General features: G+C 47.9%; 48 protein-coding genes and 1 pseudogene (1 of these 49 running past the window's edge). 24 read left to right on the plus strand and 25 right to left on the minus strand.

The window, feature by feature from the left end; all coding sequences use genetic code 11:
- Positions 1-211 precede the first annotated feature (211 nt).
- The gene (locus ACKFKH_RS22875; RefSeq protein ID WP_446860668.1) at positions 212-514 is read right to left on the minus strand and encodes a hypothetical protein; all 303 of its coding nucleotides are present in this window, start codon (positions 512-514) and stop codon (positions 212-214) included.
- A gap of 359 nt (positions 515-873) precedes the next feature.
- Between ACKFKH_RS22875 and ACKFKH_RS22880 the strand changes: the two genes are divergently transcribed.
- Positions 874-1,431: an IS630 family transposase gene (locus ACKFKH_RS22880; protein WP_446860669.1), complete on the plus strand. Its 558-nt coding sequence runs from the start codon at positions 874-876 to the stop codon at positions 1,429-1,431.
- A gap of 21 nt (positions 1,432-1,452) precedes the next feature.
- On the plus strand, positions 1,453-2,565 hold the full coding sequence (locus tag ACKFKH_RS22885; RefSeq protein WP_446860670.1) for an ABC transporter ATP-binding protein: 1,113 nt from the start codon (positions 1,453-1,455) through the stop codon (positions 2,563-2,565).
- A 200-nt stretch (positions 2,566-2,765) separates the two neighbouring features.
- Here the strand turns inward: ACKFKH_RS22885 and ACKFKH_RS22890 are convergent, their stop codons facing one another.
- The 6 genes from ACKFKH_RS22890 to ACKFKH_RS22915 all read right to left on the minus strand — a co-directional run bounded on the left by ACKFKH_RS22890 (position 2,766) and on the right by ACKFKH_RS22915 (position 12,937).
- Positions 2,766-3,332, minus strand: coding sequence for a DUF2808 domain-containing protein (locus ACKFKH_RS22890; protein ID WP_446860671.1), 567 nt, complete (start codon positions 3,330-3,332; stop codon positions 2,766-2,768).
- A gap of 546 nt (positions 3,333-3,878) precedes the next feature.
- A complete protein-coding gene (locus ACKFKH_RS22895) occupies positions 3,879-5,261 on the minus strand; it encodes a hypothetical protein (RefSeq protein WP_446860672.1) in 1,383 nt (460 codons plus the stop codon).
- Between the two features lie 755 nt (positions 5,262-6,016).
- Positions 6,017-7,486 carry an HlyD family type I secretion periplasmic adaptor subunit gene (locus tag ACKFKH_RS22900; RefSeq protein ID WP_446860673.1) on the minus strand — a complete coding sequence of 490 codons (1,470 nt, stop codon included), beginning with the start codon at positions 7,484-7,486 and terminating at the stop codon, positions 6,017-6,019.
- A 528-nt stretch (positions 7,487-8,014) separates the two neighbouring features.
- Positions 8,015-11,014 (minus strand): peptidase domain-containing ABC transporter, encoded by a 3,000-nt coding sequence (locus ACKFKH_RS22905; protein WP_446860674.1) that lies wholly within the window; start codon positions 11,012-11,014, stop codon positions 8,015-8,017.
- Between the two features lie 147 nt (positions 11,015-11,161).
- Entirely contained in the window at positions 11,162-11,956 is a 795-nt protein-coding gene (locus ACKFKH_RS22910; protein WP_446860675.1) for a peptidylprolyl isomerase, read from the minus strand.
- Positions 11,957-12,742: 786 nt separating this feature from the next.
- The gene (locus ACKFKH_RS22915) at positions 12,743-12,937 is read right to left on the minus strand and encodes a hypothetical protein (RefSeq protein WP_446860676.1); all 195 of its coding nucleotides are present in this window, start codon (positions 12,935-12,937) and stop codon (positions 12,743-12,745) included.
- Positions 12,938-13,028: 91 nt separating this feature from the next.
- On the opposite strand from ACKFKH_RS22915, the gene ACKFKH_RS22920 reads away from it, so the two are divergent.
- Both ACKFKH_RS22920 and ACKFKH_RS22925 read left to right on the plus strand, forming a co-directional pair.
- A complete protein-coding gene (locus ACKFKH_RS22920) occupies positions 13,029-13,847 on the plus strand; it encodes a calcium-binding protein (protein WP_446860677.1) in 819 nt (272 codons plus the stop codon).
- 633 nt (positions 13,848-14,480) lie between these two features.
- Positions 14,481-15,347: a hypothetical protein gene (locus ACKFKH_RS22925; protein ID WP_446860678.1), complete on the plus strand. Its 867-nt coding sequence runs from the start codon at positions 14,481-14,483 to the stop codon at positions 15,345-15,347.
- Between the two features lie 451 nt (positions 15,348-15,798).
- On the opposite strand, the gene ACKFKH_RS22930 is transcribed toward ACKFKH_RS22925, so the two are convergent.
- The 3 genes from ACKFKH_RS22930 to ACKFKH_RS22940 form a co-directional block, all read right to left on the minus strand.
- On the minus strand, positions 15,799-17,139 hold the full coding sequence (locus ACKFKH_RS22930) for a hypothetical protein (protein ID WP_446860679.1): 1,341 nt from the start codon (positions 17,137-17,139) through the stop codon (positions 15,799-15,801).
- A 444-nt stretch (positions 17,140-17,583) separates the two neighbouring features.
- The gene (locus ACKFKH_RS22935) at positions 17,584-19,119 is read right to left on the minus strand and encodes a PAS domain S-box protein (protein ID WP_446860680.1); all 1,536 of its coding nucleotides are present in this window, start codon (positions 19,117-19,119) and stop codon (positions 17,584-17,586) included.
- Positions 19,120-19,269: 150 nt separating this feature from the next.
- A complete protein-coding gene (locus ACKFKH_RS22940) occupies positions 19,270-19,575 on the minus strand; it encodes a hypothetical protein (protein ID WP_446860681.1) in 306 nt (101 codons plus the stop codon).
- A gap of 540 nt (positions 19,576-20,115) precedes the next feature.
- Between ACKFKH_RS22940 and ACKFKH_RS22945 the strand changes: the two genes are divergently transcribed.
- The 4 genes from ACKFKH_RS22945 to ACKFKH_RS22960 all read left to right on the plus strand — a co-directional run bounded on the left by ACKFKH_RS22945 (position 20,116) and on the right by ACKFKH_RS22960 (position 26,527).
- The gene (locus ACKFKH_RS22945) at positions 20,116-22,014 is read left to right on the plus strand and encodes a protein kinase domain-containing protein (RefSeq protein ID WP_446860682.1); all 1,899 of its coding nucleotides are present in this window, start codon (positions 20,116-20,118) and stop codon (positions 22,012-22,014) included.
- Between the two features lie 121 nt (positions 22,015-22,135).
- Positions 22,136-23,827, plus strand: a complete 1,692-nt coding sequence (locus tag ACKFKH_RS22950; protein WP_446860683.1) for a hypothetical protein — start codon at positions 22,136-22,138, stop codon at positions 23,825-23,827.
- A 179-nt stretch (positions 23,828-24,006) separates the two neighbouring features.
- Positions 24,007-25,536 (plus strand): FHA domain-containing protein, encoded by a 1,530-nt coding sequence (locus ACKFKH_RS22955; protein WP_446860684.1) that lies wholly within the window; start codon positions 24,007-24,009, stop codon positions 25,534-25,536.
- Positions 25,537-25,924: 388 nt separating this feature from the next.
- Entirely contained in the window at positions 25,925-26,527 is a 603-nt protein-coding gene (locus ACKFKH_RS22960; protein WP_446860685.1) for a DUF1003 domain-containing protein, read from the plus strand.
- 9 nt (positions 26,528-26,536) lie between these two features.
- Here the strand turns inward: ACKFKH_RS22960 and ACKFKH_RS22965 are convergent, their stop codons facing one another.
- Positions 26,537-27,760 (minus strand): amidohydrolase family protein, encoded by a 1,224-nt coding sequence (locus tag ACKFKH_RS22965; RefSeq protein WP_446860686.1) that lies wholly within the window; start codon positions 27,758-27,760, stop codon positions 26,537-26,539.
- Positions 27,761-27,822: 62 nt separating this feature from the next.
- On the opposite strand from ACKFKH_RS22965, the gene ACKFKH_RS22970 reads away from it, so the two are divergent.
- Positions 27,823-28,209 carry a RidA family protein gene (locus ACKFKH_RS22970; RefSeq protein ID WP_446860687.1) on the plus strand — a complete coding sequence of 129 codons (387 nt, stop codon included), beginning with the start codon at positions 27,823-27,825 and terminating at the stop codon, positions 28,207-28,209.
- Positions 28,210-28,479: 270 nt separating this feature from the next.
- Positions 28,480-28,737: a hypothetical protein gene (locus ACKFKH_RS22975; protein WP_446860688.1), complete on the plus strand. Its 258-nt coding sequence runs from the start codon at positions 28,480-28,482 to the stop codon at positions 28,735-28,737.
- A gap of 262 nt (positions 28,738-28,999) precedes the next feature.
- Here the strand turns inward: ACKFKH_RS22975 and ACKFKH_RS22980 are convergent, their stop codons facing one another.
- On the minus strand, positions 29,000-29,347 hold the full coding sequence (locus ACKFKH_RS22980) for a hypothetical protein (protein WP_446860689.1): 348 nt from the start codon (positions 29,345-29,347) through the stop codon (positions 29,000-29,002).
- Positions 29,348-29,734: 387 nt separating this feature from the next.
- Between ACKFKH_RS22980 and ACKFKH_RS22985 the strand changes: the two genes are divergently transcribed.
- Entirely contained in the window at positions 29,735-30,214 is a 480-nt protein-coding gene (locus tag ACKFKH_RS22985) for an ureidoglycolate lyase (RefSeq protein WP_446860690.1), read from the plus strand.
- Positions 30,215-30,234: 20 nt separating this feature from the next.
- On the opposite strand, the gene ACKFKH_RS22990 is transcribed toward ACKFKH_RS22985, so the two are convergent.
- From ACKFKH_RS22990 to ACKFKH_RS23000, 3 genes are all read right to left on the minus strand, one after another.
- Complete coding sequence (locus tag ACKFKH_RS22990; protein WP_446860691.1) at positions 30,235-30,630, minus strand: hypothetical protein; 396 nt, start codon at positions 30,628-30,630, stop codon at positions 30,235-30,237.
- Between the two features lie 542 nt (positions 30,631-31,172).
- Positions 31,173-33,473, minus strand: a complete 2,301-nt coding sequence (locus ACKFKH_RS22995; protein WP_446860692.1) for a PBP1A family penicillin-binding protein — start codon at positions 33,471-33,473, stop codon at positions 31,173-31,175.
- Positions 33,474-33,984: 511 nt separating this feature from the next.
- The gene (locus ACKFKH_RS23000) at positions 33,985-35,301 is read right to left on the minus strand and encodes a D-alanyl-D-alanine carboxypeptidase (RefSeq protein ID WP_446860693.1); all 1,317 of its coding nucleotides are present in this window, start codon (positions 35,299-35,301) and stop codon (positions 33,985-33,987) included.
- Positions 35,302-35,358: 57 nt separating this feature from the next.
- On the opposite strand from ACKFKH_RS23000, the gene ACKFKH_RS23005 reads away from it, so the two are divergent.
- The 3 genes from ACKFKH_RS23005 to ACKFKH_RS23015 all read left to right on the plus strand — a co-directional run bounded on the left by ACKFKH_RS23005 (position 35,359) and on the right by ACKFKH_RS23015 (position 38,741).
- Positions 35,359-36,012: a cofactor assembly of complex C subunit B gene (locus ACKFKH_RS23005; protein ID WP_446860694.1), complete on the plus strand. Its 654-nt coding sequence runs from the start codon at positions 35,359-35,361 to the stop codon at positions 36,010-36,012.
- A gap of 245 nt (positions 36,013-36,257) precedes the next feature.
- The gene (locus tag ACKFKH_RS23010) at positions 36,258-38,150 is read left to right on the plus strand and encodes a phospholipid carrier-dependent glycosyltransferase (RefSeq protein WP_446860695.1); all 1,893 of its coding nucleotides are present in this window, start codon (positions 36,258-36,260) and stop codon (positions 38,148-38,150) included.
- 66 nt (positions 38,151-38,216) lie between these two features.
- Positions 38,217-38,741 (plus strand): DUF456 domain-containing protein, encoded by a 525-nt coding sequence (locus ACKFKH_RS23015; protein ID WP_446860696.1) that lies wholly within the window; start codon positions 38,217-38,219, stop codon positions 38,739-38,741.
- 1 nt (position 38,742) lies between these two features.
- On the opposite strand, the gene ACKFKH_RS23020 is transcribed toward ACKFKH_RS23015, so the two are convergent.
- Positions 38,743-39,693 carry a type IV pilin-like G/H family protein gene (locus ACKFKH_RS23020; RefSeq protein WP_446860697.1) on the minus strand — a complete coding sequence of 317 codons (951 nt, stop codon included), beginning with the start codon at positions 39,691-39,693 and terminating at the stop codon, positions 38,743-38,745.
- Between the two features lie 682 nt (positions 39,694-40,375).
- Here ACKFKH_RS23020 and ACKFKH_RS23025 point away from each other — a divergent pair.
- Complete coding sequence (locus tag ACKFKH_RS23025; protein WP_446860698.1) at positions 40,376-41,386, plus strand: Hpt domain-containing protein; 1,011 nt, start codon at positions 40,376-40,378, stop codon at positions 41,384-41,386.
- Positions 41,387-41,728: 342 nt separating this feature from the next.
- Here ACKFKH_RS23025 and ACKFKH_RS23030 read toward each other — a convergent pair whose 3' ends face one another.
- The 7 genes from ACKFKH_RS23030 to sufR form a co-directional block, all read right to left on the minus strand.
- Positions 41,729-42,307: a GUN4 domain-containing protein gene (locus tag ACKFKH_RS23030; protein ID WP_446860699.1), complete on the minus strand. Its 579-nt coding sequence runs from the start codon at positions 42,305-42,307 to the stop codon at positions 41,729-41,731.
- A 139-nt stretch (positions 42,308-42,446) separates the two neighbouring features.
- Positions 42,447-42,827, minus strand: coding sequence for a hypothetical protein (locus ACKFKH_RS23035; protein WP_446860700.1), 381 nt, complete (start codon positions 42,825-42,827; stop codon positions 42,447-42,449).
- 77 nt (positions 42,828-42,904) lie between these two features.
- Complete coding sequence (locus ACKFKH_RS23040; RefSeq protein ID WP_446860701.1) at positions 42,905-43,459, minus strand: shikimate kinase; 555 nt, start codon at positions 43,457-43,459, stop codon at positions 42,905-42,907.
- 39 nt (positions 43,460-43,498) lie between these two features.
- On the minus strand, positions 43,499-44,101 hold the full coding sequence (locus ACKFKH_RS23045) for a hypothetical protein (RefSeq protein WP_446860702.1): 603 nt from the start codon (positions 44,099-44,101) through the stop codon (positions 43,499-43,501).
- 48 nt (positions 44,102-44,149) lie between these two features.
- Positions 44,150-44,488 (minus strand): type II toxin-antitoxin system PemK/MazF family toxin, encoded by a 339-nt coding sequence (locus ACKFKH_RS23050; protein WP_446860703.1) that lies wholly within the window; start codon positions 44,486-44,488, stop codon positions 44,150-44,152.
- Positions 44,445-44,651 carry a hypothetical protein gene (locus ACKFKH_RS23055; RefSeq protein ID WP_446860704.1) on the minus strand — a complete coding sequence of 69 codons (207 nt, stop codon included), beginning with the start codon at positions 44,649-44,651 and terminating at the stop codon, positions 44,445-44,447. The genes ACKFKH_RS23050 and ACKFKH_RS23055 overlap by 44 nt, the downstream gene beginning before the upstream one ends.
- Positions 44,652-44,712: 61 nt before the next feature.
- Entirely contained in the window at positions 44,713-45,354 is a 642-nt protein-coding gene (sufR, locus tag ACKFKH_RS23060) for an iron-sulfur cluster biosynthesis transcriptional regulator SufR (RefSeq protein WP_446860705.1), read from the minus strand.
- 168 nt (positions 45,355-45,522) lie between these two features.
- Between sufR and ACKFKH_RS23065 the strand changes: the two genes are divergently transcribed.
- The 7 genes from ACKFKH_RS23065 to ACKFKH_RS23095 all read left to right on the plus strand — a co-directional run bounded on the left by ACKFKH_RS23065 (position 45,523) and on the right by ACKFKH_RS23095 (position 51,901).
- Positions 45,523-45,882: a ferredoxin thioredoxin reductase catalytic beta subunit gene (locus ACKFKH_RS23065; protein WP_446860706.1), complete on the plus strand. Its 360-nt coding sequence runs from the start codon at positions 45,523-45,525 to the stop codon at positions 45,880-45,882.
- Between the two features lie 91 nt (positions 45,883-45,973).
- On the plus strand, positions 45,974-47,407 hold the full coding sequence (sufB, locus tag ACKFKH_RS23070; protein WP_446860707.1) for a Fe-S cluster assembly protein SufB: 1,434 nt from the start codon (positions 45,974-45,976) through the stop codon (positions 47,405-47,407).
- 7 nt (positions 47,408-47,414) lie between these two features.
- Complete coding sequence (locus tag ACKFKH_RS23075; RefSeq protein WP_446860708.1) at positions 47,415-47,831, plus strand: hypothetical protein; 417 nt, start codon at positions 47,415-47,417, stop codon at positions 47,829-47,831.
- A 12-nt stretch (positions 47,832-47,843) separates the two neighbouring features.
- Entirely contained in the window at positions 47,844-48,461 is a 618-nt protein-coding gene (locus tag ACKFKH_RS23080) for a restriction endonuclease subunit R (protein WP_446860709.1), read from the plus strand.
- Between the two features lie 28 nt (positions 48,462-48,489).
- Positions 48,490-49,272, plus strand: coding sequence for a Fe-S cluster assembly ATPase SufC (gene sufC, locus ACKFKH_RS23085; protein WP_446860710.1), 783 nt, complete (start codon positions 48,490-48,492; stop codon positions 49,270-49,272).
- On the plus strand, positions 49,269-50,606 hold the full coding sequence (gene sufD, locus ACKFKH_RS23090; RefSeq protein WP_446860711.1) for a Fe-S cluster assembly protein SufD: 1,338 nt from the start codon (positions 49,269-49,271) through the stop codon (positions 50,604-50,606). Before sufC ends, sufD begins: the two co-directional genes overlap by 4 nt.
- A gap of 35 nt (positions 50,607-50,641) precedes the next feature.
- Positions 50,642-51,901 (plus strand): SufS family cysteine desulfurase, encoded by a 1,260-nt coding sequence (locus ACKFKH_RS23095; protein WP_446860712.1) that lies wholly within the window; start codon positions 50,642-50,644, stop codon positions 51,899-51,901.
- Between the two features lie 340 nt (positions 51,902-52,241).
- Here ACKFKH_RS23095 and ACKFKH_RS23100 read toward each other — a convergent pair whose 3' ends face one another.
- The gene (locus tag ACKFKH_RS23100) at positions 52,242-52,811 is read right to left on the minus strand and encodes a Uma2 family endonuclease (protein WP_446860713.1); all 570 of its coding nucleotides are present in this window, start codon (positions 52,809-52,811) and stop codon (positions 52,242-52,244) included.
- A 174-nt stretch (positions 52,812-52,985) separates the two neighbouring features.
- Between ACKFKH_RS23100 and ACKFKH_RS23105 the strand changes: the two are divergent.
- A pseudogene (locus tag ACKFKH_RS23105) lies at positions 52,986-53,216 on the plus strand (aminotransferase class V-fold PLP-dependent enzyme); the annotation flags it as partial.
- Positions 53,217-53,913: 697 nt separating this feature from the next.
- On the plus strand, positions 53,914-55,413 hold the full coding sequence (locus ACKFKH_RS23110; protein ID WP_446860714.1) for an energy transducer TonB family protein: 1,500 nt from the start codon (positions 53,914-53,916) through the stop codon (positions 55,411-55,413).
- 690 nt (positions 55,414-56,103) lie between these two features.
- On the opposite strand, the gene ACKFKH_RS23115 is transcribed toward ACKFKH_RS23110, so the two are convergent.
- Positions 56,104-57,671: the 3' portion of a DUF7453 family protein gene (locus tag ACKFKH_RS23115; protein WP_446860715.1), read on the minus strand. It continues 328 nt past the right edge of the window; the window shows 1,568 of its 1,896 coding nt (coding positions 329-1,896); the start codon falls outside the window, past its right edge; the stop codon is at positions 56,104-56,106.

A 57,671-nucleotide genomic window follows, 5' to 3' on the forward strand; every position in this document is an offset into this window, starting at 1 on the left:
GACATTACAATCTGCCCAACGTAACTGGTACTTTATTTAATTGCATATCCCTAAACGAGTCATAACAGAGCAAAGCTCTGCTAGGCTATGCGTCGGAATATATCCCTTCGCCACACCTTGACACGCCATCTCAAGTCGAGACAGAGCAAGATCATGTTTTCATGTTCAATCAACAGTGCTGCAATTAGCACAGAAGTATCATACAAAACGTTCACAAATCAACCTGCTCAATCTGATTTTGAATCCGTTCCTCTCTCATTTCTCCAATCAACGCATCTAAATCAAACCCTTCTAAATCAAGCCCTTCTAATTGCCCCGTTTCAATCACAAGAACTCCTTGCTTGCGATGCAATCTAGGTGAAATCGTTTCATGGTTTGAGCTTGCCACTTGCCTAGATTGATGAGTTGCCGGTGTGGATTGACGCTGCAAAACTCTCAGAATCTCTAAGAGAGTTCGTACAACTTGGTCAGGAGATTTATCAATGGCTTGAATCAGTTCTTCTTTAGGAGTCATCTTTAGGAGTCATCATACTAAAACTGACGGAGGAATTAACTTTATTTTAACAATAGTCCGGACAGTTTTTTGAACGACTCCAAAAGGCTTTCAGGAAGTACAGTTCCAGCATTGAGCTATTTTTCAAAGTTGGCTCTATTCCTGACTTTGAAAATAAGATCCTGTCCCACGAGCGAATCAGGGTTTGAACCTGAAAATCTGCTCAAAATTTGTCCGAAGTATTGTTTTAAACAAGTGGTGCAGAAAATCCATGAAGAATGGGGGATTAAAACCAGTACGCAGACGACTAAGCGCGTCCTGAAGGCAATGCGGATGAGTTGGCATCGCTTCCGACGAGGGGTAGGAGGACAACCAATGCTGTGGAGTACGAGCACAAACAAGCGGAATTGGAAGTCTTAAAGCAGTTGGAAGATCAAGGCGAATTGGACTTGTACTACTTGGATGAAGTTGGATTTTGCTTAATTCCGAGTATCCCGTATGGGTGGCAAATGATTGGCGAAACCGAAGAGATAGAAAGTCGGCGCAGTCCACGATTGAATGTTCTGGGGTGGATGACGCGCACCAATCAACGGCATCGCGATGTCTCGACTCAGAGCATTACAAGTGAGGGGGTGATTGCGTGCATGGATGCTTTCTTTCCAACCGTGAACAAGCGCACGGTGATTGTGGTAGACCAAGCTTCGATTCACACGAGCGATGCGATCGCGGACAAGCTAGCGGAGTGGAAGCAGCGCAACATTGAGATTTTTAACTTACCAACCTACTCCCCGCAATTGAATCTGATTGAGATCCTATGGCGGTTTATCAAGTACGAATGGATTGAGTTCAGTGCTTATCGGAATTGGCAAAGCTTAGTTCAGTATGTAGAGAGAGTACTCAAAGAGTTTGGCGAGAACTATGTAATTAATTTTGTTTAACTACTTAACAACCTGTCTGGGATGGCCACCATCAAGAGCTTTACCGCCGAAGACTATGAGCGAGATCGAGTGGCAATTGAGAGTGAAGCCTATCGTCGGAGTAATCGTCGCGCTATTGCGCTGAGTGCTGCTTTTGTGCCTTTGATTCGGTTGATTATTCTCGTTGGATTTACAGCAACGCTCTTTTGGGGTGGAGTCGAGGCGGCAAATGGTCGGCTGTCCGTGGGCACCTACGGCTTTATGGTGTTTATTATTCAACGATTGCTCTGGCCCTTTACTCGACTGGGGCAAACAATGGATCAATATCAACGAGCAATGGCTTCGATCAATCGCGTGATGAATCTGTTGGATACACCGATCGCAATCTCGACGGGCGATCGTCCCTTACCCATTCATCAAGTGCATGGTGAAGTCAGTCTTGAAAACATTACCTTTGCCTATTTGGGGCGTAGTTCTGCGTTAGAAGATCTGTCGCTACAAATTCCCGCTGGGCAAACGATCGCCATCGTCGGGGCAACTGGTTCAGGAAAAAGTACGCTGGTCAAATTGTTGTTGCGCTTTTATGAGGTTCAGCAAGGGCAAATTCTACTCGATGGCATCGACATTCGTGAACTGCGGCTGAGAGACCTGCGACGCTGTATTGGCTGGGTCAGTCAGGAGGTCTTTTTGTTTCACGGCACCGTGGCAGAAAACATTGCCTACGGGAGTTTTGACGTGACGCGAGAAGAAGTCATCCGATCGGCAAAGTTAGCAGAAGCACACGAATTTATTGCCCAACTTCCGCAAGGGTACGACACGCTAGTCGGTGAGCGCGGACAAAAGCTCTCTGGAGGACAACGCCAACGATTAGCGATCGCCCGCGCATTGCTCAAAGATCCTCCTATTTTGATTCTGGACGAAGCTACTTCTGCGGTCGATAACGAGACGGAAGCCGCTATCCAGCGATCGCTAGAATACATTACCCAAAATCGAACGACGATAGCGATCGCTCACCGTTTATCTACGATCCGTCATGCTCACTGCATCTATGTGATGGATCAAGGGCGCATTGTTGAGCAAGGAACCCACGAAGCGCTACTAGACCAGCAAGGCATTTACACGGGATTGTGGCAGGTGCAATCGGGGATTCGGTAGGAGTGAGGAGTGAGGAGTGAGGAGTTTAAGACTTGCTCTGGTTGTCTTTCGGCTTTCTTGACTAACCAATGTATAGCAGTTCTCAATCAGTTGTAAGAATGTGCAAACGGTGGGTTGTTAGTTGCTTGTTCTTAGCGCTTGATTGACGACTTATCGCTTATTGGTCTTTTGTAATCGGGGATTTTTGCTGTGATTCTAGCTTACCGACCAATGTTTAACATTCCGTTACCGACAAAGACAGCGCCATAAGATTGTGCGGTTGGGTAGGCAGCAATGCTGTATTGATATAGTCCAGCAGAGAGCGGCTTGCGGGGCTTGAAGACAACGGTGATCGGAGTGTTGGAGGGCACTGGTGAATTGAACTCAACTAAGACGGTTCCGGTTTCGTCGATCGTCGTGCTTTCGATCCCGATCGCGGCTCCTGGTGCGTCAGAGTTTCCGACAAAGGCGGCTGTCTCCATTGAATTCAAATAAATGGGCGCAACTTCATTGTCTTGCTCAGGCTTGGTGAATGAAAAAGACAGCTTTGTAAACTGATTGCTAGAACGTTTTGGCAACGTCATCGAAAAGGAATAGCTGTCTTCGCTCACGGCTACCCGATCTTGCTTGACGAACGAAGTAGAACGATTTCTCTTTTGTGTCGCTGCACTCCGCTTGGTCGAATTCTGGTTAGCTTGGATGGTTTGTTCTGGGTTGGCCGCAGTCGCTGATGTCGCTAGTAAAGCACTAACGATCGTGAATGTGATTGCATTTCTAATCTGAATCATGGTTACCTCCATAAGGATGTGAGTGTTGGACTTTGGACTTTGAACTTTAGATGCGGAGCAGTCTCAAATCAATTGTGAGAATCTTGAAGTAGCACGTTCTTAATGATTCGTTTTTAGCCATTAATTGACAACTTGGCTTGACTCATCAATGCAGGTAGACAATCAATACGCTACTTCGACTCTTTCTAGTTGTTGAGCGATTCTACTTCACAAAAGATAAACCTGACAATCTTGAATCGTACAGTCCACGCCCCCCTCATTCTCAATCTCTACTTCCACCAGACGCAAAGGGGAGCCATTTTACCGTCCTTTACATCGGATAGAAGAGATTTTGAAAATGAGCATGTCTGTACTCATCAGAATTGCCAGGTCAATCAAGTGTGTTGAGTGATTTCGCTGGGTGTGACAATAGATTTGGCGTGGGGCTTGGACTTTAGATTTTTGACTTTAGAACTTTGGACTCTAGACAATGCCTTCGGTCTAATGTTTAATGTCTTGGGTCTAATGTCTCCGCCGCATCTATCTTGCTAGTTCAGAGAATGGACATTACGCAAACTGAATTACGTCTTTGTTGAAGTTGAGGCGATTTTCTCCAGTTGGGAAGCCTGCCTTACCATCGCCATCGCCATCCACATTAGAGTGAATGTTGGAGTAGATATCACCCGCCAAGAAAGCAGCTTGCTCGACAGGAGTCAAGTTAAACTTGCCCGAAATCGTCCCAGACTTAGCATCGGTCGGCGTGTTTGTCAGATAGCGAACAACGGTTGCATCGGCAAAGTCACCGCGAGAATCTCCGGCGGGACTAAAGTGCAGGTGAGTACCCGAAATCGGATTACCTTCTACATCTTTAGGAACTTTCAAGAAGCCATTGATCAGCGCCACTGGGTCAGCCCCATTGAGAATCTTAGCATTGGGGTCAATCTCTTTTTCGCCCTGGCTAAACAGTGGGAACCCATCAAAGTCCTTGTAGCTACCCTTGACGGTGAGAACGCCATTCTTTAACTCGGTATTCATTTCTGAGCTGCCAGGACTGTCAGTTACGAAGGGAAACTCGGAACCGCCAGTTCCTTTAGCTGTCTTCGTCTTAAAGCCATCGTCGCCCACATAGAGGAAGTCATCGCCGCCGCCGCCAATCAAGCGATCGTGCCCTAGTGTCCCGGTGATCTTGCCATCCCCACGCTGAGTCTTAAAGCCTTTTTCTTTGAGTCCTCTGAGACTTTGGTTGGCTTCAACACTGTTTCTAGCAAAGTTTTTCTCGGAGAGATCACCAACCTTGACAAAGGGCAGCGCTGCTAGAATGTGCTCCGTTTTTTTGTCGATCACCAGTGCATTGTTGACCGAATCGAGGGGTTGCTCTAGTCCCCCTTTACCGGGGTTTTTGCCTTGAGCAATGATGATGTTTTTGGGGTTGAGTCCTGACAAGACAAAGCGATCGTTGGCAGGGTCAAAGTCAAGGACTCGGTTGGTGGTCTCACGTCCCAAGACTACGGTATCTTTGCCTGTACCTGTGGTGATGGTGTTAAAGCCGCCCCCGGTTCCTTGAACCACATCGCTGTCGCCCGACCCGATTACAACGTTGTTACCGCCTTTGGGGTTTAGGACATCCCCTTTTGCGCCCAGGTTGTCAAGAAATGAAGTCTCACGAACGACATTCTTAACATCTAGTCCTCTAGCAGAGGCAACTTGATCTAGCTCAACGTGAAGTTGAAACTTACCTACCACAGGCTTGTGGTCGTGATCATCGGGAGGAGCCGCGATCGTTTGGGCTTCGTCGGGCGCTAGTGCCTGGTTGAGTGCTTTTTCCAGGTTAGCAGCTTCGGGTGAGGAACCTTTTGAAGGGATGGCTAGGTCGGCATTAGGACCCGGTGCAGGAACAAGTCCAGCAGCGCTGGGTTGGTTGTGTTGGGTGTCGTTGTGTAAGGCTTCCATAATCGCTCCTAAAAGTTTGAGGAAAGAACTGCAAAGATAAGATCGCTCTCACTCATCTTGAGATGAAAGTGAATCAATCGAATGTTGCAGTGCAAAGAATCAGGTTTGGGAATGGCAAATCAATTTAGCTGGATTGCTGGTGCAAATTTGAGTACGGGGTTAAACGCTTCACAGTTTTACCGTTTTTAGATAACACCCTGCACCAGTCAATTGCCAGAAATCGATCGCGATTCTTGCTCGGTAGAAAACTAGTGGTGACGCAGCTAGAGGCACAAAATTCACTTCGAGAAATTCACTTTTGGAAATAGCAGAGATGATCAATGCAGCTAATCTCTCTACTGGGTAAACGCTGATGAACTCAAAGTCTTGAAATGCTTGGGCGAAGTGAAGTTTTGATTTTCTAGGCGATGTCTTTGCCCTGCGTCCACTATAACAAACTTTGATCGAATGGCAACCCCAAATCAAATCAATTTTTTAATTAGAACCAGAATTTTTTAAGTTCTAATTAGTAGACACGACTCAGGCAACGTTTGTATGCGATCGGTTATCTAACTGCTTAAAGAAGCTCAAAGTCATTGAAGTCAGATATCATCGCCGTTCTAGAGAACGTAAAACACAAATAAATCCCCAACTTCTTAAGAAATCAGGGATTTTAACATTAGAGCAATTCAAAGTTTAATCGCGATCGTTCCTCTCAGGACTATTCTGCTATTCTACTGACCGATCCATTCTACTCGGATTGCTTGATTCCCCAACTAGCGAACAGATTTAATCCCATCAAATGCTTTGGTGATTTCTTCGGTGACATAGCTGATCGGGGCGCGTTGTCTCACTTTAACCATTGCGGTGATGGTCATACCGGGAGTCAGTGAAAAGCGCTGCGATCGGCGATCGAGAAACTGACGTTCTAGCCTCACCTCAACCGGGAAAACAGTGCGAGGATTTTGCTCACTCACCGCCACCGCCTCACTGCCCACCTTAGAAACAATTCCCTTGACAGACCCAAACTCAGTAAACGGATAAGCATCAATGCGGACATCGACAGGCATTCCCATGCGAATATTGGCAATATCAGCATTTGCAACCTGCACTCGCGCCGTCAACGACTCATTGGGCACCACTTGCAACAACGTCTGACCGGGCTGAGTCACTGCTCCCGGAAGCTTGGCCGCCAGGTTAAACACAACGCCATCAGCGGGAGAGCGCAATCCCTGATTTTTGAGGTCGAGTTGAATCTGATTAAGCTGCGAAGTCACTTCGATCATCTGACGCTGGTTGTCTTTGATGATGGTGTCAAACTTAGTGTCTAACTCTGCCAATTGTCGCTGTATATCCTGTTGAGTTTCGTTGAGTACTTTGCCATCTTCGACCCTGCTTTGTAGCTGATTGATCTTGATCTGTTCTCGCTGCAACTCATTTTGAATCAGTTGTTTTTGCAGATCACCCACGCCAACTTCTCGCTGCAATAGCGTCACCTTGGGAATCGCCCCCTGCTCAACTAATGGACGCAACCTGTCCAACAGTTCTTGTTCGCGCTGAAGTTGAAACCGAGTCTGATTGAGTTGGGCTTCAGCTTCCGACACTTTAGATTGCAGCGTCGATCGCTGTAGCTCACTGAGAGAACGGCGATCGCGCAATTGTCGAAGATAGAGATTAAACCGTTGCTGCTGGTCTGGGGCGAGGCTTTTGGGGTTTCCGGTGAGTTGGGCGACGAGTAATAAGCGAGTTTGTACCTGGCTCATCAGTTCGGGGGAAATCTCAATTCTGCTGTTTCCGAGCGATCGTAGGGGTTTTCCTTGTTGAGCCAGTCGCAATACTGCGGTTTCTTTAATCAATCGTCGCCGCTGAAGCAACAATTCTTGTAGTCGGTTAAAGAGTGCGGTTTGATCAAGCTGCATTAACAACTGCCCCTGTTTGACTGCCTCTCCTTCGCGCACCAAGACAGCCGTTACTACGCCTCCCGCTCTCGCCTGGACAATCTGCGACTGCGACTGTGGTTCTAGTTTGCCACTAGCATTGACCACCACATCGACCCGCGCCAACACGGCCCAACCTGTTCCGACGGCGATGCCTAGCAAAATTACCTGTGTTAGTCGCTTTGTCCAGTTTCCAGTAGTTGGTAACCCAGTCGCTTTGGTTTCCAGATCTTGATCAACCTGGTCTTGAAAGGTTCGATAGCGAGTTTGTAGGGCTTCTATGGGAGCAAACAAGCGAGGACGACTCATGGGGATTCTCCAGGGGAATTAGTAGGGGGGAGGGGTTGCCGCTGGCGGCACGCTTCGCGAGAGGGATGAGGGATGAAGGATGAGGGATGAAAGAGAAAATTAATTAGAATTGGATGTCATTGAATGATGTGCAGTGTCCACTTTACGAGTTCTCAAAGTCCCCTAAAATTGGGGAGTTGGGGGCAGAAGACGCAAACAACGCGAAAAAAATTCATTAGACTTCCTGCACGAATCATAGATGCCCTCCGACTAAAGTCGGGGCTACAAGAGCAAAGTGTGCCTTCGCACACTAAAGAGGCGATTTTAACCGTTAGTCCACGGAGGTGGACTTTGTTCTGATAGCAGCGTTGCCGAAGGCTCTTGCGAAGCTAACATCAATCGCCAGGTATTCATGCAGGAAGTCTATTGAATGGATGTTCACCTACAACTAGGTTGATTTCTGGTTTTCTCGGCATACTGCTAGATTCTTCTTTCAATTAATTCACCTCACTCCTCACTCCTCACTCCTCACTCCTCACTCCTCACTTCTCACTCCTCCCGCGACTGTTGAGCGTAGAGACAGTAATAAAGCTGACGGCTGGCCATTAGCTCCTGGTGAGTTCCTTGTTCGGCGATGATGCCCGACTGCATAAACAGAATCCAATCTGAACGAGCGATCGTATTCAGGCGATGGGTGATAAAAAAACAAGTGCGACCCGCAAATCGCTCCATGAGATTGTTGCAAACTCGCCGTTCGGTTTCATAGTCCAGAGCGCTGGTGGCTTCGTCAAAAATGAGTAGCCGAGGATTGCGAATGACGACACGGGCGATCGCAACTCGTTGTCGTTGTCCCCCTGAGAGGGCTGCGCCGCGTTCACCAATTTGGGTTTCGTAGCCATCAGGTAGCTGCATGATAAAATCGTGCGCTTCGGCGACTCGTGCGGCTTCGATTACAATGTCGTCGGGCAAATGCTCAAATAAGGCAATGTTGTCGCGGATCGTTCCTTGAAACAGTACGGCATCTTGAGAAACAATCCCAACCTGCGATCGCAAAGAATGTAAATCGATTTTGCACACATCGTAATCGTCAATGGTAATGCTGCCACTGTTGGGCAAATACAGCCGGGGTAATAGCTTCATCAATGTACTTTTACCAGAGCCGCTTTGACCAACGATGCCGACAAATGTACCGGGTGCAATGTTGAGACTAATATTCGAGAGTTGTAGTTGACCGGGTTTGAATCCAAAACAAACGTCGTGGTATTGAATCTGTCCCGTGATGGGTGGAATCTGAAGCTGCTGTTCTTGAGACAGTTCTTTTTCATCGGGAGCATCTGCAATATCCGCCAGCAGTTCCATTGACAGTGAGGTTTCTTGAAATCGCTGCCAGAGCCGTGATAGTCGGAGAAGTGGGCCCGTCACATAGCCTGTGAGAATCCGAAAGGCAATCAGTCCGCCCAGGGTTAATTCGCCCTTGAGTACCAGATCTGCACCGACCCACAGCACTAGCAAACTGCTAACCGTATTCAAAAAGTTGCTGTAGGAGTAGAAAACAGTGTTGATGTTAGAAGTCGTAAAGCCACTGGTGAGATATTGCACATAGCGATCGCGCCAGGTTGCTTCGACCAGAGACTCCATGTGTTGAGATTTGACTGAGGCAATCCCGCCCAACACTTCAACCATATAAGCCTGCACTTTTGCGCCCTGGTCAGCCTTCAGACGCAGTAACTTCTGCTGAATTTTGGACATGAGCAGGGTTGAAACAATCACGATCGGGACCGTGGCCAACACACAAAGCGTCAGACTGGTACTATAGAGCAGCATCACGCCAATGTAGAACACCGAGAACACCACATCCATCACGGTGGTAATCGCAGTTTCTGTCATAAATTGACGAATATTTTCTAACTCCAACAGTCGAGACGCTAACTCCCCGACCGGACGCTGCTCAAAAAACTTAAGCGGCAAATGCAGCATGTGACGCACAATCTCAACACCCAGATGCAAATCAATCCGATTAGTGGTGGTGATCAGCATTTGAGTGCGTAAAATCGTCAGCACCCCTTCTAATAGTGCAAATATGACCATCAAGGTGCCAAAAGTAGACATTGCACCTGAGTTGGAATTGATAATCACATTATCGACAACCTGCTGCACCAACAATGGATTTCCCAAACCGAGTAGCTGGATCACCACTGACGACAGCAAAACCTGCACCAAAATGCCTCGCTGCTTGATCACCATCGGCAAAAACCGACTAAAGCCAAATCGCTTAGTTGGTGTACTAGCAAACCGCTCAATCACGATCGCTCGACAGGAACCTGCTTCTCCAGTGGCCCGCTTTAACTTTGTAGGCACTTCGATCGTTAAGCGATCGGACAACTGCTCAGGGGTCAGTCTCACCAATCCTGTCCGAGGGGAGCCTAATACAGCCGAGGTCGGTGTCACATCATAAAGCACCGCAAACACATCCCCAAACTGAATTAGGGCAGGTGTTGCTAGTCGATTAATACCGCCACCCGTCGGCGAAAAGTTGACTACTTGAGCATTTAATCCGATCGCTTGAGCAATGCGTGAATACAAATCTACAGGTTCAAATCGATCCAGGGATTGCTGCTTTAAGGTGCGGCGCAAAGAATCAGGACGATAAGGCACTCGCAAGCGATCGCAGACCATGCCAAAACAGGCCACAATATCTTCGATCGGTTCTGGAGCGCGTGACTTCCAAGTGGGATAGCTTTTGTCGTCAGGCGGGGGAACTTCTGGCTTGGTTGAGACAAATGGTTCTAGTTCAGCAGCCGTGCGACTCGGAGCCGTATGGTTGAGTAATTTTGCATGGAGAGAAACGCGATCGATTCCCACCAGCCGTACTGGAAAGCGAGAGGGACGAGATTGTTGTAGCTGGTTGACTTGAGTGATGGGAGTCCCGATCGGCAGATTGAGAAATTCACCACTGCTGACTAACCAGACGCGATCTTTCGACAATTCCAGCGCCTCATCCCAATTCTGAACAATGGCAACCTGCTCCTGGTCAACGTATTGCACCACTTTCTGCAAATTCAGATTAGCAGCAGGATTCCGCATGTGTGACATTGCCTGAGATAGGGTGTCAAACAGTTCTAATACGCTTACTCGCTCCATTAATACAGGCAGCAAATAGCTCAAGGCGAGTGACTCAAACTCATCAGCCGACAGTGCCAGCGTGAGAATCTCATGATCACCTGCTTGAGCAGACATCGCCGCCCGCACCGAACCTGCCCCCACCCGTCGCAGTAAGTTATCCCACCCGACGACAGCTCCGGCTCCCAGAACGGCCAACGTCGGACTTTGCTGAGAGTCAGCCCCCAAAATTCGCACACTTCCCTGAACAATAAAGTGAACTTCGGAAGGCAGTTCTTTAGGCGGATAGATCACTTCTCCCGGCTGGAAGGCACACAACCGTAGCTTAGACGCGATCGCTGCTCGTAAGTCATCCGGCAAATCTTTGAACGGCCAGGCCGCAAAAAAATCAGTCAGAAACGATTGCATTTGTTCTTCACGCTGCATCATCGTTGCGAATCCTCAAGTTATAAACCGGGTAGAGCATTGGACTAATTGATCTAGCTAGTACTTCGTTAAGAGAGGGATAAGGGATGAGAGAACTGCTTTCATGAGTTTAGAGATGTTGGTGTCCCTCGCTTCATCCCTGACAAACTACTAGACTGCTGCGAGAGAAGGACTCTCTTCGTGGGTTGGTTCTGGCGCTTCGGGTTGTACCGCGATCGCGCCTGGGGTGTTGATCACTTTTTGAACTTGCATTTGCAGCCATTGTGTATAGAGACGATCCATGACAATCGCGCGAGTTGCTTCTGTTAACCGGGCAGAAATAAATCGCTCTAATCGCACTACCCAAAAACGATCGCCCACTTGAATCGGGGGATAAACAATGCCCGTTTGTTGATTGCGAAATAGGGTTACTAGGTCGATCGACAGCCCCGAAAGAGACACTGGGCCGACCCAGCCTCCGGTTTGTTTCTCGCTTCCCAGGGAATGCTGTTGGGCAAGTTGAGCAAACTCTACGCCATCATCTCGAAGCTGAAAATAGACTTCCTGCGCCAGTGCTAGATCATCGAGTTGAATCAGCGAATACTCAATTTGATCGAGGTCTGACTTGATTCGCAAAAACTCTGACTCTACTTGATCAGCAAACCGAAGTTGCTTAAATTTTTGGCGTTGCCACTCGCGCATCATCACCGTTTGGAAGTATTCCAATGTCACGCCTTTTTGTTGACACCACTCGGTCAAAAACTGCTCAAAATCATCCGGGATGGGCGTATCGCTGACTCCTACTAGCGTGTAGAAGACTTCTTGTTTTAACAACGGCACTTCCTTAAACACTTCATCTAGTAGGACGTGTCCCACCAGTGTTTCTAGAAGCTTGTATTGAACCAAAGCAGAAATAATCTGATCGCCATTCATCAGGCGATAACCAATTTTCAAACAGCTACTCATGGCAGTGTTCCAAACCTTCAAACAAAATACTTTTCGATCGATCCGGAGCGCGTAAGTCAGTAAATCTAGGGAACACGCGGGCTACTTTTGTGAGGTAGCAATTTAAATCAATCCCGTAGTGACACCCAATTCTGTAGCTTAGTTAAGGGAGGTAAATGCTGCTCTGTCTGGCGATCGAGCCTGGGTTGGGTTAAGGAAAGCTCGATCGACACCGTATCTTTATAATACACTGACAGGTTACAACACATATGGCCCTCTGTCTAGGTTAATTAGAACCAATTTTTTGCGTGGTTCCAATTATTTTTTAGCTAAATGATCTCCTAACTGTTGTCTATACAGATTAAATTGCACGCAACCGGACACTGTGGAATGTCTTAAGCAATCTGTAGAAGACCTTAATTAATTAGAACAATCCTCTGATTCAGTAGGTTCTAATTAACGATATTTTGGCACCTTAGTAAAATATATCACATGGTAGGTGCGGTGCTTTTAGTTGCTCGTTCTATTGAAAGCTCGACCTTCTCTCAGTTTCACCTCTATCAACTCCTAGAAACACCTTCTTTTACGAAGTATAAAAACTTAAAGCTGACTCAAGAAAGTTCTGAGAATATCAGGTTGGCTAAACGCTTTAGCTTCTTTACGCTTGGTATGAGATGAATTACGCTTCACAGTAAAGTCACGGGTGTAAATTCTTCAAACCAGACCGATCGACGGGCATTAGGTGTTGTCAAACCTGTACTGGATAACCGTTTCACGTTGGTCGTTCATCCTAATCAATCTCAAAAGTTAATCCCTCAACTGGACGCTTTTTGTGAAGTTAGATGATTCTGCTTGCACTGTTCTACCCATGCTGTAAGCAAAATGATCCTGAATGCGTGAATACGATCGCTCAAACACTTTAACGATCTGCACTGTTTCTGACTCTCTAAACAGGACACTCCCTCTCAGATCACTCGCAGCCATTCCTGGCGGGTCACTCAAAGGGATTGTTCCTCACGCTGATTGTCAGCAGGATCGATTGAAAAAGATCTACCAAGCAATTTTGCAGTTAACCAAACCAAAGGAACTCATCATGGCGGATAGCGCTCAGACCGGACTACAGTCAATCTTTACGCTTCTCAACAACCTCACAACCATTAATCGTGGGGCCCCAGGAGTCGCATTCAACGACCTTGCTGCTAACAATGACCTGTTTATTGGTGACTTGACCGACAGTGTTGCTAGAGGACAACAAGGCAATGATTTGCTGCTTGGCAATGTTGGAAACGACTTTCTGATGGGTGACACAGGCGTGGATGGTTTGTTTGGCGGCCCTGATAACGATCAACTCAGAGGTGGCGCTGAAGATGATACGCTCTTTGGAGAAGCGGGCAATGATATATTGGTCGGCGATGCCGGGGTTGATTTCCTCGTCGGTGGCGAAGGAAAAGATCAATTTGTCTACACAGGCGATCCATTTGCAAACGGAGTTGCTACCCCTGCTGGACAGACGGGAATTAATGTTCTAAACAAGCCCGACATCATCTCTGACTTTACGATCGGAGAAGACCAGCTTGCCCTCGGTAAGTTTGATCTCAACATCGCTAACCTGAACTTCCAACAAGGAAAATCTTCTGAGATTGGGGCTGATGGCAATCTGATTGTGTTGACCGATCCTTTTCCAGCGGCGGGGGCGGCGGCTCGTGCGATCGCTAACAACGACAAAATCACATCCAAGGAAGGCGTTTTTGCCTACTTTAACTCAACCCTCGGACTGACCCGCTTTGCTTACTCTCAAGACTTGGGCGGCGGCGGCAATGTCAGCGTTTTGGCTAACCTCGACAATCAGCGAGGTGATGTGGGGATGGCGAATATTACTAAGTTCACCGCAGCCGACTTTACTCTGGTCTAGACTTGACCTGGTGTAGACACTCAATGATGAGTCAGAAACTCGATGTTCTGCACTTGTCACGCTAATAGAGCTTCTCATACTCTTTGAACAAGTTTAAGCCTAAACCCCTACTGGAAACTGCTCTCTCGTGGGGGTTTGGCGCTGCAAGTTTCTACCTCACCACTCTAATGCAATGTCAGTTTGATGAAGTTTTTTCGCTCCGTTTTTTGGTGCTTCATCCTCCCAACGCTCAATTCTGAGGAACCTCCGGATTTTCAAGCTCGACGATTCAGACTTAGATTCAGCACTGCCGATTCAGCACTGCCTCGGATTCAAAGCTTGCCTTCCTGATTTCAACGTTATCCTTTGTAAGGGGGATTGGGGAATCTTGCCGATTCTGCTACCCACGACAGGACTTTTCAAACATCCTCTTAAAGTTTTCCAAAGTTGGGAGATTGAGGGGCAGAAGCCCCAAACACCGAAGTCAAGGAACTTTATCGAATTCACCTCAATGCGATACAAAATTACAGAAGTTTTACCTTGGCCTGCAAAGCTAACTGTCAGGCATTTACACAGGTGATTTAATAGAAGTAGTCCCCTCTTTCCCCACGGGCGCATCTCTAAACTGTCGTTCATTCTGCAATTTTTCTAACTATGAACCATCAGGTATTAGAGCCATCGACAGGTGAAGCGATCGCGCTGCCAGCCAAATTGAGCCGTCGGGTGCCTTTTCGCCTTCAGTCTGGCGATCTCAAACTAGTAGCCAGCAGCGGGATGATTGTCTGTTCTGCAATGCTCGCTCATCAAACGTTTCAGGCGACTGTATCACAAGCCAGTCCTCAACCCTGTGAAGGACTCACAAATGTCTCTGGGGCAAATCGCTGTCCACAAGTTGTCGCACAATCTGTGAGCGCCACTCCAGAGCCTCTGCACAACCACCAATGGAGCGATCGTCTCTTTCGGCAGCTACAGGGACAATCAGACGGTCTTCCTGCCCACATGGAGTCAATGTATGCCGATCTCCTCAACGAAGCTCAGTCCGCAGCCAGCCGCGACCAACTCACAGAAGCCGTCAAACTCATTGCGGGCATTCCCAAAAACAGTCGGCACCATGAATTAGCCCAACAGCTTGAGGATGATTGGTCACGAGAGCTAGTGCGTCAGGCGACTACTCGCTTTCAACAAGCCGATGTGACGACGGCGATGGCGCTCTTAGAGACCATTCCCAACACTAGCCAGTGGCACGATCGCGTCACAGAACTCAGAGACCGCTGGAGTCAGCAAGCTAAAGTGTACGATCGCGCCATTGCTGCAAAGTCCGGCCGAAATTGGCAGGGCGCGATCGACTCGATCAAGCAATTGGAAGGGTCACCGATTTATAACAGTCTTCCGGTGCAGGAGTTGTTGCAGCAAGCGATGACAAAGCTCTATGAGCCAGATGCGACATTGGTGCAAATTGCCGCCGCAGATACACCGATGATGGCAATTGCGCCTCCGGAGATGGTGTCGGTTATGTATTAAGAGAGAAAGGGAGGAGGGAGGAGGGATGAATTAGAATTCATTGTTCGTCTTGATTCCCTTTTCTAATTGCCGATCCTATGAGTTTTTAAAGTCCCTCAGAATTGGCAGCTTGGGGGCACTGATCATTTGAAGATTCTCACAAACGATTTAGGACTGCTATAGCCGAGAATTTCTTTGTCAGGTAGGTTTAGTCCAGCGCAAATAAATATTCTTAGTCGATTACAGGCGTTAGATTCTCCCTAACACAAGTTGTTATCGCTTCGTTTGAATCGGCTTCAGTCCCTAAATTCCCCATGCTGAGGGACTTTGAGAAAGAAAGGCTTCTAGAATACAAAGAAACTTCTCAGGGTTTCAAAGTCCTTCACTGGTGGGGAATTTAGGAGACTTCACAAGATTGGTAACTTCTCTGCTAGAAATCTCCCAAGTAACCTCAATGTGCGATCGACGGGCGCTACTCAGGTGACGTTGTAGAAAAGTCTGCTCCAAATAGCTTCTTTAGTACGATTAAGGGATCGGTTTGTGGAAGGCTCATGTCAATAAACAGCGAGTGAGCCAGCTTTAACTGCACTGCACTATACTGTCGCTGACTCTGGGCTTGAGAAACCGCCAAACTCAAATCGTGAAACCACTTTATCAACACAGGCAGCGAGTGTTCTAAAGCAACGGAGGCTCGATCGGGTGAAAATCGCAAAATTCGCCGCTTAAATCGAGCATTCATCAACAGATAGCCCTCAGCATCCTGAATCACTTCCCATTTTGACTGTGGCATGGCTTTCTCGCTCCACGCAACCCAGAGCCGCATCCGTTTGAGAAGAGCTTCTACATCACGCCGATCGCTCAGATAAAACGTCAGCGCTTTGGGGGTGGGCAGTTCTAACACGCGACGCAAGGGCACAGGGGCAGAGCGATCGAGGGGTGGGGTGTCGAGGTCACTAGGGAGCGCAGCTGAAACGGTTGGGGGCAGAGGCTCTACAACTGAGGTTTGCGGAGAATGCTCGCGTGAGATAGCCAACTCAGGAGAAAGGGTGATGGTTGTGACTTCCCAGCGATAGCGATCGAGCTTGCCCCCTTCATACATACAGGTCGGAAACGGGTAGGTCTGCTTGGTGATCGGCTGACCCGTCTGGGGATCGAGATACTCCAGATGAAGCTGGATTTCTGGCATGTCGTTTTGCTGCTTGGCAAAGGTGTAATCAGGCGGCGGCGGCTCTAAGCAGATCAGGCGCACCACTTGCGTTACATCAGGATTGTTGCTATCTCGCAGTTGAAAGACATTGTGAGGTGGATTAAAGATCAGGCGCTCTTCAGCGTCCAAAAAGTAGGAAAGCGTACAGCCCTGGGGGACATGAAACAAGGTTCCGATATAGCGATCGAGCTTGGGTTTGCGCCGTCTCAGGTAGACAAAGTACTGAGTGGGCTGGTCTAACCCGCGAGCCTGGTAGCTGTAGTCTTTTTTGAGTAACAGTCTTGTATTGTGATCGACGGGAGGGGACGCTGGGGTGACTTGACGATGACGATCGCCAATCTCCCTCAGTCCAAATTCGACGATGGCTTGAATATGAGCGGGTTCAAGCTGAGAAATCAGTCTGCGAATCAACGCAACTTTTGCTTTAGCAGGAAGCTGAACTGCCTGGTCAAGAAGGTCAGTCTGACGTTCAGAATCTTCTTCTGAAGTACCTTCTACCTGGGCGAGCGCAATCTGAAGCAGTCCTTCAGCCGTCTCAACTTCTGGCACGATCGTCGCTTGAATCAGCCGCTCATCGACACCCAAGGGGGGAACTTCACGACTCATATTAAAGGTGAATGAATGTGGAACCTACACACCACGGAGCGATTAATGAAAACAACTTAGCATATCTAAGCCAATTCACTGTCGTAGGCTCATTGTATCCTAAAGCTCTCTCAATCTAAAAACCCTACGTAAAAGATTGGACAAAGCTATACAGTGATTTATTAAGACTTGATAGAGACACGACGGTTTGCAAGAAAACTCCAAAAAAATGTTGACATTTCATCACTTTTGAGGACATTAGACCTTAGACAAGAGCCATTGGAGATCACACAAATTCTCTGTGAGCTAGTCTATTTTCTGCTCCCCCTAACCCCTTGAGAGGGTGGAAAAATAAAAGTCCAGTCCCTTTTGTAACGGAGCTAAGGGAGATTTAAGGGATGCAGCTTCTTTGATTGATGTTAGATGAAAGACATTAGACTTGCTCTGTTCAAAGTCCGAAGTCCCCTAGCGGGCGGTTTCGCAGTGCAGTAGCTCGGCTTCTACTTGCTTACGATCGCTAATATCCAGCAAGACACCATCAAGCCACAACAGATTGCCATTCTGGTCAAATACGCCTTGTTTGCGCTCAGTCACCCAGCGGAGACACCCATTGGTATCGACAATTCGGTAGTCGATCGAAGAGCGATGGCGGTCTAAAATGGCTTGAATCAGCGAATCCTTGAGAAGGGCAATATCATCCGGATAAACAATGCTGAGATAAGACCGAACTTGATTGTTGGCAAACACCGATGCGGGATAGCCCGTAATGTCTTGAATGCTGTCGCTAATAAACTCCATCGTGTAGCTAGAATCACAGCGAAACACGGCTCCCAAACTGTTGAGAACCAGGGATCTAAACTTTTCTTCGCTGGCTCTGAGTTCGACTTCTAGACACTTGCGATCGGTGATATTGTGACCACTGATGACAATATCTTCGATCTCTAAAACTGAGGGAAACTGCTGTCCCTGAATCGACAACGCCACCCATCGATTAGACTTGGCTCTCCACCAGCATTCGATCGATTGATGAGATTGAAGGTTGCTGCTCCAAAGTTGTAGAGCGAGTTCAAATTCGTTCAAATTACTGGGGTGAATGAGTTCTTTGATCTGCCGACCGAGCAACTCTTCGGGCTGATAGCCCAATATGTCCTCAACCGCTGGACTGACATAGATAACCTGCCCGCTTTTGCTGACTTGAATAAACAAGTAGGGACTATCTAAAAACAGCGTTTTCCATTTTTCCTCGGTTCTAACGAGGGTGCTGTAAATCTTTTTACTTTCGGTGACATCTTCTAGCAGAACGGCATAATAGCTTTGATGCCCCATAATACAGGTCGAAAGCTCAATTCGAGAAACATTAACATTCAGCCAAATGACTTCGTGATTTCTAGAAATGAATCGTTTTTCGATGGTGTAGGTGTTGATCGTTCTGTTGAGTAAACTTTGCTTGAGTGAGAGATCAACCAAGCGATCGTCTGGATGCACAAATTGTTCAAGATTTAGCCCACAATCGTTTGTTCCCAAAAGGTTTTGTAGCTTCTGGTTACACTGAATAATGTCTCCATTGGGATTGATCAAAGCGGTCGCTAAATTGGCGTGAGCAGACTGAGAAATTGCCGATTCGTAAGCGGTAGTGAGACTGCGAATTCTTTCTGCTGCACCGATTTTTTTAGCTTCGAGAAACATTAGCTTTGTGCCTGAGTCAAACTTTAGGGAACATTCAACATGCTCCTCTGCGTCTCTCAATCTAGAGAGAAACTGGCTGGTCTCCCCTTGAATTGCACGCTGCCAAAACTCAGACAGATCAGGCTGCATAGTCGCCGGAAAATAGTCGAAGAAATCTCTGGCTGTAGAAGTTTGTAACAGCTTCAAAAAGCTTTGACTTGCGTAGATTGTGTGGCCTTGATTGTCACACACACAGATTGGATTCAGCGATTGCTCCAGGAACTCTAATGACTGGTGAGATTGAATTCCAGGAATATCCCAAAAAGTAGAAATCATCTTTGAATATAGGCCTGTGTTTTCGGGTGGAGCTATCTCAGAGCAGGTTTACACCAACTCCAAAGTTTTGCAGTGATCTGGGTCAATTTGTCTCAGGGCTGCGATCGACCCTCCCTGTTGTCTCGCTTCAAGCCAAACAAAAGCGGATTGTCAAATCTGGTAGTCACACCCATTTTTATCAACGACTCTGTAACCCGTAAAATCCTGCGATGCACCGTCCAAGTGAGCCGTTCGTAATATCGGTTCCGTAGCGATGTCTGCCCCTGACGTTTCTAAAAGTACTGCTTCCTGCGTCTTAGAGTCATTGATTCTCTCTAGATTAGAATCCGTATCTGTGCTTGTTTGTAAATTGTCACAGTTCATTGTGCTGCGGTCTGAGTCGATCGCCTTCGAGGGGTAGACTTGTTTGTAGATTGGCACAGGACGTTTTACTTTGCTAAAATAGAAATCAAGCATCCGGATGGTTGTCCTCACTCTTGATAAAGCTAATTAGAACGGTTGCATCAAGTTGGGTTCCAATTAATATTACCGCCTGTTTTTGTTCATTTCTTAGAGAATTAGGTAGTCAAGGACTGCGCGAGTCACTATAATCGATACAAGCATCTAACCAATATTGTCATAGAGAAGTCATCAAATCAGGGTCAGGCTAGATTTTATAGACTGTGACCGCATCTCAGCCTTTTTTACTGACTGTATTGTTCCTAAACTCAGAAACTCCTGCTTCCACACGAGGCAGTGAGCGGCTCTGGCTGTCCTTCAGAAAGACGGTCTGAGCTTACATCCACGCTTCACCTGTTGAGTCTTTCCAGACGATCGACTTCCTGCACTGAACTTCGCGGACAACAGCATTTTTTGAATGGAATGCGGCACGGCTCTCGTCTAAATGGGAGAAAAACGTCCAGTTTCCCCAACCTGTATTGGCAAGGAAGCTAGGTCATGTGATCGTGTCGGATTCCTTCAAACCTGGCTGTCAGCGCGCATCAAAGGTCACCGAGCATGATTGGGCAACTATTAACCGGACGCTACCTGATTCTAGAAAAACTGGGAGCAGGAGGCTTTAGCCAAACCTACCTGGCTCGCGACAAATATCTCCCCCGACATCCGTTGTGCGTCGTTAAATGTCTGCAATTGCCACCCCAAAGCACCATTTCTCTGGAGACAGCCAAACACTTATTTGAGACAGAAGCGACCCTGCTGGAGCAGTTTGGGCAACATCACCACCAAATTCCGACCCTTTTTGCCTATTGCCATGAGCAGGAGGATTCAACTTATCTGGTGCAAGAGTACATTGACGGCGAAACCTTAAGCCAATGGCTGGCCCAAGGAAACCGTCTCACCGAAAAGTCTGCGATCGCCCTGTTATTAGAACTGTTATCCATCCTACAAAATCTTCATGCTCAACGAGTGATTCACCGCGACGTGACCCCCAGCAATTTGATCCGTCGTCGTCGAGATGGCAAGATTGTTCTCATTGACTTTGGGGCAGCTTATCGTCTAGCAGAAGATGAATCGGTCGCCCACCCGGATACTTCTGTGCCTTTGGCGATCGGGACTCCTGGCTACATGCCAGATGAGCAACACTTGGGAATGGCTCAGTTAAATAGTGACCTTTACGCGGCAGGGATCTTGGTCATCCACTTACTAACAGGCATTGATCCCCAGCAGTTTAAACAGGATTTGATTTCAGGAGAACTGGATTGGCACCAGCACTTACAGCCCCCCGTCAGTCCAGAGCTTACAACAATCCTCAATCGGTTGGTCAGAACTAAAGCCAGCGATCGCTATCCCCAAGTTTCTGACGTATTAGCCGATCTTCATAAGCTAACGGGCCGCTTTCAACCTGTCGTAAAACACTGGTACAAGGCGCAGCAGTTTATCCTACCGACTAGCGCACTGCTCTTTGTGGGCGCGATCGTCCTACAGCTATCCAGTCGAGGTATTATTACCCGGTCAATGTTTTCGGGGCAGCAGGCAAAAACGACCCTTCATCAACTAACTCAAAAGTGGTTGCCCCAGTCTGATATGCAGCTAGCGATGACGCGGGAGGTATCCATCAAGTCGGGAATCGATCGCGTAGTGATTTCGCCCAACAAGCAAACGATGATCACCGTGGGAACTGATCACCTGCCGCGCTTGTGGTCATTGCCCCAGGGAACTTGGCGCAAAACTTTATCAGGCTACACGGCCCCCGTCACCAACCTGGCCATTAGCGCCAATAGCAAGCTGTTGCTAACAGGTCGTGAAGATGGCACTATACAGGCGTGGAACGGAATTTCGGGCAAGTTTTTGCAAAAGTTTAAGGGGCATCAAAAGACGATAACGGCGATTGCAATTAGTCCGGACGCGCGGACGTTTGTTAGTACTAGTAAAGATAGAACCCTTCGTCAATGGAATTTGCAAACGGGCGCACTGCTGAAAACACTCAACTCCCCAGCAGACATCACCGCAATTACCTATGGAGCTACTTCCGACCAACTGGTTGTTGCCAGCCGAGATCATCAGCTTCAAGTCTGGAATCTCAACACTGGAAACATTGATCGCACCTTTGCCGGACATACCGATACGATCGTCGGACTAGAGCTAATCAATGATCACACTCTGATTAGCTTTGGCAAAGATCGAGGGCTAATGTGGGATCTCAACCGCGAAGCCTTAATTCAAGTGTTGCCCCAGGCATCTGCTAATACGATTTTGGTTTCTAAGTGCGATCGCAATATCATTACAGTCCACGGTGACGGCACTGTTCGCATTTGGATTCCTCAAGGCGGAAGATTAGCAATGCGAGAAGTCGGAACATTGGATCAGCCAGGGAATGTAGCGTTTAGTCCAGAACATGATTACTTGGTGAGTTGGAGTGCTAACAAACGGCTACGCTTTTGGCAAATCAAAGATTGATCTTAGTTACTTGTCGATTTCTGAGCATTGAGTGTTCCCACCTGATTGTGCTTGATCCAGTTTTTGCATTAATTACCAGCCCCGACCCATCTAATGACTATTCTGATAAGAGGTAACACCTATGCTGCATAAAATTTCTGAGCAGTCTATGCATCGAGTTCGCTGGCTACTCACCTTGGGCTGGCTGATTTTGGTTGCTTCTTTGTTTTATGACCCCATTACACCCGCCTGGACGGATGCCGCCAATTTCAGCAGTCCTTTTCGAGTGGATCTGACTCAGTGCATCAAGATTAGAAAGACCTGTCTGCCTCAGTCTTCGTTTTCGATGAGTGCGTTGATCTGGTGGGCGATGGTTGTTCCTTCGGGAATTTTTGTTCTATTGGTGTTTGGACATGAGTTTTGGCGGCGGATTTGTCCTTTGTCGTTTATGTCTCAGATTCCTCGCGCTCTGGGGATTCAGCGACGGCGAAAAGTAGTCGATCGCCTCACCGGGGAAACTCGACGAGAAGTGGTGACGATCAGCGAAAACTCTTGGCTAGGACGCAATCATTTGTATGTCCAGTATGGGCTGTTTGTTTTGGGGCTGGGGCTGCGAATTTTGTATGTCAACTCCGATCGCTTCTCGTTGGGCGTTTTCCTGATTGCGACAATTATTTGCGCGATGACAATTGGCTATTTGTATGCAGGCAAAAGCTGGTGTCAGTATTTTTGTCCGATGGCTCCGGTGCAGATGGTTTACACGGGCCCGCGATCGCTGATGGGCAGCCAAAATTATCTAGACCCCAAAGCAACCGTGACGCAATCGATGTGTCGGATCACTGATGCCAAAACAGGGTTAGAACAAAGTGCCTGTGTCGGCTGCAAAACGGCTTGTATTGACATTGATGCTGAAAAAACCTACTGGACAGAGTTAAACAAACCCGGTCGGCGGTTGATTCAGTATGGTTATCTGGGGATGGTGATTGCCTTTTACCTGTACTATTTTCTCTACGCAGGCAACTGGGACTACTACTTCACAGGCGCATGGACTCACGAGCGTGATCAAGTTGCCAAGGTTTTGGATACAGGATTCTATATCTACAATCGTGTCATTCCCATTCCTAAAGCGTTTGCCGTGTTTATCACGTTCTTTGTGCTGATGGCGATCACAATCACATTAGGCTTGATATTAGAGAAACTGTGTCGCAAGGTAGTCGTTCATAAAGGTCGTCCGATTTCTAAAGAACAGGCACAACATATTGTATTCACGTTGTTTACGGTGACTTCTTTCTGGACGTTTTTCTCCTATGGTGCCCGTCCTTCGTTAAATCGATTGCCTGACTATCCATTGTTTGCGTTTAATGCGCTGATTGTGTTGGTTGGTTCGCTGTGGCTTTATCAGACGCTACGCCGTACCCGTTCTCAATACGAGCGTGAGAATATGGCAACTAGCTTGAGAAAGCAACTCCAAAGGCTGTCGATCGATCCCACGCTACTCGAAGGACGATCGCTAGATGATCTCAGCCCAGACGAAATCTATACGCTGGTCAAAGTGTTGCAGGGCGTTTCTCAACAACTGCGGCTACAAACTTACAATGGCGTTGTATTGGATCTGTTGCGCCAAAAAACGATCGATGCCTCTGGTAGTTTTGAGTTTTGCCAACAGCTTCGCCAGGATTTGCAGCTTACAGACGCGGATCACTTCTCGACCATTGAAGCGATCGGCGCAACTAACCCAGAACTTCTGGCATTTTCTCAAGCGACAGAGCAACGTCACACGGCCGTCACAATGGCAAAAACCATTTCCAAACCTGCCGGAAAACCTATTCTCTGAATGATAGAAGACGTTAGACAAGAAAACGTTAGACGGGACTTTGATGGCAACAGACTTAAATAATGAAGCCAAAGAAGTGGATCGAATTCATGCTAAATCGATAGTCTAAAGTCGATAGTCCAAAGCCCACAGTCCCTTCCCTTCACCCTCGCCCACCACGACCCAGGAGATTACTCCCAATGTTGATTTTGAAGTCAGTCAACTTTGAGCAGCAGGAATTCCAAAATCATCAGCTTGAAGAATCCTACCCAGGACAAACAGAGTGGGTCATCGGACGCAACACCACCTGCGATCTCGTATTGACTAGCCCAGAAGTCAGCCGAATTCATGGCAGAATTGTGCGTCTCGACGGTGCCTATTACTTTGTGGATGTGGGCAGCACGTCAGGTTCATTGCTCAATGGCGAGATTGTGCCCGTTGATGACCCGCGACAAGTCTATGCAGGCGACTTAATTCAACTTGGAGAGACCTTTCTGCATATTGAAGATCTGGCCGCTCCCTCTTCAGAAGTAGCCGCGATCGACCCTGCCCTGATGTTGCCTACCCATGAATGGGCCCAGGAAGATCTGATTTGTCACTGTTGTCGCATTATTGACGAAACGAGTGATGTCAAAACATTTTGTCTGGTAGCGGAGCCTTCTGTCTTGTTTCAATACAGGCCGGGTCAATTTGTCAATCTAGAAGTCGAGATTAATGGGAAGCCCGTGTTGCGCTCTTACTCAATCTCTTCGTCACCGACTCGACCTTATCATCTGATGCTGACGGTCAAACGAGTGCCCAGTCCGCCCGATCGACCCGATTTAGCACCTGGACTGGTGTCTAACTGGCTGCATGATCATCTCAAAGTGGGCGATCGCGTCAAACTCATCGGCGGCCCAATGGGGCACTTTACCTGTCTGCCCAAGCTGCCTGCCAAAGTGTTGATGATCTCAGCCGGGAGTGGCATTACGCCAATGATGTCAATGGTGCGCTGGATACAAGACACGATGGCAAACTGTGATGTTGTTTTTTTCCATAGTGCAACGTCGCCCGAAGATATTGTGTTTCGCTCAGAGCTAGAAACGATCGCGGCTCAAATGCCCAACCTGCAATTAGCCATCACCATCACTCGACCTTCGCTGAGACATCCCTGGATGGGGCTGACCGGACGCATTTCTGAGCCAATGTTAAAGCTAATGGTGCCAGATTTTCTGGAGCGATCGGTTTACGTCTGTGGGCCGAGCGGTTTTATGCAAGGCGCGCGATCGCTGTTAGAAGGCATGAAGTTTCCCATGCAAAACTATCTAGAAGAAAGCTTTGGCGGGCGATCTACTTCGATCAAGCCAGCCGTAAAACCAGTTCGAGAGAGCGAAATCCCCGAAACAAAGTTTTTCAGAGCGGCAGCACCGATGGCGATCGCACCCTCCACAAATGGAAAGAGTGCCCACACGAGCGAGCCAGCGTTTGCCCCAGTGATTCACTTTATTCAGTCCGATCGCCGAGTACAGGTAGATGGGACGGCTTCGATTTTAGAAGTCGCTGAACAGGAAGGGATTCAAATTCGTTATGCCTGTCGAGTGGGGGCTTGCGGAGCTTGCAAAGTGGAGGTGCGTAAGGGAGAAGTGCGCTATGCCAGTCCGCCGTCTGCTTTGAGCAGTGCTGATCAGCAAATGGGTCAGGCGTTGGCCTGTGTAGCTTGTCCGGTGGGGTCTGTGGCGATCGAAGCTTAGATGAACGTGAATTCGATCTCAGAATACCTGGCGATTGAGGTTAGCTTCGCAAGTGCCTTCGGCAACGCTGCTATCAGAACAAAGTCCACCTCCGTGGACTAACGGTTAAAATTGCCTCTTTAGTGTGCGAAGGCACACTTTGCTCTTGTAGCCCCGACTTTAGTCGGAGGGCATCTATGATTCGTGCAGGAAGTCTATTGAGTGACCGAAGCCAGTCGCAGAGCTAAAGAGAAACTAGATCGAAACTAGATCAATAACGCATCTAACCGATCAGATCCAGGTTTGACTTGGGAATTAGCCGAGCGATCGCCATTTGTCTATCTGTAGAGCGTTACCGATCGCCTCCCTCACATGAACTAATAAAGGAAAGACCGATCGCTAAACTGCCATGACCTCGACAGAAACGACGCATAAACCTAGCAAAACGATCATTCCGACAGCACCTTTACCTGACCCGATCGCTCAAACCATTGATGCGGTGATTGCGCTGCATACCCAGTCTGAAAAATCGCTCTCATCCCATCAGCGCATCGTTGAAAGCATTACTGCATTCTTTAGTCGTCCCGTCTTTCTCTATTGCACACTGCTGGTTTTGGCCCTGTGGATTATTCCCAATTTGGTGTCACCTCGCTTTGGCTTACCTCAGTTTGATCCGCCGCCCTTTCAATGGTTAGATGTATTGCTGGGAGGTGGTTCGTTTTTGATGACGATCGGCGTGTTAATTGCCCAAAAGCGACAGGAAAAACTATCTGAACAACGCGCTCAATTAAGCCTGCAACTCAACCTACTGTCCGAACAAAAAATCGCCAAAATCATTGCCCTTTTAGAAGAACTCAGAGAAGATTTACCCAACGTGCGAAACCGACTCGATCACGAAGCCGAAGTGATGAAACAAGCTGCCGATCCCGAAGCGGTGATCACTGCCTTAGAAGAGACTTTAATTTCAGAGTTGGCAGACCTTCAGCAAGAAGCAAAAGAGAACGTTAATTGAACGCAGAACTCATCTGAAAAATTGCTGGTCTAATTTAGTTTGAGAAACAATGCGGCCGTTTTTGATCACGGTACGATCGCTCGGTGCGGCTCCGATCGCTTCAGTCACAGAGGCTACGTTGAGAATCACTAGATCGGCTAGTTGTCCAACTTGCAGACCGTGTTCGGGCAGTCCGATCGCTTTGGCTGCCAAAGTAGTGGCCATTTCTAGACAGCGATCGTGACTGGTTGCCGTTCCCATTTGCAACACTTGAGCCAACAGCGTACAGATTTTTAGTAAATCACCATCACCAAACGGAGTAAACAGATTTTGCACGTTATTGACTGCAAGACCGACATTCACTCCCATCTCAGCTAAATGATTGACAGGCGCGACACCCCGCCGAACGTTATGCGTATCTTTGCGAGACATCATATACAAATCAGAAGCAGGCAGCGCCAAAATCGAAATTCCTGCTTCTCGGATTGCGGGAGCGATCGCACTAAGTTCCACTGGAGACAATGCAGCTAATTTAGTCACGTGACCCAGACAGACACGCCCCTGCCAACCGCGACGACACGTTTCCTCAATCACAAAGGGCAACGTCAAAGGCTTGTCATCATCTAAAAAATCTAAATGGAAATCAACATCGCAATCAAACTCTTGAGCAATGTCAAATACAATACGAATGTTTTGTTCTGGAGCAGGATCGACGTAAGGGGCAGACCCGATCGCATTCCCGCCGATCACTAGTGCTTCTCTCAACAGTTCCACTTGACCCGGTTGATTAGTAATGCCTTCTTGAGCAAACACCGCTAATTGCAGCGTTATCCCCCATGCATATTCTTGACGAAGCGGTAAGAGTGCTTTGATGGCGGTCAACCCGATCGCTGAATCAACTTCAACATGACTTCGCATCGCTGTTGTGCCGAAGGCGATCGCTCGTTTGATCACTCGTCTAGCTCTGGTTTGAATATCAGCGATCGTAAATGTCTGCTTTGCCTGCAACGTTTGCGACATTGCTTCTGCAAAAGTTCCTTCAATGCTGTGACAGCGATCGAGTAACAGCGCTTTGTCTAAATGAAAATGGGCATCCACTAATCCGGGAATCACTAATTTGTGCGCTGCGTTGATCGTGTCCGTTGCAGAATCAGGAATAGAAGGGGCGATACAGGTGATGCGATCAGCAACAATGCCAATATCCCAAAACCCCGTTTTTTGAGGAAGGCAAGCTTGTGTAATTTTGAGATCCATAACAGCGGTTTGAACGATCGTTAAAGAATTAGTATTTTACTGTCGTTTAAAATAAGCTGCTCATGCTGGAATACATTACCTTACCTGATCACAGACTGCCGCCCTTGGGGCCGTTTTGTCATGCCGTTCGCGCTGGAGACTTGCTGTTTGTGACAGGACAATTAGCCGAAGATCCAACTACCGGAGAAATAATTGTGGGCACGATCGAGCAGCAAACCCAACAGGTGATGGAAAATCTGCAACAGGTTCTCACCCACGCGGGCACCGGGTTCGATCGCATCGTCATGGCACGAGTGTTCATCACCGACCTGCGTCATCTACAGACCGTGAACGAGATTTATTCCTCTTATTTTGGCGATCGCCGCCCCGCCAGAACCACGATCGGCGTAATGGGATTAGCTGGATTAGGCGACATCGAAATTGACCTGATCGCCTACTGTGGAGACTGATTATCTGACTCTCCCCAAACCCCAATCCATAAGATAACAGCACATTTCAACAAATCGAGCGTTAGATTTCTAAGATCACGGTTGTAGAAATCTGTGTCGATCGATACGTGCCCAAATCGCTGGATCGTATCTCTCACTACGGTTTTGCAACAAACCGCCTCGATCACAGGCCTAATAATCTGCGTAGAGATAGACGCTTCTGAGTGCTGGTTTGAATAAACTCTTAGATAAGAACGTGAAATGACTTAGCGAAAAAAAATAGAAAAACTTATGCAACTCCAAATTGAGTGTCGTAATCCATCTCTCAAACGCAGTATCTGTTGTATCTGTGACCAATCCTTTGAAGCAAAAGAAGCCAGAGTCATTGTTTGCGACGATCAAGGTATCGGCTGTGGTGAAGTCTGTTCTGGATGCATTCACAAAGGATATGGCTGGATCAACGATCGCTTCTCACAACTCCATGTCCCCGTCAAATCAGTTCGCAAACCTCGGATGCACTCGCACAAAAACCTACCGATCGGAGCTTAACAAGCCAAAAGGTATCGAATGATGAATGTGGAATGCAGACCTTAGAATCTGTCCCCATTCGTCATTCCATCCTCTTAATTTGAGCCATTTCTACCGACCGGCCAGTCCTTCAGGTCAACAATTTCACTCTAAGCTGCTCATTAAAGAGCAAAGAAAAGGCTGTAGAAGAGTTGAGGAATGTTGATAGATTGTTCTTTAAATTGAATACTCTATTTGAACGATCGCCTCAACCCTTCTATCACACCAGCATCATCAAACTGTGCTAATCGACAGGATGACCATAGTTGCGTGAGTTTTTAATATTAGTCGAGTCGTCCGCCGCTTGTTTGGCACGAGATTGATTGTTGTCTTTGGGCTGATCAACCTCTCTGCCCTGCGAATCGACATAGTGAGCATTCGTCGATCGATTGGGTTTAGCAGGTTCGCCTTCACTAACAACCACATTCCGCTTCCCTTCATAGAGAGTTTTCTGCTTCTCGGCAGGGTTTTCGGGTGCCCCAGGTGCCGAATCAGCTAAAGCAGAATTTCCACCCACCACCAGCAGACCGACTAGCAACGCCACTAGCACAACTCGCCGTAGCAAATGAGAGATGTGTTGAATCATATTCATGCAAGATTCCTTTAAAGTTAATATCTGTGCAACATGAATGCTAAAAAGGATCGATCGCGCTAACGTCTTTCCAGAGACAGGTTATTGTCAAAGGATTGGTTGTAGACCGATAAATAGTTGTAGACCGATGAATAAATGTGAATTTAACAAAGTTTGCTGCACACGCTTCGAGATAGCCACAAGGGTCGCCAATATAGAAACGCTCTCTAGTAAGAGACTTGGAACTAGAAATCTCAAAATTCCTCAAAACTAGAGAATTGGACAACAAAAAGACAGCCTACCAAAGTAAAAATCATTCAATTAACGTTAAATAAACATAAGAAATCCAACATCAAAAACTACAGTTCTTCATCCCTTATCCCTCATCCCTCATCCCTCATCCCTCCCATGCCTCCCCATCCCCTTCCCGCTACCTGGATCACCTCTGAAAACTTTCGCCCTTATGGTCAAGTGATCCAGGCTGCTCAAGACGGAAAATCCTATGATGCCGAAGATGCTCAACTCCAGCTTGAGAATGGGATTCCCCGGTTTTATATCATGCGGTTACACCAGCGCGGACGAACATTTCATCGGATCACGCGCCACACGCAATGCACCCAATGCCTCGGCTCTCTAGAAGGCAAAGAATGGCTAATAGCCGTTGCGCCTCCTCAAAACACTAGCCAGCCAAAGCTCCAAGAAATTCAAGCCTTTCGCATTCCTGGCAACTGCTTTATCAAACTAGACGTAGGCACCTGGCACGCCGGCCCTTATTTTGATACAGACCACATTGATTTCTACAATTTAGAACTCAGCGATACCAACATCACCGATCACGAAACCTGTGATCTTTTGCAGCTTTATGGCAGTGAGTTTGAAATGATATAGGCGATCGCTCACCTCATCTTTCATCGACTCTCTTGTTTGGGCGATACTTTTAGCGAGTCTCTATGCTGATCAACCTTCACGCCCTGGATTTCAACGGTTGCAGTGCCATATACCTCAAGAGCAACATCTACCAGTTGAGTCAAAGTCTGCTGATCAAAAACCCTACCTATCAGAACGACCACCCTACCGCGTTGAGTAACTTGTAGGCGATCGAGGTCTTTAGCCTCAAACTGCTCACAAAAAGCCAGGCTGACCCGTTTTGCTAACCCACTATGGTCATACTCACCGTCCACGCCAACTCGCTCAGGCGGGATCACTTTAAACAATGGTTCAGGGGTTACAGGCAGGGCATTAACCCGTCTTTCACTCGAAACGATTAAACTTGACCCTAATTCTGGCGATTGCACCCAAGTCATAGCTTTTTTTGTTGGTTTGAGATGATTGCTAATTTGGCATAACTCGACAAGGACTTTGAGCGATCGGACGAGGAACTATCCAACACAGATTTGTCTCGCGTTCAGCCCTTCCTCAGATCGCACGCTCGCCCATTGCTCTTCCTCATTCATTAAAGGTTTGCGAGAGATTTTGAACAATCTGTCATCAGATAGACGTTGAAAATGAGTCTAAGAATACATGCTAAATAACCGTGAATTCGATAAAGCTGCTCACTTTGTTTGCTGGCTCCCTAAATCTCCGCTGTGAAAGACTTTGAATCAAAAGTTCCATCTCAAAGTTTTCCAGAATGGCGAGTTAAATTAGGCAGCAGAATAAAGCAACAAAGTCAAAAGCTCCATCAAACTGACGATCAGCAAAACGAACAATTACACGATCGTTCTGCAACAATCTAACAGTTTTTTTGCGAGAGGAGGCTTTGACTTGAGAACATCACCCTATTGAGGGATGAATTGTTAAGGTAAATTGTATGGAGTAGTACTAGGGCTGAAACTGCACCAAGCTTCTATCGCACCACCTGTCGCATGTAATTTCCCCAAAGTTGAGCCGCTTGACCACTGTTGCCTCCTGTGGGCGTGTTATTGTCATTGCCCAGCCAGACTCCTGTGACGAGTCCCCCGTTGGGAATGTAGCCAACAAACCAGAGGTCAACGTTGTCGTTAGTGGTGCCCGTTTTGCCTGCTTCTCCAAGACCTAGCGCCGCGCTTCTACCTGTCCCGCTTTGGACAACCCCCTGCAAAATAGTCGTCATCGTATCAGCCACTTCAGGCTCCAAAACTTTGACCTGATTGTTGCCATCTTGATCAGCAGAATAAATAACGCGGCAGGTATTGAGATCTCGGCGATCGCTACAATCACCACTATCCAAAATCCGCCTGATGGTACGCGGACGACTGCGAATCCCTTGATTGGCCAACACGCCAAAGGCTCCGGTCAACTCCAGCGGGGTCACTTCACTTTGTCCCAAAACGAGTCCCGGAACCGCCTTGAGTTTGGACTGAATGCCCATCCGCTGCGCCGTTTGAATCACTTTATCCAACCCAACTTCTTGAGCCACTCGCAAGGCAATCACGTTTTCCGACCGCGCCACCCCTGTATACATATCCAGACTGCCGCCCCCACAGCCCTCAAAATATTGACCGCTCCAGTTTAATGGGGCACAAGAATAGGAGTTGTTGGGAGAAATGCCCTGCTCGATCGCGGTGGTGTAGCTAAAAATTTTGAAGGTCGATCCGGGTTGACGCTCGGCCTGAGTCGCCCGATTAAACTGGCTTTCTTGATAGTCAACGCCGCCGACCATCGCCCGCACTTCGCCCGTTTTGGAGTCGATCGTCACCATCGCCCCTTGCGAGTAGCCCGCGCTGGCCCCATTCGTGACAACCGCATTTTGTAGGGCAGCTTCGGCTTTGGCCTGCATTTTGACATCCAGCCCGGTTTGGACGATAAAATTGCCTTCTTGAGCCAGTTGTTTACCCAGCAGTTGTTCTAATTCGTCAAAGACGTGGCTGTAGTAGTAGGGCGCGATCGTACTCTTTAGCTCTTCACGGGCGGCGGGACTGATGTCAATGCGCGATCGTCGGGCCCGTTGGGCTTCTTCTTGCGAAACCATGCCTTGCTCGGCCATGCGACTGATGACGCGATCGCGGTAGTCGATCGCCGCCTGATAGTTGCGAACTGGGTTGAAGCTGTTGGGCGCTGGCAATATCCCCGTCAGGGTTGCCGATTCTGAAAGGGTGAGATCTTTAGCAGACTTGCCAAAATAAAACTGGGCAGCATCTTCAAATCCATAGGTGCCACTGCCTAGATACACCCGATTGAGATAAGTCAGCAGCAAAAATTCTTTACTATAAACCGTCTCCAGCTTGAGGGCGACGGCTGCTTCGCGGAGCTTGCGGGCGGCCGAATCTTGACGACCTACGTAATCTGGGACAAGATTGCGCGCTAGCTGCTGAGTGATCGTACTGCCTCCCTCACGAATTTCACCGCCGCGAATATTGGTCACAAAGGCTCTAGCAGTGCCGATCGGGTCAACGCCCAAATGCCAGTAATAGCGCGTATCTTCAGAAGCCAACAGCGCTTTGGGCAAATAGGGTGAAAATTCTCGAACTTGAGCCAATTCTGTATGACGCTGAGTGCGCGGAGTCCGCAGGGTTTGCCCTTCTCTGGAGTAAACGATCGTCGGCCCTTGCACCGAGACTGGCAGAGGATAGACGGAAAATTTTTGCCATTCAATGCCGATCGCTGCGACCGTAATCGCCGTCACTCCACTGACCCCATACAGCCCGTAGCGAATGGCTTTGATGTACCAGGGAGCCGGATCTTTGTACTGCAAGCGGACGGCGGCGGCTAACTCTGGTGGCCCCAGCGAGAGAATATCGCCGTCGTAAAGCGTTTTGGTCTGGAGTCTGCGCTTGCCGCGATAAATACCGTTGGTCGAATTTTCGTCCCTGATTTGAAAGTGAGTGCGCGTTGGCAACCCCAAAAATTTGCGCCGTTCTTCTCGATGCAGAGAGACATGCACCTGACTGACGACCGGATTTCGCACCACAATGTCACAGGATTTAGAACTGCGCCCCAGCAGATAGCGATCGCCCAACAAGGGATACGCTTCTGCCTTAGAAGCATCTGCATCCTGTACCAACAACTCCGGCACTCTGGCGTTGGGTTTGAGCTTGAGCCTGGTAAAGTTGATTTTGGCGATCGTCTGTACCGCTTGCGTCAGACTGCCAAGAATGGTTTTTGATCTACGCGATTGTGGCGGCTGATGGGGTGGCTGATGTGGCGGTGGATGAGGAGGCTGAGTCATGGGTGCAGAATCGCAAGATAGATCAGTATAAATTACGCCTTCAAAAATGCTAGACAGATTTTCTGATTCATTCTAATGAATTTAGTGCCCAAGTTGAGAGAATTCTGAGTTTGAGCGTCCGTCGATCGCAAATTGACCTTATACCAAATCAACCAACAAATGATACTCATAAAAAATCAGTTAATTAACCGATTTCTATCTCTCAGATTTGAAAAGAACCTATCAGGGAAGCCGTTTCAAAGTCTCCCAAACTGGGGGATTTGGGGGGCGAGGATCTGTATCAGTAACTAGTGGATTTGGGATAAAGCCATATCGCGTCCCCAAAGCGTTAGAAATGCTGGTCAACATTCTAACTGGGTTGCTTGACTAATTTCTCTAACGTCGGCAACTGGGGTTTATCCAAAGATTTAACCAATTCAAAGCCAATCGCACTCAAATCATTCAGTAATACAGCCAACCACTCATCTGTGAGAATGCAGTCAACTATTTGCCGCTTCCGCCTTATTGGTAGCTAACCCCCATACACAATTTCGTTTCGCACAGAGGCTCCTAGCGTTGCTTGCCGCGTCCCAATCCAGGAACTTGGCTCGATCGCTTTCACCCCAACCGCCTGACCACCCCACTGTTTTTGCAACGTTTGCAGCAAAACATCCTGTTGTTTTCGCAAATTAGAAATGTCAGTGCCGCGATTGATGATAGCAAACCAGACATAGCCGCGATCGCGCGTCGGCAATACGCCCGCCAAAGCACTCACCTCATTCAACGTTCCCGTCTTGACGACTGCTGCTTGAGGAATCTCGCGACCTTCGAGGGTCGTATCCCAGCTATCAATACCAGAAACCGGAAAGAGATCGGCGATCGTCAAATTGCGCGGGTGAAGATAACGGTCGATCGCCGCCAACATCGCACAAGCCGCATGAGGAGAAATTCGATTTGCCGTACTCAGTCCCGACCCATTCACTAACTGAATCTCTTGAGGAGGAATCTCGGCCGTCGTCATCGCTTTCTGAATCGTCGCCGAAACGCCTCCCAAATTGTCTGCCAGCATTTGAGACATCTCATTATTGCTGTGAATATTCATGTCTTTGAGCAGATCGATCAAAGGCAGCGATCGATGCCGCATCAATAAAGTTTGATTGGGGGTCGTTTCAACTTTTGCGCCGGAGATCTGACGAACGGTACCCGCGATCTTCACCGTTGGTTTGCGCGTTCCTTCGGGCAGTAAGGCATATTCGTAAATAGCATCTTCGTCCCAATCTTTGGGAGAGAGCGCCTGTTTGAGCAATTTGCCTGACTCCACAGGATCATCATTGAAACTCATCATGAAGTTGTGTGTGACGAGCAAATTACCCGCGATGCGAGTGATGCCAATTTTATTGAGTGCGTTGCCAAGCGCGATCGCTTCCTCAAACACAAACCGGGGATCGCCACCGCCTTGAATCACCAAATCGCCTTTCAGAACGCCGTTCTCGATCGGGCCAGTCGCCATAATCAACGTTTCAAATTGGTGATCGGTGCCCCAGGTTTGTAGAGCCGCTAACGAGGTAGCAATTTTGGTCAGAGAGGCGGCGGGTAGAGCAGTCGTTCCCTGGTTGCTGGCTAATAAAGTCGAACCTGATTGAAACCAGATCCCTTGCGTCGTATGGCTTAATCCCTGACTTTCAAGCTGTTTGAGGTACTGTTTCAACACCCGATCGGCAGCGGGATCAGAGGCATTCGTCAGCCAGGGGAGTTCTTGAACGTTTGCCTCCAAAGGGTTAAAGGTATCTGGCATTCCTGCCATGTTTAGCCAGAGAGAAACCAATCCAGAGCTAAAGAGTTCCAGCAAGCCGCGTCTCCTGTCAAGATGTTAAGAATGGGAATAGAGCGCTTCGAGTGTTGACCAATGGCAAAACCCGACCAAAATGAAGTTCTGCGGCAGATGCCGATCGTTGTAGGCGTGATAGCAGGCATTTTACTGCTCACCAACCGCTTTTTTACACCGACTTTGACAGATTCTCAGGCGCGATCGGATGCGCTATGTGTGATCATTAGTGCCGTTTTGATTTTGACAGGTCTGCTGTGGCAGCAAGTACAGCCGAGAACTCCAGAAAGCGTTCAACTTGTTGGTGAAGAAGGGTTTGAGCTTGCGCCTGATCTGCCTGATTCCATCAAAACTGAGCTTGCCTGGTCGTCTCATTTGCTGCTGACAAATACAGTTACTAAGTCGATCGTCATTCTCTACAAAAATCAAGTTTTACTCCGACGAGGAATTCTCAGTCCCAACTCAGAAGTGAAGCCAGGAGCCATTTTGCAGCGTGTGCTAGACAAACATAAACCCGTGTATCTGGTGGCTCTCAGTGTCTACCCCGGACGAATTGAGTTTGATTACCTGCCCGAAAACACCCAAGGAGTGATTTGTCAACCGATCGGCACCGATGGCGTGCTAATTTTGGGCGCAAATGCTCCACGCAGCTACACCAAACAGGACGAAAACTGGGTGGCAGCGATCGCTGAAAAACTCGATAATACGCTCAGTCAGCATTTAGAAGTCGCTTGATTAAACGTGAATTCGATGAAATTTTTCGCCACAATCAATTAATCCAGGCAACCCCCTAAATCCCCCACAAGTCAGGGACTTTGAACTGGGGATCTGATTTAAAAATTTCCCAAAGTTGGGGGGTTGAGAGGCAGAAGCGCTAAACAACGCAGCGAAAAAACTTCATCGAATTGACGTTAATTGAATATTTAGTGAAACCAGCGATCGGCTGTAAACTTTGTTATGTGCATTCAGCCATAAAAGTCATGCTTGCTAACTTCCCTTTTTTGCTTGCCTGTATCGCGCTCTCTCTGCCTGCCTGGTTTACAGCAAGTTGGGTTTTTCGATATCAGCCTGTTTCTGGTGCGTTGGCTTATTTATACTTATTTTTGATTCAAATTAGCGTCGTTGAATTAGTTTTAGGAATTCTCAATTTTTTGAATCCAATTAGCCTTTGTTTAGGAGCGATTTTAGCAGGATTAGTTTCACTTCTAGTTAGCAAAAAGTCATATAAAAAAGCAAAATCCATTGAAGAAATTGATCAAGCTAACCCCATTCAAATTAGCCAGTTTGGAACGATTGTTTTGGGGGCGATCGCGCTCATTCTTTTCATTCCGCTCTATCCATTTCTATCAGAATGGCTGATTCAGATTTTTCGAGTTCACCCACTCAGTTGGGATGTCGTTAGCTATCACTTACCCAATGTTTTGAACTATTTGCAAACAGGCAGTTTGTGGGATCTCAAAGGAACCTTTGGCGGCTACCCTGGAGGCAATGAGCTATTACAGATTTGGAGTTTTTTACCCCTCAAATCAGATAGTCTTCTGGGCATGACGGCCGCTTCAATTAGCCTGGGAGTTCTTCTCGCGTCCACGCTACTGCTCAAGTCAGTTTTACCCAACAAAACCCCGTTTGAATTGGGCTTTTGGACTCTACTACTTTGGGTAGGTTGCCTGTTATTTCCTCCGCTTCAGGAAATGCTGGTTGATTTTGGGCGAAATGACATTACCCTTGCCTTTTGGTTATTAGTAGCAATCTGGTCGTTACAGCAGGCAAGCCAAACAGAACATCGAAAAGGCTGGCTTTTGTCAACAGGAATTAGCTTGGGATTCGCGATCGGCACCAAGCCCAATGGACTTTTTTATCTAGTCGGATTCTTATGCTTATTTTTCGCTCGTTTCTTCCCATCCAATCCACAAAAATCTAAAGGATTGGAATCAAGCTTCATCATTCTGCCAGCTCTATTAATGGGTGGATTTTGGTACTTTAGAAACTTAATTCAAGCTGGGACGTTATCGCCTGATTTTTTAGAAGTGGCGGTTGGGTTGAGCCTTGCCAAAAACCTATTTAATCCAGCCCTTTATCAACTTAATTTCTCACTTGTCTTTTTTCTATTGAGTGTGGGCATAACTGCGGTAACGATCGCACGCTCCACGCTCAAGCCGCTGACTCATGCTCTCAATCTAAAATTACTTGCTGGATTCAATTCGATCGCTCTGTTTGCCTTGATTCTCACCCCCAGCGGAGCAGGATTTTTGATCGGTGATCGACAGCTATTTTTAATTCAAATTCGCTACAGTGCTGTAATCATTCCAGTCACTCTTATTTTGAGTTTGTATTTTATCGCTCAGTGGTTAAATAACTGGACAAAACAGCTTTCTCTAGACCGACTACACACGTCTCAAAAGCGACGATCGACCGCCCTGTTTTTAACCGGAATCAACCTCATTGGCGCAATTTTATTAACTTCTCAATTGCTTTCTTATCAGCCTGCGATCGGGCTTCCTGGATACGATGGTATCTTCTTTCCAGTCGGAGAAAAGCCTAGTAAAGTCTACGAATGGGTGCAGAAAAATCTCACGAATACAGTTATTTATTCGATTGGATTGCGACCCTACGGACTTTATGGATTTCCCTTTAGTAATCGTGTCGTGTATCAGCTTGATTCATTGAATTGGAAATACCAAAACGGACTGAAAGTAATTCGAGACGCTAAACCCAACTACATCGCCATCAGCCTTGATCCCTTTACTCGCGCAGTTCCCGCTGACCTTCAATTTCTGACCAGCCAACCCCAAGCATTTGAACTGGTTTATCAAGATGATCTTGCCCTTGTTTTTCGGATTACCCCCGTGGGACAAGCCCTGGCAGACCGTTGATAAGCTACCCTGAGAGTATTCGTGGAAAGCAACATTCTCAATTAGCCAGCTTTACAAAATAGACTCATGGTTGTTCTCTATTGGTCACTGGTTGCCCTGATGGTTGTGGGCATCGTCGGCGCGGTGGTTCCTGGCATTCCGGGGACAAGTTTGATTGTGGCAGGCATTGTGGTTTGGGGAGCCGTCAACGGCTTTAGCAGCGTCGCAATTGCCCTCAGTGTGGCGATCGTCGTTCTTCTGTGTAGTCTTGGCATTGATTTTCTGGCGACCTATTGGGGTGCAAAGAAGGCAGGCGCAAGCAACTGGGGACAAATTGGCTCGATCGTCGGCTTCATTCTTGGCATTTTGGGATTTTTACCCACGATTCCGATCAGTGGCCCGATTGGCGTGATTATCGGCATTCTCATCGGGCCGCTGGTGGGCGCAATTGTTGGCGAATTTCTCTACCGCAAAGACATCACGATCGCCATCAAAGCCGGAGTAGGCATCGTGGTTGGTTCGCTGATTGGCAATCTGATCCAGGGCGTTTTGGCCCTCCTGACGGTGGGCGTTTTTCTATTCACAACTTTTCCCCTTGTCTTTCCGTCCTGACTTACGGCACTTCAGAAGACGAAGGCTGACATTTCAGTTGATTTTGAGAAAATTCGGGCATGGGTGGCGCATCGATCGTCGGCTGATTTGTTTTGCAGACGATACGGGTTGTCTGGCCTCTGGTCACTATCACAGTTCCAACAAAGCTGCTCAAGCCTGCTTGTTTAGGAATGGCCGTTACCTGAGCGCGATTGGTATTCAAAACTCTGGAGCGATACGTGTAGTCATAGCTTTGTGAAATCAGATTAGCCGATCGCTCCAATTCTTCTAGCGTGCTGGCAAATCGCTTGTTTTGAGCATAAAACTTCTCTTGAGCCTGCGTCATGGCTTTAATGTACTTCTCGGCAGCCTGCTGTTTTTGTTGGGGCGATCGGGGCTGCGACGGACTGCCCGCAAAAGAACGGTCTGACTCGCCCTCTGAGGTTTGATTTCCCGACTTTGAGGTTGAAATTAGCGCCACAAAACCGCCGCCAAAAAAGGCCACCACAATCACCAACAGCGTCGGAACAAGATAAGCCTTGAGATAAACCGTGAGACTCGGACGATCGTCGCTCATCTCTTGCTCGATCGTTGCTGCAAACTCCTCTGACTCGTCAACCGCTTGAGTCTCCTCAACCTCTTTTTCTAGATTGACCACCTGAGTTTCTGGCAGCACCACCGGATGCACCTCAAATTCTGCGACCCACGAGAAAGAACGCGCTCCAATTTTGTGTCCCGAAGCTTTGACCGTTTGAATCGCATCTGTGCCCAGTTCTAAAATCCCCCGCCGGATAAAGGTCATCATCGTCTGCTGATTGAGCGTCTTTGCAGACTCCAAAAAAACAGACAAACAGCCGTTCTCTAAACTTGCTTTGGCGGTGATTCCTTTCGGTTCTAGAACTGCATTCATCAAAGCGGCGATCGCGTTGGCATCTCCTTGCCGGGCGAGTTCTAGAAGGTTCGGCTGATTCATTGAGAGAACTTCTTGAAGTAAGAGGAATTTGACATAAGATTTTCTTTGCAAAGCACGGGCCTCACCTTCTAGTCAGCTTGGAGGTCGATCGAGAGCTTTGATCGATTTTGGGTTAAGCTAAACCAGTCTGAGCGAGTCCACGTCAGAGCCTTTAACAGGTTGCTCCCAATTTACATCAAAGTCTCAAACTGCAATCAGAATCGTTCACCCTGATCTTAAATGGTTCGCTTCTGAGCAATGCTTTTCGGGATAAGCAGCAGAAATCTTAAAAAATGTGGGTTTGACAAAGTTTTTTTGCTTCAAGATTCAGAGCTTCTACCTCCAATTCCGGGCGGTTTCCAGACCAAGTTCGCGGTTCAAACGCCCTCGCTAATTGGTTTAGGGGGCTGTCTAAGTTGGCAACCGCAGTGCAAGATTTCATCGAACTGACCTTAAGAAACGTGGACGACGGCTTTGATCAAGATGGCAGTTGTCGATCGCCAGGGTGAAATTTTCGAGGAATTTAATTTCAATTGGATCTAACATTTTGAGCAGTGGGGTAGCCGTTGGGTCGGCTCGTCTCCGCCAATCTCATCTCGATACTTCGTGCCGTTCTCGTAGTATCTGGGAACACTCAGTACAAGGGACCAATTCTCATCCTTTGCGCTCATTTAACACGACTCGTTACGCCAGGAGCAGGGCAGTGCAATCAGTCAAGCAACAGCAAATACTCGGCTATTTTATCGAAGAAGCGAAAGAACACCTGGACACGATCGAGCAAGGACTGGTTAATCTTCAAGCCACCATGTCTGACTCAGAACGGGTGAATGAACTCTTTCGAGCGGCTCACTCAGTCAAGGGTGGGGCAGCCATGTTGGGGTTTGACAGCATCCAAAGAACCGCCCACCATTTTGAAGACTGCTTCAAACATCTCAAAGAGCATCCGGTCAAGATCGACTCCAAGCTAGAAGACCTCTTTTTGAAGGGGTTTGATACGCTCAAAGCGCTCATCGAGTCGCTACAGGGGCCGTTTGGTCTGCGCGAAGAAGAGGCTCAACAGGCGGTGATTGCGTCAGAGCCGACCTTTACCGAGTTGCAGAAATATCTCCACGCCCTGATGAAAGCAGAAGCGAAGGGGTCTGGCAAAGCTGCACTTGCATCTAATACGACGGCTCAGATTAATGCAATTCTTAAGGCAATGCTGCACCTGTTTAGACAGGCAGACTCGCCCAAAAGTCGCCAGCAGCTTGTAGGGTTGTGTAATCGGTTGATGCAGGTCAATGCGACGACAAAACCCTGGGTGATGGTTTTACAAATCGCGCAACGGGCGATCGCTGCGCCCAAAAATTCCTATGGGGTGTTGGCTCCGATCGTGATTCGAGATCTCAAGCAAGCCAGCGATCTATTGGTATCGGGCCGAGTCGATGAGATTTTAGCGAGTCAAAATTTACAGAAGCTGATTGTCCCTGCCCAGGCTCCCAAATCTGTGCCCCTCGTCTCTGCGCCTCAACCCTCTGCGCCTCAAAAAGTCTCTGCACCTCAAAAAACCTCTGCACCTCAAAAAACCTCTGCCCAGCCCGGAAGACAATCCGCGCCTAAACAGCAGGTGTCGATTCCTTTAGAGCCAAGAGCCGCCGCCAGAACCTTGCTAGAAGTGTTCAACAAATCTGAACTGATTGAGATTGCCGAGTTTTTGATGAAAGCGATTCAGTAAGGTCTGTTTGACGCGCTGCGATCGTTCTCTTCGCGTTACCCGCAAGGGGTCGCTGTACAACGGGATTGAGTCTTATGCCAAACGATTGTTTAGGTGCAACAGCTCCTTGGACTCCCTCAACCCCTCCTGGGCAAGGCGGAGAACTAGAAAATCCCACCTTTATTAGGGAGGATGCTGTAGAAAAATCAAGTTGGTATTACATTACCAAGGACTTGCCTAGAAGTTGCTTGGTTCTTTCAAGCAATTTTGCTCCCGTTGCCACTTCATTCACTACAGGCAGGTTTGCCAATAATATTGGTTGCCGCAGCTATCACACTTGACTCTTTAAAGAGTAAGTTTCGATCAGGTGCAAATTAGTGAATCGCTACAAGCCTCCAGACGATCGAACAGATCTTCAAACCCCACATAGCCGCAACCCCCCACACAGGATTCTAAATTACAGTCTTTGACCCAACCAGAGGGAAAGTGTCCCAGAGGGGCGGACGATCGAAACGTCAAATGGTCATAAGCAATCCAGCGGCCCTCAACGCGCCAGCCGACTCGATCGCCAAACACTTGATAGTCTTGTCCAACTTGGTGCCAGATGCGCTGTTGAATGCTGAAACCAAATCGTTGATCGCTCCACTCAACCCACAGGCGATCGATCAGGCACAAATCCTGGCAGGGAAAGCAATCTAAGTCTTGAGGTCGCATCCAAGTTCCTTCTGAGTAGCCGATCGCTCGCAGCATCGCTAGATAAGTTTCGTAGTCTGCTTCCTTCCAATTGCCTGCTTGAAGTAAGGTTTGTAGCCTTCGATAATTAGGTTTGTTTTCAGAATCAAAGGAATTACTCTGCTCGGTTGTTAATTGATCACCACAGCATTGCAGAGATTGTGTTTGAAACAATTCTCTAGCGTTTGACTGGTCTGTTTGTTTTGTCATGTCTAACGTGTCGTCTTTGCTGAATCAATGGTGACGATCGTTGCATTGCTTGCTGCAACTAAGCCAGTATACATTGATACAGATTTCAGTTGTGTTATTAGGAAAACACGGATGATACTTAAGACTTTTATTAAAATTTTTATAGTCCTTGCTCAAGGCGACGTTTTGCTTCTTGCTCAAACCAGGAGACGACTTGCGGAACGGTAAGGTCTTCGATCGCCACCCCTGATTCTGCTGCCGATTGATTTAACGGTTTGAGCGCGGCGATCGTCAGTTGCGTAAAAAAGCCTTTGAAATTTTGGTCAATGCCCTGCTGCAAACTGGGGTCGTTGGCAACCCATTCGGCAATTTGCGGGTTTTGCAGATCCGCGATCGCTTGTCGGGATTGTTGGGCGATTTGTTTGAGCGATCGTAGTGAATAAATTGCCACTCTCGTCATAAATTTGTCGCGTGAAGTCAGCAGTGCTTTGTCTACTTCAGCACATTCTTCGGGCGTTAAAAATTCTGTATTCGATTCCATAGAAGCTTTTTAATGGTGATAAACAAACTCGATCGACATCATTCAATTTAGCGTTAAATTTTCTGCTGTAATCAGGTTTAGTCAAACGTTATCAAGCTTAGGATCTCATTACACATCTCTTCTGGCATTTTGCCCTTGCTGTATATGACATACTTGGCCAGCTTGTAGTTTGAGGGGTGCCTGATGAGATGTTCATTGAGATTTGGATTGCCATCTGACACGTACTCATTTCGTTTATTGAGAATTTGCACCGATTCATCCAGATCAGGAGACGGCAACAGGAGAATTACGTTTGAGTACGGTGCCAAGATCTGTTGAACTCGTTGGAACAGAATATCGTCTTCATAAACAGAGTGACCTGCTCCAAAATCGATGACGCAGTGCTGGTGTTCTGAAAGTATCCGCTCAACTGCATAAGCTTCAAAGGGCTTCCAGTATTGATACACTCCCCACAAGCCTTGAGTCGCCCGCTTCTTCTTAGCCAATTCCTCGTCGTAGCCAATTTCTTTGTAGTAGTTTAATCTCAAATCGTCCATTGAGTGTTGTGGAACGTTAAGCCGCTTTGCCAAAAGCTCTCCGATCGTAGACTTACCCGACCCGATCGCGCCAATGAGAATAATGTCCGACTTCATGCGTTTCTGTGACCATTCACTCTACAAGTCTGTTGCCCTCTAACCTTGTTGTACCATCCAGACCAGCATTCCGAGCAAGTGATCGACGGGTGGAATGGCATAATCGTGAAGGTCGATCGTCAGCGTCTGATCGTCTAATTTCATCAATCGCCAGGCAGTCCCGCTCGTGACGCTACCGTAAATCGTCGGGATCAGAATCTCGTTTGCTGCATTAAACTTTTGAGCCGCAATCATTTCTGCTGCACATTGCCCCAATCCCTGCTTGAGATCACCTTTTTTAGCTTCAATCACGATCACAGCAGGCGCTTCGATCAAAACTTGCTCAGTGGATCGACTAATCAGAAAATCACAAACGCCGCTCAATCCCAATTCTGGAGCAACCGTAAAATCTTCGCCCGAAAATAGGCTGACTTTGCGATCGAGCAGTTTTCGCACTTCAACCAAAATAGGACTGATCAGCAATTCCGATCGGGCTTTTTCTGACCCGGTAGCAATAGCTAATGGCAACCCTTCATTCAAGGCTTCTTGAAGATAGCTGCTGGGAGCGATCGACTGAGTTTCAGGCAAAAACCGTCCCCCTTCGATCGTCATCAATCCAAACATTTTTTTGACGCTTCTCAGCGTAAAGTCACTGTAAGACATTCATTTTGCTTGAATTAAATAGCCGCAGCGATGTTTACCATTAACCAATTAGTCTAAACCTAACCACAAACAGACTGCATCTTCGACCTGCGATAATTGCTCTTGCGTCAGCACCCCTAACTTCTTGATCAACGTCACATAAGGGACTGTAACCAGGTTTTGAGCGTCGAAAACTCCAGATTTCAAAAACCTTGCCGCAATTTCAACCTCAAACCTTGAGTTTCTTGAACGAGTCGTATGAGCAACCAAAGTTACTAAGGCTCGATCGCGATCTTCGATAGGGACACTGATCGCTAGACAAGGACGCACTTTAGCCACATAACCTAAATCGACCAACCACACTTCACCTCGGCTTGGAATATTGCTCATGGTCGTTTTCGGACTCATCAAGGCTCAAGAATAACGCTTCAGCATTCAGGACTAATGCCTCATCTGATAGTGGAATGTCTGAGTTGGCTGTCCGTCGCAAAATCTCAACAGCAACCTGCTGTTTTTCGACCTCTGGCAACTGATCAAAAGAATCTAATATTTGCTGCAATCCATTATTCATGGTTATTCATCGCTTCCTGTTTCAGCCAGTTCTCTGAGTCTCTGAATATATAAAGTTTTGATTATTTTGCTTGAATTAAATAGCCGCAGCGATGTTCACCGTTGACGAGCCAGTGAGTCCGATCGACTCGACAATCTTGCAGCGCCAGTTCAAACATTTCTAACTCATGCCCACAGACGCTGGGAAACGACTCGGCAATGTGAGAAATCGCACAATTATATTCAGTCAAAATAAATTGGGTGGACTCATCTGACTCGACCTTGTGACACTCTGCCATATAGCCTTCAGTGCGACGCAACTCGACTAGACCAGCGACCCGATCGCCCAGAGAGCCAGACCCCAAACGCTGACGATATTCCAGCCCTTTACGCTCCCACTGTTTGCGAAGAATGGCACTGACCTGATCGCGCCCCACCGTCTCGGCCAGCGTATCAAGGAGTGACACCGCAAAATCATCGTAGCGATCGGGAAACTGCGATCGCCCTTCTCGGCTCAACTCATAGACATGGCTGGGTCGCCCCATTTTGGTCTGCACCGTCTGATGCAAAATCAGCCCTTCGGTTTCCAGATCTTTGAGGTGCCGTCTGATCGCCTGCGGACTCACCTGCAATCGGTCTGCCAGGTCTTGGGCCGTCGCCTGACCCTGCTTGAGCAGATCGTGCAGAATGTCTTGTTTCGTCGTGGGTTGTTGAGTTGTGGTCATTCCAGGTTCCAGAAGTAACGGTCACTCGATCGCAAGATGGCGGCAGAAAAAATCGACTTTGACAACATCATTGTTTCTAAAGTATCTTACAATGAAGTTAAGCAACAAGTGCGTTGTTTTAATTATAGAATTTATCGGATGTACTGTCGTTCTGGCTCATAAATACAGATGAATACAGAAACTCAAACCACGCAAGCATCAGATAAAAGTCTCGAAGCCATGAGGCACTTCTCAGAGCAATACGCGAAGCGCACCGGGACGTATTTTTGCGTCGATCTCAGCGTGACGGCCGTCGTGATCGAAGGACTGGCCAAGCATAAAGACGACTTGGGCGCTCCCCTTTGTCCGTGTCGTCACTATGAAGACAAAGAAGCCGAAGTCGCCGCCGCTTATTGGAATTGTCCCTGTGTCCCCATGCGCGAGCGCAAAGAGTGTCACTGTATGCTGTTTTTGACCTCAGACAACGATTTTGCGGGTGAAATGCAAGAAATTACCTTCGACGAAATCCGCGCCACAACCAACGCCTAGACCTTAAACGCAGAGGTGAGGGAACCAGACTATATCATCCTTCATCCCTTTCCTTCCCTTACCCTTCCTCACTATCAAGAGAACACGATCGATGAGTGCAGTACAAAATCTAGTTAATCAGCCTTATAAGTATGGGTTCGTTACGGATATCGAATCTGATACGATTCCTCGTGGGCTGAGTGAAGAAATGGTTCGGTTGATTTCGGCTAAAAAAGAAGAGCCGGAATTTATGCTGGAGTTTCGCCTCAAGGCTTATCGGCAATGGTTGAAGATGACCGAGCCAGATTGGGCCCATGTGGGGTATCCGGCGATCGATTATCAAGATATCGTTTACTACTCTGCGCCCAAGTTCAAAGAAAAGAAGAAAAGCCTCGAAGAAGTCGATCCCGAAATGCTGGCGACCTTTGAGAAGCTGGGGATTTCGCTGTCTGAGCAAAAGCGGTTGAGCAATGTGGCCGTGGATGCGATTTTTGATAGCGTGTCGATCGCCACCACCTTCAAAGAAAAGCTGGCGAAAGAGGGCGTGATCTTCTGCTCGTTTGCGGAAGCGGTGAAAGAGCATCCCGATCTGATCAAAAAGTATCTGGGCAGCGTGGTTCCGGTGGCGGACAATTACTTTGCGGCGCTCAATTCGGCTGTGTTTAGTGACGGGTCGTTTGTCTACATTCCCAAGGGTGTCAAGTGCCCGATGGAGTTGTCTACCTACTTCCGCATTAATAATGGGGACTCTGGGCAGTTTGAGCGGACACTGATTGTTGCTGAAGAAGGTAGTCACGTCAGCTATCTCGAAGGCTGTACGGCTCCAATGTTTGACACCAATCAGCTTCACGCAGCAGTTGTCGAATTGGTCGCCCTGGACAATGCCGAAATCAAGTATTCCACCGTTCAGAACTGGTACGCAGGCGACGTAAATGGTAAAGGCGGCATCTATAACTTTGTCACCAAGCGCGGATTGTGCCAGGGCGTGAATTCCAAAATCTCCTGGACGCAGGTTGAGACGGGTTCAGCCATCACCTGGAAGTATCCGAGCTGTGTGCTGATTGGCGACAATTCCGTTGGCGAATTCTACTCTGTAGCGCTGACCAACAACTGCCAACAAGCCGACACCGGAACCAAGATGATCCACGTTGGCAAAAACACCCGCAGCACGATTATTTCTAAAGGGATTTCGGCGGGTCGATCGAGCAACAGCTATCGCGGTTTGGTGAAGATCAATCCCAACGCTAAGGGCGCGCGCAACTATTCGCAGTGTGACTCGATGCTGATTGGCGACAATGCTCAAGCCAACACCTTCCCCTACATCCAGGTGCAAAACAACACAGGCAAAGTGGAACACGAAGCCTCTACTTCCAAGATTGGAGAAGACCAACTGTTTTACTTTAGTCAGCGCGGCATTTCTCCTGAAGATGCGATCTCGATGATGATCAGCGGATTCTGTAAGGATGTGTTTAACCAACTGCCGATGGAGTTTGCCGTCGAAGCCGATCGTCTCCTCAGCCTCAAACTAGAAGGGTCTGTGGGGTAAGACAAGCATGGTTGTACAGGCTGACATTGAACTGATGTGGGGGGCGGATCTGGCTCTGGTGCATGAAGGCTATCGCTCAGAAAGTCAGATTCGGCGCTGTAATGTGAGTGCGATCGTCGATCGCCGTACCACCATGCTTGCTATTCCAGAGTTTGTCAAAGAGCAACTGGATTTGAGGAAAGTTCGAGATGTCGAAGCCGAGTTAGCAGGTGGGTCTATCGCCGTGGTTGAAGTGGTGGGGCCGATCGAGGTTCGCTTTCAAAATCGACGTACATTGGTCGAGGCGCTGGTGATTCCTGACTCAACCAAAGTTTTGTTAGGCGCGATCCCGATGGAAGGATTAGACGTGTTGATCGATCCAAAGCGAGAACGATTGATTGTCAATCCTGAGAGTCCAAAAGTGGCTCGGATGATGCTGATGTGAGGTCGATCGTCAATGACTCAAGTACTACAATCTAGAACCATTAATATTCGCGATCTGATTGACCAATTTGGTCTGCAACTGGTACGCGATCGACAATTTTTCACAGAATGGCATGAGGATTTGTCTGAACTCAATGAACAGGAAAAGCAGTTTTTAGACAAAGTTCGAGAAGGCTTTTTTAACCTGATGCAGTATCCTCCCTATTTGGAGAAAGCTGTTCAAATCTCTGTCTTATCGCCTCTACTATTTCTGGCTGATTTCTTCCTGCCGCCCTTTCACATTCGAGCAGAGCAATCGACTGAAATTGTTAGTGAAGACGAAGGGGTTATTATTCGAGGACAGCTTGATCTAATTGTTCTGAAAGAAAGATTTTGGGTTTTGGTAATTGAGTCTAAAGGGTTTGCTTACTCACCTGAAGTTGGTTTAGCTCAACTGCTTTCTTATATGTTGGCAGATCCAGAACCCAAAAAACCTTGTTTTGGACTGTTAACTAATGGACTTGACTTTAGCTTTATCAAACTGTCAAAAAATCCTGCTCGGTATGGGGTGTCTAATCGGTTTAATATTTTGAATGAAGGGAACGAACTATATTCAGTTCTGCAAATTATGAAGCGGTTGGGTCAGTTGTAGTGAGCGATGAAATTAGAGAGGTCAGAGTGTGATTAGTGACAATAGTGAAGTGATTTTGTCGGTTAGTAATTTAACTGCAAACGTAGAGGATACTCAGATTCTTAAAGGCTTGAATCTGGAAATTAAAGCAGGCGAAATTCACGCGATCATGGGTCCAAACGGATCGGGAAAAAGTACCTTATCCAAAATTTTGGCTGGGCATCCCGCTTACGAAATCACAGGCGGCGAAGTGACCTTTCGAGGACAGGATTTATTGGAAATGGCACCAGACGATCGCGCCAAATCGGGTGTGTTCCTCGCCTTCCAATATCCCCTCGAAATTCCTGGGGTCAGCAATGTCGATTTTTTGCGCGTCTCCTACAATGCCAAACGCAAGCACGAAGGGCTGGAAGAACTAGATGCTTTTGACTTTGATGACTTGGTGCAGTCTAAACTCGAACTGCTGAAAATGGATGCTTCTTTTCTCAGTCGTAGTGTGAATGAAGGCTTCTCAGGCGGTGAGAAAAAGCGCAACGAAATTCTACAAATGGCATTGCTAGAACCTAAGTTAGGCATTCTCGACGAGATTGATTCGGGTCTGGATATAGATGCGCTAAAAATTGTCGCCAACGGGGTTAATGAACTCAAATCACCCAACAATGCAACACTGGTGATCACGCACTACCAACGACTTTTGGATTACATTATTCCTGACTTTGTGCATGTGATGGAAGGCGGACGGATTCTCACCACAGGCGGCAAAGAGTTGGCTTATGAACTCGAAGCTCGTGGCTATGACTGGGTGCGTGAAGAGGAGGCAGCAGCGCGATGACCATTGAAGTTTCCACCCTGTCTGACACCGCAAACTCTACGCTCAAAGCGAGAGTCGATCGCTCTGCCTATCTCTCAAATTTGCTCAACCTGAGGTCTGATTCTGAGCTGGCATTGTTGAATGATGTGCGCGATCGAGCCAGTGCGATCGTTCAAGAGTTAGCGATTCCCAACACTCGCGATGAAGAATGGCGATTTACCGATTTGTCAGCGCTGTTGAAGGTGAGTTTTGAGACGGCAGATTTGTCGATCATTGGCTTTTCAGAAATCCAATCATTTTTGCTGCCCGAAACGATTAACAGTCGGTTGGTGTTTGTGAATGGATTTTATGCACCGGACTTGTCGGCTGTCGATAATCTTCCTGATGGCGTTTTGGTTGGCAATTTGATCGCAGGTGCGGAATTTATTCCTTCACTTTCTGATTATTTAGCGATGCAGCCAGGATCAGAAGAAGTGTTTACGGCATTGAATACCGCAAGCTTGAAAGATGGAGTGATCGTCTACATTCCCCAAAATCAAGTTGTCGAAACGCCGATCCAAATTTTGTCTGTGACCACGACGAGCGAAACGCCAAAAATTACTCACCCCCGCGTTTTGGTGATTGCTGAAACAGGGAGCCAGGTTACCTTAATTGAAGAGTATGTAAGTTTGGGCGAGGGTGTGTATTTCACCAATCCGGTGACGGAAATCTGGCTTGCAGACAATGCGGAAGTTTGGCACACTAGAGTACAGCGAGACAGCGAAACGGCGTTTCATATTGGCAAAACGGCAGTGTCTCAGGCGCGAGATTCTCGCTACAGTTGTACCGCAGTCAGCATGGGTGCTCAGATTTCTCGCCACAATCTGGAGGTTTACCAGACAGGTGAACAGACCGAAACGACGCTGAATGGTTTGACAGTGTTGAACGGTCAGCAAATCGGAGACACCCACAGCAAGATCGCTTTCTCAAAACCCTACGGCAAAAGCAATCAGGTGAACAAGTGCATTGTGGGCGATCGTGCTCATGCCATTTTCAACGGTAAAATCTTCGTTCCCAAGCTGGCTCAACTGACGGACGCTGCCCAACTCAGCCGCAATCTTCTCCTCTCACCCAAAGCCCGCATCGACACCAAACCCCAGCTAGAAATCACGGCGGATAATGTCAAATGCGCCCACGGCGCGACAGTCAGCCAGCTAGAAGACGATGCGATTTTTTACCTCCAGAGTCGAGGACTCAGCCAAACCGACGCTCAAAAACTGCTGACCTACGCCTTCGCGATCGAAGTGATTGACGAGATCCCGATCGCCACCCTCCGCAAAACCCTAGCCGACCTGATCCGCACCCAAAATCTATAAAGTTCTTTCATCCCTCATCCCTCATCCCTGCCAAGATGACTATCACCCAAGAAAAAACAATCGCTGCCAAAGTCCGCTCTGAGTTTCCGATTCTCCATCAGGAAATTCACGGCAAACCGCTGGTTTATTTGGATAATGCTGCTACGTCACAGAAGCCGATCGCGGTTCTCAATGCGATTCAGCACTATTACGAAAATGACAATGCCAACGTGCATCGAGGCGTTCATACGCTAAGTTCGCGTGCGACGGATGGCTATGAAGGTGCCCGTGACAAAGTGGCTGCGTTTATCAATGCGGCTTCTCGCCAGGAAATTGTCTACACCCGCAATGCCAGCGAAGCGATCAATTTGGTGGCGTATTCGTGGGGTTCGACTTTGCGTCAGGGTGATGAGATCATTCTGTCGGTGATGGAGCATCACAGCAATCTGATTCCGTGGCAGCTTTTGGCACAGAGAACGGGCGCAGTTCTGAAGTTTGTCGAGCTGACTGAGACAGAAGAATTCGACTTTGAGCAGTTCAAATCGCTGCTGTCAGACAAGACAAAGATTGTTTCGATCGTGCATGTCTCGAATACGCTGGGCTGCATCAACCCCGTTAAAGAGATTTGCGCGGAGGCTCATAAAGTCGGTGCAAAAGTGCTGATTGATGCCTGTCAGAGTGTGCCGCACATGGCGATCGACGTGCAAGAAATCGACTGTGATTGGCTCGTTGCTTCGGGTCATAAAATGTGTGCGCCGACGGGGATTGGCTTCCTCTACGGCAAGCTGGATTTGTTGCGATCGATGCCTCCCTTTTTGGGCGGGGGCGAAATGATTGCCGATGTGTTTTTGGATCACGCGACTTACGCCGATCTGCCCCACAAATTTGAAGCCGGAACGCCCGCCATTGCTGAAGCGATCGGACTTGGTGCTGCGGTCGATTATTTGAGCGCGATCGGCATGGACAAGATTCACGCTTACGAAGAAGAACTCAACGCTTACTTGTTTCAACGGTTGAGCGAAATTCCTGAGATTCGCGTCTATGGCCCTCAGCCCCACGCAGACGGCAGTGGACGGGCCGCATTAGCCGCCTTTACCGCTGGAGACGTGCATCCTCACGATTTGTCTACCATTTTGGATCAGGCAGGCGTTGCCATCAGAGCAGGCCATCACTGCACCCAGCCGCTTCATCGCCATCTCAAAGCCCAATCGACCGCACGCGCCAGCCTCTACTTCTACAACACTCGCGAAGAGATTGACGTATTCATCACCTCACTCAAAGAAGCCGTGGAGTTTTTTGGCGGACTGTTTGGGTAGGATTTGAAGGGCGATCTCTTCGAGTTACCCGCAAGGGGTCGCTCAGGATTCGTTCTAGTTTAACGTGAATTCGATGGAGTTTTTTCGCTTCGTTGTTGAGCGCTTCGCCCCCTAAATCCCCCATTCTGAGGGACTTTGAATCAGCATAATTTCTTTGAACTCTGGAATTTTTTCTTGGTCAAAGTCCCCCAATTTGGGGGATTTAGGGGGCTGAAGCCGATTCAAACGAAGCGAGTCCCTCTCATCGAACTGACGTTAATTTAGAAATTCAGTAACGCTTGATGACAGAAAACAGGTCATTGGCGTTATTTTTTTGAAGATTTTTTTGGAGCTTTGTGAGTCATTCAAAAAAGGTTTCTACGATGCACTCAAACCCTGGTAAAAGGGGAGAAACGATCGTATCTTGAGCAAGCAATGTAGCCGTTAGTTTGAGAACAAAATTTTCTCGACGATACACTTCGGCCTGTCTCAGCAGATAGTTGACGATCCAATATTCCTGCACCCCTTGAGCAGAGTAAAGTTTGAGTTTGGCTTCTCGGTCTCGCCGTTCGTTTGTTTTACCCGGAGAGAGAACTTCGACAATCAGTTCTGGCGCACCTGTGAGATGTCCAGCTTCGTCAATCAGTTGAGTGAGTCGATCGGTGCTAATCCAGATGACATCGGGGATGACGTTATCCGCTTCGCTAAAAATGATTCCAGGAGTCGGGAAAGCCTCGCCTAATTTACTGGGTTGTGACCAGGCTTGCAAAATGGCAGCAATATTACGAATAACAGCCTGGTGTCTCAGGTGTGGCGCTCTGGTCACAAACAGTTCTCCATCAATAATTTCATAGCGTTTCCACTCGTCGTTAGAAAGCAGATCGAGATCGGAAGTTGTCCACCGGATTTTTTCTGGGACGGCTTGACTCATGACTTGACTCCGTGACCGTTATGGCTTCTATTGTCGCTTGTTTTTGAGGGTTCATTAGACAAAACGATGAGGAGACGATCGCTCTCAAGATTGATGATCACGCGAGAAAAACTCTGACACAATAATGCTGGTGGCCCTCAGCCCAACGCAGACGGCAGTGGACGGGCCGCATTAGCCGCCTTCACCGCTGGAGATGTGCATCCTCATGATTTGTCTACCATTTTGGATCAGGCAGGGGTCGCCATCAGAGCGGGACATCACTGCACCCAGCCGCTTCATCGCCATCTCAAAGCCCAATCGACCGCACGAGCCAGCCTTTACTTCTACAACACTCGCGAAGAAATCGACGTATTTATTGCTTCACTCAAAGAAGCCGTGGAGTTTTTTGGCGGACTGTTTGGGTAGGGTTCTCGGCAGAAATCTCTTGCTTCACGGCCTAATTTTGTCCGAACCATTGATTGTTAGAATCGAGGATTAAATAACCTGTAATTTTGGCCGACGGTTCAAACCGTTCCGACCAAAACGAAGTCTGCCTTCGCTCAATAGGAAGGCGTTTTAATCGGCGAAAGTCGGCTTTGTTTTCACGGATGCATTGCCGAAACCAGAGTATTTTTGAGTACGAGTCTGTTCGGCTCCACCAGTACAGTCCAGTTGAGTTTGCAATGACTAAACGATACCTCGATCGATGGATTCCGGATGGGGCAACAGTCGTAGATATTGGGGTGGGAGTGGGCCACTATGCAGAGTTACTAGACCAATTGTTGTGATAGAAAACAGCAGCAGTGAGATCATGACAATCCCGCCCGCCTTAAGAAGTTCGATCGCGCTACTCATTTCCACTATCCCAACTTGCTTTTAGAGTCTTGCAAAAATTTTGAACATATATAGAGCTTTTAGATCTTTTGCACTGAGACGACAAAAAGACCAACCAGCAGCATAAAACTAATGCGATTTATTGTCAAGTGTTTCTCAACGCTCATAGAATAGGGTCGTTGCAATTCGTCGTAACATAACCCCGCTTTAGCTACTCTTGACAGGTGATCGATCCATCATTAGCGTAAGATAGGAAGGATCATCCGATGCAACTAATTATCAACAAATCATGAGTTTTGTTCCAGAAGTGATTGAGCAACGGAAAAAAGAAGCTGCGGGTCTAAAACGGTTTTTGCCCTTCAGTTTTACAAGTGCGATCGTCCTGCATCTGCTCTTGATCCCGTTGCTAGTACTCCTTTGGAAACCAGCCCAAGAGACGGCGGTCGCAGAAGAAGAAATTGAAATCATCGCTGACACTCAACCGGACGAACCTCCACCCGATAGCGCCTCCACAGATGCAGAAGCAGGCGGAAGCGGGGGTGGCAGTGAACAGTTCTCACTGTTTAATCCGAATCCAAGTTCTCCACCTCCTGATTCTGTTGAGGTTGCACAAGCGATCCCTGAACCTGATGTTGTGCCATCGCCGATTCCTGAACCGGAAATTGCCGAACAGATTCCCCTGCCAGACCCTACTCCCAGTCCTTCTCCAAGTCCGACTCCCACGCCTAGCCCATCACCAAGTCCAACTCCGTCACCGAATCCATTTCCTAACCCAACCCCGTCACCGAGTCCCTCTGCAAGTCCAACCGCAACGCCAACTGCACAGGCGAACTCGCAACCAGAACAAAACAACTCACCCAACGGCCAGACTACCCAAGCTAACAACAATCCTAGCGGAACTAGCACAGGAACCGGAAATGGAACTGGAAACGGCTCTGGTAATGGTAATGGTAACGGGATCGGAAATCGTGGCGCTGGAAATGGTGTAGGGAATGGCAACGGGAACGGAACCGGAAACAGTACAGGCTCTGGACAACAAGGCAAACCTAGCCCATCGCCTCAACCCGTTGCTGTTCGCGAAGCTCCACCGCGTGAAGACTCTGATCCGCCGACTCGATCGCGTCGCAATCGGCCAAAATGCAAAGATAACTGTAACTTAGACCAATATCTGGGTGCAGAAGGGTCTGCTCGGTTTGATTTTGATGTCGATAAAGACGGCAATGTGACTAACATTCGGCTGAGAACATCGAGCGGAGACAGAGAGATCGATCGCAAAGCTGAAGAAGCAATCCGTCGCCGCAGATACGAAGCTTCAGAAAGTGGTTTTCAAGGTCAGCGAATTCGAGTTACCTCCGAGCAAGAAGGCTCAGATTTCCAGCGTCAAAATGCCGATCGTCGTCGCCAAGAAGACAGCGATCGCGCAACACGAGAAGCAGAACGCGCAGCACAAGAACGCTTAGAACAAGAGCGCATTCAACGCGAAGTTCAGCAACAGAAACCGCCTGCTTCTGCAACAGAGCCGAGCCAACCGCCTCAAAATGCGCCACCAACTCCTGCTGCACCTGCTCCAACTCCGAGCACACCAGACCCTGAACCGACACCAGAACCCGCAGCCCCTACGCCCGAACCTGTTGCGCCTGAGCCTACACCAGAACCTGCTGCACCCCCTCCCGAACCTGCGCCAGTTCCGGAGGCTCCTCCACCTGCTGAACCTGCACCGGAGCCTGCACCAGAAGCTGCACCCCCTCCCGAACCTGCGCCTGCTGAAGCTCCACCTCCTACTCCCTAACGTGAGATGCGATCGCTTGTATCAGCTTTTGAATACGATCGAGTTGAGCTTCATTTGAAGCATCGCAACGTCCAGATTGCCGCTTGCGTCTTGATAGTTGATCTGTCTACCTTGGCCTAGCAGTTTCGCCCTAGACAATTCAATATTAGGCAAGCCTGTCACAATGCTCGATCGCAAGATTGGAATGTTTGAAGAACCCGGCAGAACATCGATTTCAATAGTGAGCGATCTAATACGTCAGCTAGTTGATAGTCGAAACCAAATGTAGTCGGTATCGGCTTTGTCAGTAGGTCTGAAACTAGATTCTTGTTGAGGATTTCCCAGAAACCTGTCTCGTTGGGATAGGTTTTGAGAAAGTTGTCGATGTAGTTGTTCTGCGTAAACTCAGGGTATTCAAGGGGATTTGTCACACCAATACCCTCTTTGTAATCGTAGCTGACCGACAAATCGATCGTTGCGCCACCTTGATGGTCGATCGTATAGTCATCAACCTTAAATTCCCAGCCCTCATCTAGCGTGGCGATCTCTGGAACAGGGGATGTTAGAACTTGCCTTGAGAAACCTCTACAGAATAATTGGATAAGAAGAGACGTAAAAGGAGTTGATTGTTCCTAAAAATCGCAGGACGATTCAAGACTTCCTTAGTTCATCACAGGTATTGAGTTCATGATAGTTTCTTAGCTACCTCATTTACAACATGGGACGTGTCTGACTGATGATACTTACATTTGAATCAAAAGGAGTACTGGTGTTGAAGACAGCATCAAATGCTCTGCGATCGTTTAGTAAGTTTGCTCTCAAAAATAATCCGCTGGATTGTGCGATCGCACTCGTCGCCGCTGCTTGATCTAAAGTCGGTCTACTTGGATCACGAACAGGGTTGTCTTCATTCGTGATGCCGTAGTGATTCGCACCCTTGACTGTAATTAAAACTTTGGGCGGATTGAGAATCTGATCATAGGTGGATTGACTCCGATTTGGTAAAGACACGCTATCCAAATCGCCTCGAATCAGTCCGAGCGCAACTTCATTGTTAATAGGCACAAATTCTCCAGTTTGCGGATTTCCAAAGCTAGTTCCATAAAAGATGCCTGCCTTCAACTCTGGAGGAACCGTGTAGTTTTCTGCATTCAGTCCAGGGATGCGAATCTCTTCCTGGGTTGCCCCAATTCCCACGGCTCCTCCAAACGAGTGCCCTAGCAATCCCAACTTGGTTGTGTCTACAATCTTAAAGAGCGGCGACGAGTTATCCTGGTCTTCCACTTTCATTTGATCTAAAACATCATTCACTTGCCCTTGCTCAGGAAATAGACCCGTAGCAGATGAACCATCGGGACGAAACAGCGTTTGCTCATTGTTGGGAACCACCACCACAAAGCCGTAACTTGCGACTTGTTCAGCAAAATTAGAGTAATCTGCTTTATCGACTAGCGCACCTTGTAGCAAAAGGGCTATGGGAAACTCGGTCGAGCAATAGGAGCTAGGCAATTGGGGGAAGTAAATGTCGGCGGGGTCTCCATCGGCTACAGTTCCATCGGAGCGCTTTGCGCTGATCGTCGTTGTGTAGTGTCCAATCTCGTTATAGAGAGAATGAAGGCTAAACGGTGATTTAGATGGTTTGTCTTGATCAGCGCGAAAAACTCCAGAGCGACCATCTGCTAATTTTGCCCAGAATGCCACAGAGTCCTGATTCAGACCTTTATTTAAGAAGTTCAATTCTGTCACTGTTGAACCCAGTAACTCATCTCCCGTGGTAATAATTTCCTGCTGTCCCACGAAAAGACCACTGCCGCCCGCATCAAAATCGGCAAGATAAGCAATGGTTCCTTGATTGTTGATATCAACGCCTCGGAATGAACTAAAGTCACCAAGACTATCCGCGATCGTTGTTAGGTCATTGCCCTTTCCAGTTAATACCTCAACTTCTCCAGTCGCTTTGACTGCAATAAAGGCAGCCGTTCCTCGATCGTTAATGGCAGGAGAACTCCCAAACAAAGTTAATCCATCGGTTGAATCTGCGATCGTATTCAAATTGCCCCGATGATTCGTGAAGATGCCTGCGTTTTGAAACAACTCTGCGATCGGGACTGTTTGCCCGTCTACCTCGATTGTTCCTGGAACTGGAGCGGTGCCTGCGGAAAAGACAATTGTTCCTTTAGCGTTAATGTCTGGCGTAATTCCAAAGGTTGTGAATTCAGGGTTTGCATCTGTGATGATCTGAATTTTGCCTTTCTTACTAGAAAAAATCTCTTTGTCTC

The organism is Phormidesmis sp. 146-20, from assembly GCF_052939475.1.

Bases quoted from the DNA above. Each gene is read 5' to 3' on its own strand.
- ACKFKH_RS22875 (WP_446860668.1), bottom strand. From the start codon at position 514: ATGACTCCTAAAGAAGAACTGATTCAAGCCATTGATAAATCTCCTGAC.
- ACKFKH_RS22885 (WP_446860670.1), top strand. From the start codon at position 1,453: ATGGCCACCATCAAGAGCTTTACCGCCGAAGACTATGAGCGAGATCGA.
- ACKFKH_RS22890 (WP_446860671.1), bottom strand. From the start codon at position 3,332: ATGATTCAGATTAGAAATGCAATCACATTCACGATCGTTAGTGCTTTA.
- ACKFKH_RS22895 (WP_446860672.1), bottom strand. From the start codon at position 5,261: ATGGAAGCCTTACACAACGACACCCAACACAACCAACCCAGCGCTGCT.
- ACKFKH_RS22900 (WP_446860673.1), bottom strand. From the start codon at position 7,486: ATGAGTCGTCCTCGCTTGTTTGCTCCCATAGAAGCCCTACAAACTCGC.
- ACKFKH_RS22905 (WP_446860674.1), bottom strand. From the start codon at position 11,014: ATGATGCAGCGTGAAGAACAAATGCAATCGTTTCTGACTGATTTTTTT.
- ACKFKH_RS22910 (WP_446860675.1), bottom strand. From the start codon at position 11,956: ATGAGTAGCTGTTTGAAAATTGGTTATCGCCTGATGAATGGCGATCAG.
- ACKFKH_RS22920 (WP_446860677.1), top strand. From the start codon at position 13,029: ATGGCGGATAGCGCTCAGACCGGACTACAGTCAATCTTTACGCTTCTC.
- ACKFKH_RS22925 (WP_446860678.1), top strand. From the start codon at position 14,481: ATGAACCATCAGGTATTAGAGCCATCGACAGGTGAAGCGATCGCGCTG.
- ACKFKH_RS22930 (WP_446860679.1), bottom strand. From the start codon at position 17,139: ATGAGTCGTGAAGTTCCCCCCTTGGGTGTCGATGAGCGGCTGATTCAA.
- ACKFKH_RS22935 (WP_446860680.1), bottom strand. From the start codon at position 19,119: ATGATTTCTACTTTTTGGGATATTCCTGGAATTCAATCTCACCAGTCA.
- ACKFKH_RS22940 (WP_446860681.1), bottom strand. From the start codon at position 19,575: ATGCTTGATTTCTATTTTAGCAAAGTAAAACGTCCTGTGCCAATCTAC.
- ACKFKH_RS22945 (WP_446860682.1), top strand. From the start codon at position 20,116: ATGATTGGGCAACTATTAACCGGACGCTACCTGATTCTAGAAAAACTG.
- ACKFKH_RS22950 (WP_446860683.1), top strand. From the start codon at position 22,136: ATGCTGCATAAAATTTCTGAGCAGTCTATGCATCGAGTTCGCTGGCTA.
- ACKFKH_RS22955 (WP_446860684.1), top strand. From the start codon at position 24,007: ATGTTGATTTTGAAGTCAGTCAACTTTGAGCAGCAGGAATTCCAAAAT.
- ACKFKH_RS22960 (WP_446860685.1), top strand. From the start codon at position 25,925: ATGACCTCGACAGAAACGACGCATAAACCTAGCAAAACGATCATTCCG.
- ACKFKH_RS22965 (WP_446860686.1), bottom strand. From the start codon at position 27,760: ATGGATCTCAAAATTACACAAGCTTGCCTTCCTCAAAAAACGGGGTTT.
- ACKFKH_RS22970 (WP_446860687.1), top strand. From the start codon at position 27,823: ATGCTGGAATACATTACCTTACCTGATCACAGACTGCCGCCCTTGGGG.
- ACKFKH_RS22975 (WP_446860688.1), top strand. From the start codon at position 28,480: ATGCAACTCCAAATTGAGTGTCGTAATCCATCTCTCAAACGCAGTATC.
- ACKFKH_RS22980 (WP_446860689.1), bottom strand. From the start codon at position 29,347: ATGAATATGATTCAACACATCTCTCATTTGCTACGGCGAGTTGTGCTA.
- ACKFKH_RS22985 (WP_446860690.1), top strand. From the start codon at position 29,735: ATGCCTCCCCATCCCCTTCCCGCTACCTGGATCACCTCTGAAAACTTT.
- ACKFKH_RS22990 (WP_446860691.1), bottom strand. From the start codon at position 30,630: ATGACTTGGGTGCAATCGCCAGAATTAGGGTCAAGTTTAATCGTTTCG.
- ACKFKH_RS22995 (WP_446860692.1), bottom strand. From the start codon at position 33,473: ATGACTCAGCCTCCTCATCCACCGCCACATCAGCCACCCCATCAGCCG.
- ACKFKH_RS23005 (WP_446860694.1), top strand. From the start codon at position 35,359: ATGGCAAAACCCGACCAAAATGAAGTTCTGCGGCAGATGCCGATCGTT.
- ACKFKH_RS23010 (WP_446860695.1), top strand. From the start codon at position 36,258: ATGCTTGCTAACTTCCCTTTTTTGCTTGCCTGTATCGCGCTCTCTCTG.
- ACKFKH_RS23015 (WP_446860696.1), top strand. From the start codon at position 38,217: ATGGTTGTTCTCTATTGGTCACTGGTTGCCCTGATGGTTGTGGGCATC.
- ACKFKH_RS23020 (WP_446860697.1), bottom strand. From the start codon at position 39,693: ATGAATCAGCCGAACCTTCTAGAACTCGCCCGGCAAGGAGATGCCAAC.
- ACKFKH_RS23030 (WP_446860699.1), bottom strand. From the start codon at position 42,307: ATGACAAAACAAACAGACCAGTCAAACGCTAGAGAATTGTTTCAAACA.
- ACKFKH_RS23035 (WP_446860700.1), bottom strand. From the start codon at position 42,827: ATGGAATCGAATACAGAATTTTTAACGCCCGAAGAATGTGCTGAAGTA.
- ACKFKH_RS23040 (WP_446860701.1), bottom strand. From the start codon at position 43,459: ATGAAGTCGGACATTATTCTCATTGGCGCGATCGGGTCGGGTAAGTCT.
- ACKFKH_RS23045 (WP_446860702.1), bottom strand. From the start codon at position 44,101: ATGTCTTACAGTGACTTTACGCTGAGAAGCGTCAAAAAAATGTTTGGA.
- ACKFKH_RS23050 (WP_446860703.1), bottom strand. From the start codon at position 44,488: ATGAGTCCGAAAACGACCATGAGCAATATTCCAAGCCGAGGTGAAGTG.
- ACKFKH_RS23055 (WP_446860704.1), bottom strand. From the start codon at position 44,651: ATGAATAATGGATTGCAGCAAATATTAGATTCTTTTGATCAGTTGCCA.
- sufR (WP_446860705.1), bottom strand. From the start codon at position 45,354: ATGACCACAACTCAACAACCCACGACGAAACAAGACATTCTGCACGAT.
- ACKFKH_RS23065 (WP_446860706.1), top strand. From the start codon at position 45,523: ATGAATACAGAAACTCAAACCACGCAAGCATCAGATAAAAGTCTCGAA.
- sufB (WP_446860707.1), top strand. From the start codon at position 45,974: ATGAGTGCAGTACAAAATCTAGTTAATCAGCCTTATAAGTATGGGTTC.
- ACKFKH_RS23075 (WP_446860708.1), top strand. From the start codon at position 47,415: ATGGTTGTACAGGCTGACATTGAACTGATGTGGGGGGCGGATCTGGCT.
- ACKFKH_RS23080 (WP_446860709.1), top strand. From the start codon at position 47,844: ATGACTCAAGTACTACAATCTAGAACCATTAATATTCGCGATCTGATT.
- sufD (WP_446860711.1), top strand. From the start codon at position 49,269: ATGACCATTGAAGTTTCCACCCTGTCTGACACCGCAAACTCTACGCTC.
- ACKFKH_RS23095 (WP_446860712.1), top strand. From the start codon at position 50,642: ATGACTATCACCCAAGAAAAAACAATCGCTGCCAAAGTCCGCTCTGAG.
- ACKFKH_RS23100 (WP_446860713.1), bottom strand. From the start codon at position 52,811: ATGAGTCAAGCCGTCCCAGAAAAAATCCGGTGGACAACTTCCGATCTC.
- ACKFKH_RS23110 (WP_446860714.1), top strand. From the start codon at position 53,914: ATGAGTTTTGTTCCAGAAGTGATTGAGCAACGGAAAAAAGAAGCTGCG.